Annotated in this window: 58 protein-coding genes (1 of these 58 cut by a window edge); 33 read left to right on the top strand and 25 right to left on the bottom strand. The window is 69.2% G+C overall.

Annotated features, from left to right (window positions below):
* Positions 1-2058, top strand: partial view of an MMPL family transporter gene (locus ACWEQQ_RS34030; protein WP_452351095.1) — the 3' portion only. It extends 1227 nt beyond the left edge of the window; 2058 of the gene's 3285 nt are visible here — the last part of the coding sequence; the start codon falls outside the window, past its left edge; the stop codon is at positions 2056-2058.
* Between the two features lie 202 nt (positions 2059-2260).
* On the opposite strand, the gene ACWEQQ_RS34025 is transcribed toward ACWEQQ_RS34030, so the two are convergent.
* From ACWEQQ_RS34025 to ACWEQQ_RS34005, 5 genes are all read right to left on the bottom strand, one after another.
* Entirely contained in the window at positions 2261-3076 is an 816-nt protein-coding gene (locus tag ACWEQQ_RS34025) for an alpha/beta fold hydrolase (protein ID WP_452351094.1), read from the bottom strand.
* Positions 3077-3150: 74 nt separating this feature from the next.
* Positions 3151-3792, bottom strand: a complete 642-nt coding sequence (locus tag ACWEQQ_RS34020; RefSeq protein WP_452341076.1) for a DUF1707 SHOCT-like domain-containing protein — start codon at positions 3790-3792, stop codon at positions 3151-3153.
* 108 nt (positions 3793-3900) lie between these two features.
* Positions 3901-4563, bottom strand: a complete 663-nt coding sequence (locus ACWEQQ_RS34015) for a response regulator (protein ID WP_452351093.1) — start codon at positions 4561-4563, stop codon at positions 3901-3903.
* Positions 4564-4599: 36 nt separating this feature from the next.
* Positions 4600-5784 (bottom strand): MacS family sensor histidine kinase, encoded by a 1185-nt coding sequence (gene macS / locus ACWEQQ_RS34010; protein WP_452351092.1) that lies wholly within the window; start codon positions 5782-5784, stop codon positions 4600-4602.
* Positions 5785-5786: 2 nt separating this feature from the next.
* Positions 5787-6983, bottom strand: a complete 1197-nt coding sequence (locus tag ACWEQQ_RS34005) for an AI-2E family transporter (RefSeq protein ID WP_452341075.1) — start codon at positions 6981-6983, stop codon at positions 5787-5789.
* A gap of 352 nt (positions 6984-7335) precedes the next feature.
* Here ACWEQQ_RS34005 and ACWEQQ_RS34000 point away from each other — a divergent pair, with 352 nt between their 5' ends.
* The 3 genes from ACWEQQ_RS34000 (at position 7336) to ACWEQQ_RS33990 (ending at position 10465) form a co-directional block, all read left to right on the top strand.
* On the top strand, positions 7336-8853 hold the full coding sequence (locus ACWEQQ_RS34000) for an adenylate/guanylate cyclase domain-containing protein (protein ID WP_452351127.1): 1518 nt from the start codon (positions 7336-7338) through the stop codon (positions 8851-8853).
* Positions 8854-8857: 4 nt separating this feature from the next.
* Positions 8858-10003: a lysylphosphatidylglycerol synthase transmembrane domain-containing protein gene (locus ACWEQQ_RS33995; protein ID WP_452351091.1), complete on the top strand. Its 1146-nt coding sequence runs from the start codon at positions 8858-8860 to the stop codon at positions 10001-10003.
* Positions 10004-10081: 78 nt separating this feature from the next.
* The gene (locus tag ACWEQQ_RS33990; protein ID WP_452341043.1) at positions 10082-10465 is read left to right on the top strand and encodes a DUF3054 domain-containing protein; all 384 of its coding nucleotides are present in this window, start codon (positions 10082-10084) and stop codon (positions 10463-10465) included.
* Positions 10466-10487: 22 nt separating this feature from the next.
* Here the strand turns inward: ACWEQQ_RS33990 and ACWEQQ_RS33985 are convergent, their stop codons facing one another.
* Positions 10488-12041 (bottom strand): NTF2-like N-terminal transpeptidase domain-containing protein, encoded by a 1554-nt coding sequence (locus ACWEQQ_RS33985; protein WP_452351090.1) that lies wholly within the window; start codon positions 12039-12041, stop codon positions 10488-10490.
* 461 nt (positions 12042-12502) lie between these two features.
* Here ACWEQQ_RS33985 and ACWEQQ_RS33980 point away from each other — a divergent pair, with 461 nt between their 5' ends.
* From ACWEQQ_RS33980 to ACWEQQ_RS33960, 5 genes are all read left to right on the top strand, one after another.
* Entirely contained in the window at positions 12503-13108 is a 606-nt protein-coding gene (locus ACWEQQ_RS33980; protein ID WP_452351089.1) for a hypothetical protein, read from the top strand.
* 12 nt (positions 13109-13120) lie between these two features.
* The gene (gene aroQ, locus ACWEQQ_RS33975; protein ID WP_452351088.1) at positions 13121-13573 is read left to right on the top strand and encodes a type II 3-dehydroquinate dehydratase; all 453 of its coding nucleotides are present in this window, start codon (positions 13121-13123) and stop codon (positions 13571-13573) included.
* Between the two features lie 239 nt (positions 13574-13812).
* Positions 13813-14739: an ABC transporter ATP-binding protein gene (locus ACWEQQ_RS33970; protein WP_452351087.1), complete on the top strand. Its 927-nt coding sequence runs from the start codon at positions 13813-13815 to the stop codon at positions 14737-14739.
* Positions 14736-15587, top strand: coding sequence for an ABC transporter permease (locus tag ACWEQQ_RS33965; protein WP_379384229.1), 852 nt, complete (start codon positions 14736-14738; stop codon positions 15585-15587). The genes ACWEQQ_RS33970 and ACWEQQ_RS33965 overlap by 4 nt, the downstream gene beginning before the upstream one ends.
* The gene (locus ACWEQQ_RS33960; RefSeq protein WP_452351086.1) at positions 15577-15816 is read left to right on the top strand and encodes a helix-turn-helix transcriptional regulator; all 240 of its coding nucleotides are present in this window, start codon (positions 15577-15579) and stop codon (positions 15814-15816) included. The genes ACWEQQ_RS33965 and ACWEQQ_RS33960 overlap by 11 nt, the downstream gene beginning before the upstream one ends.
* Before the next feature lie 12 nt (positions 15817-15828).
* On the opposite strand, the gene ACWEQQ_RS33955 is transcribed toward ACWEQQ_RS33960, so the two are convergent.
* Complete coding sequence (locus tag ACWEQQ_RS33955; RefSeq protein WP_452351085.1) at positions 15829-16710, bottom strand: NAD(P)-dependent oxidoreductase; 882 nt, start codon at positions 16708-16710, stop codon at positions 15829-15831.
* 138 nt (positions 16711-16848) lie between these two features.
* Between ACWEQQ_RS33955 and ACWEQQ_RS33950 the strand changes: the two genes are divergently transcribed.
* Positions 16849-17205 (top strand): winged helix-turn-helix transcriptional regulator, encoded by a 357-nt coding sequence (locus ACWEQQ_RS33950; RefSeq protein ID WP_354841155.1) that lies wholly within the window; start codon positions 16849-16851, stop codon positions 17203-17205.
* Here ACWEQQ_RS33950 and ACWEQQ_RS33945 read toward each other — a convergent pair.
* Positions 17202-18317 carry a glycerate kinase gene (locus ACWEQQ_RS33945; RefSeq protein WP_452351084.1) on the bottom strand — a complete coding sequence of 372 codons (1116 nt, stop codon included), beginning with the start codon at positions 18315-18317 and terminating at the stop codon, positions 17202-17204. The two genes, ACWEQQ_RS33950 and ACWEQQ_RS33945, sit on opposite strands and share 4 nt — an antisense overlap.
* Before the next feature lie 99 nt (positions 18318-18416).
* On the opposite strand from ACWEQQ_RS33945, the gene ACWEQQ_RS33940 reads away from it, so the two are divergent.
* The gene (locus ACWEQQ_RS33940) at positions 18417-18740 is read left to right on the top strand and encodes a GNAT family N-acetyltransferase (RefSeq protein ID WP_364609512.1); all 324 of its coding nucleotides are present in this window, start codon (positions 18417-18419) and stop codon (positions 18738-18740) included.
* 85 nt (positions 18741-18825) lie between these two features.
* Here the strand turns inward: ACWEQQ_RS33940 and ACWEQQ_RS33935 are convergent, their stop codons facing one another.
* Positions 18826-19587, bottom strand: coding sequence for a lysophospholipid acyltransferase family protein (locus tag ACWEQQ_RS33935; protein ID WP_354841147.1), 762 nt, complete (start codon positions 19585-19587; stop codon positions 18826-18828).
* 124 nt (positions 19588-19711) lie between these two features.
* Here ACWEQQ_RS33935 and ACWEQQ_RS33930 point away from each other — a divergent pair, with 124 nt between their 5' ends.
* From ACWEQQ_RS33930 to ACWEQQ_RS33920, 3 genes are read left to right on the top strand one after another with little or no spacing between them, the layout of a single operon-like run.
* A complete protein-coding gene (locus tag ACWEQQ_RS33930; RefSeq protein WP_354841144.1) occupies positions 19712-20326 on the top strand; it encodes a YqgE/AlgH family protein in 615 nt (204 codons plus the stop codon).
* Positions 20327-20368: 42 nt separating this feature from the next.
* Positions 20369-20875, top strand: coding sequence for a sigma-70 family RNA polymerase sigma factor (locus ACWEQQ_RS33925; RefSeq protein ID WP_354841142.1), 507 nt, complete (start codon positions 20369-20371; stop codon positions 20873-20875).
* Positions 20872-21588, top strand: coding sequence for an anti-sigma factor family protein (locus tag ACWEQQ_RS33920; protein WP_452341035.1), 717 nt, complete (start codon positions 20872-20874; stop codon positions 21586-21588). The genes ACWEQQ_RS33925 and ACWEQQ_RS33920 overlap by 4 nt, the downstream gene beginning before the upstream one ends.
* A gap of 70 nt (positions 21589-21658) precedes the next feature.
* Here ACWEQQ_RS33920 and ACWEQQ_RS33915 read toward each other — a convergent pair whose 3' ends face one another.
* From ACWEQQ_RS33915 to ACWEQQ_RS33905, 3 genes are all read right to left on the bottom strand, one after another.
* Positions 21659-22429, bottom strand: coding sequence for an ABC transporter permease (locus ACWEQQ_RS33915; protein WP_379384244.1), 771 nt, complete (start codon positions 22427-22429; stop codon positions 21659-21661).
* Positions 22426-23385 (bottom strand): ATP-binding cassette domain-containing protein, encoded by a 960-nt coding sequence (locus ACWEQQ_RS33910; RefSeq protein ID WP_452351083.1) that lies wholly within the window; start codon positions 23383-23385, stop codon positions 22426-22428. Before ACWEQQ_RS33910 ends, ACWEQQ_RS33915 begins: the two co-directional genes overlap by 4 nt.
* A 119-nt stretch (positions 23386-23504) precedes the next feature.
* Positions 23505-24008, bottom strand: coding sequence for an EXLDI protein (locus tag ACWEQQ_RS33905; protein WP_452341033.1), 504 nt, complete (start codon positions 24006-24008; stop codon positions 23505-23507).
* 138 nt (positions 24009-24146) lie between these two features.
* On the opposite strand from ACWEQQ_RS33905, the gene ACWEQQ_RS33900 reads away from it, so the two are divergent.
* Genes ACWEQQ_RS33900 through ACWEQQ_RS33885 form a run of 4 tightly spaced genes read left to right on the top strand, consistent with a single transcriptional unit; the run spans position 24147 to position 28781 of the window.
* A complete protein-coding gene (locus ACWEQQ_RS33900; protein ID WP_452351082.1) occupies positions 24147-25850 on the top strand; it encodes a thiamine pyrophosphate-binding protein in 1704 nt (567 codons plus the stop codon).
* A gap of 3 nt (positions 25851-25853) precedes the next feature.
* Positions 25854-26531 (top strand): SRPBCC family protein, encoded by a 678-nt coding sequence (locus tag ACWEQQ_RS33895; RefSeq protein ID WP_354841125.1) that lies wholly within the window; start codon positions 25854-25856, stop codon positions 26529-26531.
* Between the two features lie 10 nt (positions 26532-26541).
* A complete protein-coding gene (locus ACWEQQ_RS33890) occupies positions 26542-27585 on the top strand; it encodes a 3-oxoacyl-ACP synthase III family protein (RefSeq protein WP_452351081.1) in 1044 nt (347 codons plus the stop codon).
* Positions 27582-28781, top strand: coding sequence for an aminotransferase class I/II-fold pyridoxal phosphate-dependent enzyme (locus ACWEQQ_RS33885; protein WP_452351080.1), 1200 nt, complete (start codon positions 27582-27584; stop codon positions 28779-28781). The genes ACWEQQ_RS33890 and ACWEQQ_RS33885 overlap by 4 nt, the downstream gene beginning before the upstream one ends.
* Here ACWEQQ_RS33885 and ACWEQQ_RS33880 read toward each other — a convergent pair.
* A complete protein-coding gene (locus tag ACWEQQ_RS33880) occupies positions 28735-29703 on the bottom strand; it encodes a bile acid:sodium symporter family protein (protein WP_452351079.1) in 969 nt (322 codons plus the stop codon). The two genes, ACWEQQ_RS33885 and ACWEQQ_RS33880, sit on opposite strands and share 47 nt — an antisense overlap.
* A 104-nt stretch (positions 29704-29807) precedes the next feature.
* On the opposite strand from ACWEQQ_RS33880, the gene ACWEQQ_RS33875 reads away from it, so the two are divergent.
* Genes ACWEQQ_RS33875 through ACWEQQ_RS33855 form a run of 5 tightly spaced genes read left to right on the top strand, consistent with a single transcriptional unit; the run spans position 29808 to position 32901 of the window.
* Positions 29808-30773 (top strand): TIGR04222 domain-containing membrane protein, encoded by a 966-nt coding sequence (locus tag ACWEQQ_RS33875; protein ID WP_452351078.1) that lies wholly within the window; start codon positions 29808-29810, stop codon positions 30771-30773.
* The gene (locus tag ACWEQQ_RS33870) at positions 30770-31678 is read left to right on the top strand and encodes a DUF692 domain-containing protein (RefSeq protein ID WP_452351077.1); all 909 of its coding nucleotides are present in this window, start codon (positions 30770-30772) and stop codon (positions 31676-31678) included. Before ACWEQQ_RS33875 ends, ACWEQQ_RS33870 begins: the two co-directional genes overlap by 4 nt.
* Positions 31675-32025, top strand: coding sequence for a hypothetical protein (locus tag ACWEQQ_RS33865; protein ID WP_452351076.1), 351 nt, complete (start codon positions 31675-31677; stop codon positions 32023-32025). Before ACWEQQ_RS33870 ends, ACWEQQ_RS33865 begins: the two co-directional genes overlap by 4 nt.
* A 7-nt stretch (positions 32026-32032) precedes the next feature.
* Positions 32033-32455: a hypothetical protein gene (locus ACWEQQ_RS33860; protein WP_452351075.1), complete on the top strand. Its 423-nt coding sequence runs from the start codon at positions 32033-32035 to the stop codon at positions 32453-32455.
* A gap of 14 nt (positions 32456-32469) precedes the next feature.
* Positions 32470-32901: a GNAT family N-acetyltransferase gene (locus tag ACWEQQ_RS33855; RefSeq protein ID WP_452351074.1), complete on the top strand. Its 432-nt coding sequence runs from the start codon at positions 32470-32472 to the stop codon at positions 32899-32901.
* A gap of 3 nt (positions 32902-32904) precedes the next feature.
* Here the strand turns inward: ACWEQQ_RS33855 and ACWEQQ_RS33850 are convergent, their stop codons facing one another.
* Positions 32905-33309 (bottom strand): SdpI family protein, encoded by a 405-nt coding sequence (locus tag ACWEQQ_RS33850; RefSeq protein WP_452351073.1) that lies wholly within the window; start codon positions 33307-33309, stop codon positions 32905-32907.
* A 265-nt stretch (positions 33310-33574) separates the two neighbouring features.
* Here ACWEQQ_RS33850 and leuS point away from each other — a divergent pair, with 265 nt between their 5' ends.
* Positions 33575-36448, top strand: coding sequence for a leucine--tRNA ligase (gene leuS, locus ACWEQQ_RS33845; protein ID WP_452351126.1), 2874 nt, complete (start codon positions 33575-33577; stop codon positions 36446-36448).
* Positions 36449-36510: 62 nt separating this feature from the next.
* Here the strand turns inward: leuS and ACWEQQ_RS33840 are convergent, their stop codons facing one another.
* The 3 genes from ACWEQQ_RS33840 to ACWEQQ_RS33830 form a co-directional block, all read right to left on the bottom strand.
* Positions 36511-37305, bottom strand: coding sequence for a polysaccharide deacetylase family protein (locus tag ACWEQQ_RS33840; RefSeq protein WP_452341022.1), 795 nt, complete (start codon positions 37303-37305; stop codon positions 36511-36513).
* Between the two features lie 57 nt (positions 37306-37362).
* The gene (locus ACWEQQ_RS33835; protein ID WP_452351072.1) at positions 37363-38166 is read right to left on the bottom strand and encodes a polysaccharide deacetylase family protein; all 804 of its coding nucleotides are present in this window, start codon (positions 38164-38166) and stop codon (positions 37363-37365) included.
* Positions 38167-38305: 139 nt separating this feature from the next.
* A complete protein-coding gene (locus tag ACWEQQ_RS33830; protein ID WP_452351071.1) occupies positions 38306-39010 on the bottom strand; it encodes an SDR family oxidoreductase in 705 nt (234 codons plus the stop codon).
* Between the two features lie 154 nt (positions 39011-39164).
* On the opposite strand from ACWEQQ_RS33830, the gene ggh reads away from it, so the two are divergent.
* Together ggh and ACWEQQ_RS33820 are read left to right on the top strand one after the other, a co-directional pair.
* Positions 39165-40505 carry a glucosylglycerate hydrolase gene (gene ggh / locus ACWEQQ_RS33825; RefSeq protein ID WP_452341019.1) on the top strand — a complete coding sequence of 447 codons (1341 nt, stop codon included), beginning with the start codon at positions 39165-39167 and terminating at the stop codon, positions 40503-40505.
* A 130-nt stretch (positions 40506-40635) separates the two neighbouring features.
* The gene (locus tag ACWEQQ_RS33820; RefSeq protein WP_452341018.1) at positions 40636-41310 is read left to right on the top strand and encodes a glycoside hydrolase family 25 protein; all 675 of its coding nucleotides are present in this window, start codon (positions 40636-40638) and stop codon (positions 41308-41310) included.
* 41 nt (positions 41311-41351) lie between these two features.
* Here ACWEQQ_RS33820 and ACWEQQ_RS33815 read toward each other — a convergent pair whose 3' ends face one another.
* The 3 genes from ACWEQQ_RS33815 to ACWEQQ_RS33805 all read right to left on the bottom strand — a co-directional run bounded on the left by ACWEQQ_RS33815 (position 41352) and on the right by ACWEQQ_RS33805 (position 44758).
* Positions 41352-42077 (bottom strand): amino acid ABC transporter ATP-binding protein, encoded by a 726-nt coding sequence (locus tag ACWEQQ_RS33815; protein WP_379402948.1) that lies wholly within the window; start codon positions 42075-42077, stop codon positions 41352-41354.
* Entirely contained in the window at positions 42074-43897 is a 1824-nt protein-coding gene (locus ACWEQQ_RS33810; protein ID WP_452351070.1) for an ABC transporter substrate-binding protein/permease, read from the bottom strand. The genes ACWEQQ_RS33815 and ACWEQQ_RS33810 overlap by 4 nt, the downstream gene beginning before the upstream one ends.
* Positions 43898-43981: 84 nt before the next feature.
* A complete protein-coding gene (locus tag ACWEQQ_RS33805) occupies positions 43982-44758 on the bottom strand; it encodes an LLM class F420-dependent oxidoreductase (RefSeq protein WP_354841073.1) in 777 nt (258 codons plus the stop codon).
* 118 nt (positions 44759-44876) lie between these two features.
* Here ACWEQQ_RS33805 and ACWEQQ_RS33800 point away from each other — a divergent pair, with 118 nt between their 5' ends.
* Positions 44877-45947 (top strand): ABC transporter ATP-binding protein, encoded by a 1071-nt coding sequence (locus ACWEQQ_RS33800; protein WP_452341015.1) that lies wholly within the window; start codon positions 44877-44879, stop codon positions 45945-45947.
* Between the two features lie 70 nt (positions 45948-46017).
* Here the strand turns inward: ACWEQQ_RS33800 and ACWEQQ_RS33795 are convergent, their stop codons facing one another.
* On the bottom strand, positions 46018-46530 hold the full coding sequence (locus ACWEQQ_RS33795; RefSeq protein ID WP_452351069.1) for a winged helix-turn-helix transcriptional regulator: 513 nt from the start codon (positions 46528-46530) through the stop codon (positions 46018-46020).
* Between the two features lie 123 nt (positions 46531-46653).
* On the opposite strand from ACWEQQ_RS33795, the gene ACWEQQ_RS33790 reads away from it, so the two are divergent.
* Positions 46654-47823 carry a thiolase family protein gene (locus ACWEQQ_RS33790; RefSeq protein WP_452351068.1) on the top strand — a complete coding sequence of 390 codons (1170 nt, stop codon included), beginning with the start codon at positions 46654-46656 and terminating at the stop codon, positions 47821-47823.
* A gap of 16 nt (positions 47824-47839) precedes the next feature.
* On the opposite strand, the gene ACWEQQ_RS33785 is transcribed toward ACWEQQ_RS33790, so the two are convergent.
* Entirely contained in the window at positions 47840-48175 is a 336-nt protein-coding gene (locus tag ACWEQQ_RS33785; protein WP_452351067.1) for a hypothetical protein, read from the bottom strand.
* Positions 48176-48214: 39 nt separating this feature from the next.
* On the bottom strand, positions 48215-48724 hold the full coding sequence (locus tag ACWEQQ_RS33780) for a hypothetical protein (protein WP_452351066.1): 510 nt from the start codon (positions 48722-48724) through the stop codon (positions 48215-48217).
* A 717-nt stretch (positions 48725-49441) separates the two neighbouring features.
* On the opposite strand from ACWEQQ_RS33780, the gene ACWEQQ_RS33775 reads away from it, so the two are divergent.
* Positions 49442-50425, top strand: a complete 984-nt coding sequence (locus ACWEQQ_RS33775; protein WP_452351065.1) for an o-succinylbenzoate synthase — start codon at positions 49442-49444, stop codon at positions 50423-50425.
* Here the strand turns inward: ACWEQQ_RS33775 and ACWEQQ_RS33770 are convergent, their stop codons facing one another.
* Together ACWEQQ_RS33770 and ACWEQQ_RS33765 are read right to left on the bottom strand one after the other, a co-directional pair.
* Positions 50426-50938, bottom strand: coding sequence for a TIGR04338 family metallohydrolase (locus ACWEQQ_RS33770; RefSeq protein WP_452341010.1), 513 nt, complete (start codon positions 50936-50938; stop codon positions 50426-50428). It abuts the gene before it with no gap.
* An 11-nt stretch (positions 50939-50949) separates the two neighbouring features.
* Positions 50950-51789, bottom strand: a complete 840-nt coding sequence (locus ACWEQQ_RS33765; protein WP_452351064.1) for a DUF2786 domain-containing protein — start codon at positions 51787-51789, stop codon at positions 50950-50952.
* Positions 51790-52008: 219 nt separating this feature from the next.
* On the opposite strand from ACWEQQ_RS33765, the gene ACWEQQ_RS33760 reads away from it, so the two are divergent.
* The 4 genes from ACWEQQ_RS33760 to ACWEQQ_RS33745 all read left to right on the top strand — a co-directional run.
* Complete coding sequence (locus ACWEQQ_RS33760) at positions 52009-53313, top strand: ABC transporter substrate-binding protein (protein WP_452341008.1); 1305 nt, start codon at positions 52009-52011, stop codon at positions 53311-53313.
* A 124-nt stretch (positions 53314-53437) separates the two neighbouring features.
* On the top strand, positions 53438-54412 hold the full coding sequence (locus ACWEQQ_RS33755) for a carbohydrate ABC transporter permease (RefSeq protein ID WP_452341007.1): 975 nt from the start codon (positions 53438-53440) through the stop codon (positions 54410-54412).
* A complete protein-coding gene (locus tag ACWEQQ_RS33750; RefSeq protein ID WP_452341006.1) occupies positions 54412-55311 on the top strand; it encodes a carbohydrate ABC transporter permease in 900 nt (299 codons plus the stop codon). Before ACWEQQ_RS33755 ends, ACWEQQ_RS33750 begins: the two co-directional genes overlap by 1 nt.
* Before the next feature lie 60 nt (positions 55312-55371).
* Positions 55372-55608: hypothetical protein (locus ACWEQQ_RS33745; protein WP_452351063.1), on the top strand; the 237-nt coding region annotated here is incomplete at its 3' end.

Here is a 55608-nt window from a genome sequence, read left to right as displayed (position 1 = left end):
AATCCGACCCGCCTGGCGCAGCAGCACTTCGACGAGACCTTCCCGCTGCGCAAGGCCGACCCGGTCCAGCTGGTCATCCTCACCGATAACCCGAAGGACATCGGCACCATCCTCAACGAGGCCAACCAGGCCCGCGGACTGCAGCCCAAGACCACGTTCTCGCTCCCGCAGACGCCGCCCAACGGCTCCAATGTGTGGACGACCTCGCGGCCGCTCGAAAAGGGCAGCGACATCACCGAGACCATCGACGACCTGCGGGCGATCGACGTCCCGGACGGCGCCGAGGTGATGGTCAGCGGAACCCCGGTGATGATGCAGGACAGCATCGATCAGCTGGTCGATCGCATGCCGCTGATGATCGCGCTGGTGGTGCTGGTGACCACCATCCTGATGTTCCTCACCTTCGGCTCGCTGGTGCTGCCCATCAAGGCCGCGCTCATGAGCGCGCTCGGCCTGGGTTCCACGCTCGGCATCCTGACCTGGATCTTCATCGACGGCCACGGCGCGGGCCTGCTGAACTTCACCCCGCAGCCGATCATGTCGCCGGTGCTGGTGCTGATCATCTCCGTGGTCTACGGCCTATCCATCGATTACGAGGTGTTCCTGCTCTCCCGCATGGTCGAGTCCCGGACCCAGGGGGCGAGCACCACGGAGGCGGTGCGCGCGGGCACCGCGCAGACCGGCCGCATCATCACCGCCGCCGCGCTCATCCTGCTGGTGGTCACCGGCGCGTTCGCGTTCTCCGACCTGGTGATGATGCAGTACATCGCCTACGGCATGGTGTCAGCGCTGTTCATCGACGCGACCGTGCTGCGCATGCTGCTGGTGCCGGCCACCATGAAACTGCTCGGCGACGACTGCTGGTGGGCGCCCAAGTGGATGAAGAAGATCCAGCAGAAGATCGGCCTGGGCGAGCCCATCCTCGACGATGAGCGGCCCGGCGGCGGCGAGGTGGTCGACCTGGTGAAGACCACCCCGATCACCGACCCGGTCACCATGCAGATCCCGATCCTGTCCGACGGCACCGCCGCCCCGGCGCGGTCGCGCAAGCCGCGCCCGGCCCGCACCGTCGATGTGGACAGCGAGGCCCCGACCCAGCGCATCGACAAGGTCGAGCGGGCCCAGCCCGTCCAGCCCGCCGAGCCCGTCCAGCCCGCGGAGCCCGCCCAGCGCACCGAGTCCCCGCAGCCCCCCGAGCCCGCGCGGCCCGCCGACAGCTCCGCGGCTGCCCCGGAGACCAAGCGCGCGCCCGGATTCCCGTCCGCCGCCATGCGTCCCGGCCACGGGGTCACCCCGTCGACGACCCCGGCCCCGGCCTTCGCCAAGCCTGTCGGCATCGGTGAACCCGGCCCCGCGTCGCCCACGCCGGTCAGTGAAATCGGCACCGCCGCACCGGCGGAGGTCACCCCGCCGCTCGCCCCGCGGCGCGTCAGCGCGGCCGCAGAGGACGCGCCGACCACCGATCTCGGTTCCGGCCGCACCGGTCTGGGCGCCAACCCCACCGGTCCGGGAGCGGCGCGCGGCCCGATGGCCCCGCACCCCATCGGCGACTTCGCCTCTCCCGCACGGGGATCCGCGAATGCCGGTAGCGGGCTGCCGCAGCGGACGCCCGAGGCCGTGGCCCCGCCGGTCGCCCCCGTGAACCCGATGCCGTCGATCTCGCAGCCGGGAGCGGCTGCCGCGCCCGCGGATTCGCAGCCGCCCGCACCGGTGGTCGGTTCGGAGCGGGTGCTGCCGCCGCCGACGCCGAAGATCCCGCCGCATCCGGCGACCCGAGCGCAGCTGTACCAGCCGCACCCGCCGGAGCCGGAGCAGAGCGAGCCCACCGAACAGCTCGCGGAAACCGCTGCCGAGGAACAGCATCCGACGCACCACGCCGCCCAGGATGCGCCGCAGGACGGCCCCGGCCGCAGCAGCATCGAGCAGTGGATGTCGGATCTGCGCTCCTCACGGCGTCGCCCGCCCGCCGAGAATCCGGACGAGGACGCCAAGCATCGGGGCGGCGACGGACGCACGGTGAGCGTCAACGAACTGCTCCGCCGCCAGAACCACGACTGATACCCGGACATCAGGAAGGCCCGGCCGAATCCTCGGCCGGGCCTTCCTTTTTCAGCGGCCACGCGAGACGAGCGCCAGAGTCCATGTCGGCGAAGGCCGGCGAAAGCACCGGGTGAAATCGCAGCTGGGGTATGGGGGGATCGCGACACCCGGGCGGCGGGCGATTGCTCCCCGATTCGGCGGTGGAGACCCGCCGAGCCGGTCAGGCGGGGTGGGCGGGCGTCGCGGCGCGGGCGATGGTGGCGCGGATCTCGGCTGTGATCAGATCCGGGGCCTCGAGCATGGGGACGTGGCCGAGATCGGGCAGGGCGCGCACATCGATGATCCGGGTGGGGGTAAGCGGGGCGTAGACGTGGGGCGGCAGCACGCGGTCGCGGTCGGGCAGCAGGATGCTGGTGGGTACGTCCAGTTCGCCCAGCCGGGTGAAACCCGTTGGGAGATCCGGATCTTCGGCCAGGTCATCGACGATGGCGCATTCGGTGATGGCCGCGGTCATCGCCTTGGCCAGCGGATTCGGCACCAGGGCGGGACGATCGGCGAGCAGCGGGAGCAGCAGGCTGCGCAGCAGCGAGGGCATGCTCGGCCGGCGGTCGGGCCCCAGGCCGATGAGCGGGCCGAAGGCCCGGAACTTGCGCAGCAGCGAATCGGCGGCGGCGGGCGTGCGCCACAGGCCCGCGGGGGCGATGGCGGTGCAGGATCGGGCGCGGCCGCGGGCGGCGAGTTCCAGCGCGATCCAGCCACCCAGCGAATTGCCCGCGATATGCGCGGTGTCCCAACCGGATTCGTCGAGCAGGCGCTCACAGTGGTCGGCCAGGGCGGCCACGGTGGCCGGCCGGGCGGCCTCGGGTCCGCCCCAGTGGCCGGGGAGGGTGGGGGCGAGCACGGTGTGGCCGGTGGCCAGCTCGTCGAGCACCGCGCCCCAGGACTGCCAGGTGAGCAGGACACCGTGCAGCAGGAGCAGCGGCTCGCCGCCGCCGGATCGATGCACTGCCTCCGGAATCGCGACACCTTCCACCATGTGCGTGACCCTACCGCCCGGATCCGCCCGCCGCCGCGCTCGATTCCGCGGCACTGCGGCCTCGGGCCCGGCGGTCACGCACCGTTGAGGAATCGCTTCCAGTTGGTGCCGAACGGGTGCTTGGCGGTGACCGAGCTGAACCGCAGCGTGCCGTGCACGACCAGGTGCAGCGGCCCGATGGGCGGGCCGGTGCGCACCTTGGTGTTGGCGCTGGAGCCGATCAGGTCGATGGCATTGAGGTCCACGGTGGCCTCGGCCGGCACGATCAGTTCGATCGAACTGCAGGTGTCGTTCACGTGGATCTCCACCACCTGGGTGGACATGACGGCCTGGGTGAAGTCCAGGCGCACGCTGCCCAGCATGCTGTTGATCGCCAGCGCCGGCGGCACGTGCCAGGCGCCCTTGCGCTCCACGCCCGACAGCCGCGCGCGAATCACATTGGAGGGCACGGCCGGTGGCATCCGGTGCGCGGTCGCGTACCGGGGCGGCGGCTGCACGAAATGCTGCCCGGCGGGGGCGGGCTGCCCGACCAGCCGGACGCCCGGCAGATCGATCAGCACCGCATTGAGTTCGCCGCGGGTCTTGGCCGCGAGCGCGGTGTCCATGCGCTCGGTGAATTCCCCCAGCGACAGCATGCCCAGCCCGACCGCACGCTGCAGCAGCCGGCCGACATGTTCGCGTTCGACATCGGATACTCGCAGATCCCGGTCGCCGATCACGGCGTTGCCGGTCACGATCGCGGAAACCGCTTCAGGACCTCCCATGCTTCGAGGCTAGCCAGCACGGGGCCGCCACCGCATCAGGGCAATCCCTGAACCGTCCCCCTACTCGAGGCCCTGCTCGATGGCGTAGCGGGTCAGCTCGACGCGATTGCCGAGCTGCAGTTTGCGCAGCGTGGACTGCACGTGGTTCTCCACGGTGCGGTGACTGAGCCCGAGCCGGGTGGCGATCTGCCTGGCGGACAAGCCCTTCGCCACCATGCGCAGCACCTCGGTCTCGCGATCGGTGAGAGCGGGGCGGTGCGGTTCGTCACGTTCGGCGGGGGTGCCGGCGATCCGGCGGAACTCGCCCAGCACGAGACCGGCCAGGCCCGGGGTGAAGACGGCCTGTCCCGCCGCGGTGGCGCGGACGGCGTCCAGCAGTTCGGTGGCCGAGGCGCTCTTGACCAGGTAGCCGGTGGCGCCGGCCTTGATGGCGTCGAGCACGTCGTCGCGTTCGGCGGAGGCCGACAGCACCAGCACCCGGGTGTGCGGGGAGACCCGCAGCACCTCGGCGGTGGCGTCGGCGCCGTTGCCGTCGGGGAGCTGCATGTCCATGAGCACGACCGCCGGTTGCACGGCGCTCGCGCGGGCCCCGGCGGCGCGCACGCCGTCGGCGGTGGCGACCACGTCGAATCCGGCCTCGGCCAGATCGCGGGCGACCCCGTCCCGCCAGATCGGGTGGTCGTCCACCACCATCACCGTGATTCCGGCATCCGATTCGGTCATGTCCGCCTCCGATCTCATTGTGGCCGTTCGAGACTCTCAGCGTCGCGGTTCCAGGGGCACGCGGAACTCCCATTCCGCGCCCTCACTGTCGGCGGGCGCCGCCTCGCACAGCAGCTGCGCGGTGCCGCCGAGGGCCGCGATGCGCCCGACGATGGACCGCGAAACACCCATGCGCCCTTGCCCTTCGGCCTCGGCGAGCCGGCCGGGCGGAATGCCGGGGCCGTCGTCGCGCACGCTCACGATGAGCTCGTCGCCGGTATCCTCCAGCAGCACATACGCTTTCGCGCCCGGACCGGCGTGCTGGACCACATTGGCGAGGGCGGCCGCCACGGCGGCGGCGACCTCGCGCGCCGCCCAGTGGCCCAGCGGCACCGGATGACCGGGGGTGGAGACGAACACGGACGGGGTGGCCTGTGCGGTGAGCAGCGGCCGCAGATCGTCCTCCGCGCCCTCGGCGTCGGTGCGATCGCCCTGTTCGGAGATGAGCACCCGCAGCGCCACCTCCTGCTCGCCCGCGCGCTGCGCCAGTTCGGCTGTCGGGCCGCCGATTTCATTGCCGCGGCGCTTGATGTAGCTGAGTACCTGCAGGACTCCGTCGTGCACCTCGCGGGCCAGGCGTTCGCGTTCCTGGGCGGCGGCGGTGAGCCGGACGGCGCGCTGCAGCTGCGCGTGCGCGCGGCGGGCGGTATCGGAGGCCAGGCCCAGCGCGAGGCCCACCGAGATCAGGACGGGCAGCGTCGCATCGCGCCACACGTCGAAGTCCCATTGCGCACGTGCGGTGATGACGGCGGCGGAGATGAGCAGACCCGAGCAGATGCCGCCGAACGGTCCCCACAGAATCGCCGCGGAGACAACGGCATTGGCGGCCCAGAGCGTGGTGGGCAGGGTCTGATGGTGGTGATACCAGTCGTAGGGCGCGACCAGACGGGTCGCGAAGATCAGGGCGATGACCACGAGATGGTCGCCGACCACCACGGCCGTGCGCACCCGCGGCTCGTGCCGGATCCGCCACTGCGACAACAGCACCGCCGAGATACCCGACCACACCGCCATCACGGCGATCAGCGCCCAGCTCAACCGCTGATTGCTGTAGTACGACACCGAGGCGATCTGCTGACCCACCGCGTACAGCAGGGTGACCAGCCGGAACGCCTGCACCGCCCGCCACAGCGGCGCGGTGGCCGCCCAGGCGGGATCGGGCTCCGCCTGCCCCCGGGTCACCGTCAGTCCCCGGCGTCCCCGCTGCCACCCGCGGGCTTCGGGGGCGTCTCGTGGTCGTCCTCGGCCACGGGTACCGGCACCTTGTAGCGGTCCGGGTCGGGAGTATCGGGTTCGGCGCTGAACATGGGTTTGCTCGGATCGCCGGTGTGCAGCTCCTGGTAGAGCTCGTCGGGCGAGTCGGCCAGCAGCGAGCGCAGGGCGGTATTGAGCACCGCCACGAACGGCACCGCGAGCAGACCGCCCGCGAGACCCGCCAGCACCACGCCCGCCGCGATGGCGAGCACCACGGCCAGCGGATGGATACGGACCGCGCGGCCCATCAGCAGCGGTTGCAGCACATGGCCTTCCAGCTGCATGACCGCCACCGTGATGCCCAGCACGATGAGCGCGGTGACGAGGCCCTTGGTCATGAGTGCGATGAAGACCGCCACCGAACCGGCGATGAACGAACCCACGATCGGGATGAACGCGCCGATGAAGACCAGCGAGGCCAGCGGAAGCGCCAGCGGCACATTGAGAATGGCCAGGCCCGCGCCGATACCGATGGCGTCCACCGCCGCCACCATGACGGTGGCCCGCACGAAGCCGGTCAGGGTGCCGAAGCCCAGCCGCCCGGCCTGACGCACCTTCGCCCGGTGCCGGGTCGGGACGATCCGGGTCACGAACTCCCAGATCTGGTCGCCGCCGTAGAGGAAGAAGATGAGGATGAACAGGGTCAGGAACGTGCCGGTGAAGAATTCACCGATGACCGTGGCGGTGGTGAGGGCCCCGCTGGTCAGCGCGTCCTTGTTCGACTCGACGGTTTTGACGATGGTGTCGCCCGCATTGCGGATCTGGTCGTTGCTCAGGTGCAGCGGACCGTTGATCAGCCAGTCCTGCACCTGGTGCACGGAGGTCTTGAACTCGTCCGTCAGCTGCGGCACACCCGAGACGAACTGCTCGACGACGAAGGTCATGATTCCGGCGAGCAGACCGAGCGCCCCGACCAGCGCCACGAACACCCCGATCGCCCGCGGCACCCCGAACCGCTGCATCCAATTGACCAGCGGCGCCATCAGGGCCGCGCCCAGCAGTGCGATGGAAATCGGAATGGTGACCGTCGAGAGCCGCCGCGCCAGATAGGCCACCGCGAGCACCGCCGCGAAGATGATCAGCAACCGCCAGCACCACTCGGCGGTCTGCCGCACGATGGGGTGCACCGCCGCCGCGTCGTGCCGGCGCACCCCGCCGGACTCGCTCGATCTGCCGGACCCTGCCTGCACCTCGCTCACCTCAGCGAGCCTACTGGTTCGTGTCCGCATTACGGCGGCGGCAAAACCAGCGTGGGCAAGAGCCCCGGCCGACATGACGGTCTTTCATTCGATCGGTAACGTGACGCCTGATCTCGTTGCGCCAGGGGTAACTCGTCGGGTTACCGCCGAAGTTGGTTCGGCTCCCAACCGCCGGCACGCGTCCCCATCGGTCAACGGCTCTCAGCCGTGCGCTGAAGATTCGGGGAGGCGGGGTAGCTTGGTGATCGTGTCAGCGCCCCTCGAAGCGGTCAAACAGACCATGCATACCCGCTGGCCGCTGTACTTGGCTTCGATGCTGGCGGCCAACGCCTTCGGCGCTGTCCTGGTGTGGGCCTTCATCCAGTACGGGCTGCCGGTTCCGGAGGGCGGGACCAGCGCGACCCGGCAGACCGGGCTGCTGATCCCGGGCCTGGTCTTCGTGATCGGCGGGCTCCTGAGCGTGACCGCGTCGGCGCTCATGCTGCGGCCGGTCATGCGGTGGCAGATGCGCGGCGGGCCGCCGTCGCGGCAGGAGCAGATGGCGGCGCTGCACGCCCCGCTGCGGCAGGCCATCGTGCATCTGGTGCTGTGGCTGGTCGGCGGTGGCGTGCTGGCCTCGGTCATCATCGTGCGGACCCCCGAGCTGGCCGCGGCGGTGATCGTGACCGAATGTATGGCCGCCACCATCGTTTTCGGCTTCACCTACATGCTGGGCGAGCGGATCCTGCGGCCGGTCGCGGCCGAGGCGCTGACCACGGGGGCCTTCGACCACACCCTGACCGCGGGCGTCGGCACCCGGATGGCCATGACCTGGGGGATGGGCACCTTCGCGCCGACGATTGCCATCGTGCTGCTCTGCGTCACCCAGATTTCTTCTCGCGTCCAGTTTTCCGCGCAGTCGCTGGCCGTCTCGATTCTGCTGTTGTGCGGTGTGGTGATCATGCAGGCGCTGGCACTTTCCATGCTCACCGGCTCTTCCATTTCCGATCCGATTCGCCAGCTCAGCCAGGCCATCGACCGCGTGCAGGAGGGTGCGCGGGATGTGCAGGTGGAAGTTTTCGACGGTTCGGAAATCGGGCTGCTGCAGGTTGGCTTCAACCGAATGATGGGTGAGGCCGCCAAACGCCGGGAACTGCAGGAATTGTTCGGTCAGCATGTCGGTGAGGACGTGGCGCGCCGGGCGCTCGAGTACGGCACCGAACTCGGTGGTGAAACCCGATTCGTGGCGGTGTTGTTCGTGGATATGGTCGGTTCGACCGCGACCGCCGCGGAACGCCCGCCGACCGAAGTGGTCAGTCTGCTCAACGAGTTCTTCCGCGTGGTGGTGGATGTCATCGACCGCAACCACGGGCTCATCAACAAATTCATGGGCGATGCCGCGCTGGCCATCTTCGGCGCCCCGCTGGACCGCCCCGACGCACCGACCGCGGCCCTCGCCGCGGCCCGTGAGCTGCGCGAAGCCCTGCGCGAGGTGGCCGGGCTGGATATCGGAATCGGCGTCTCCGCGGGGCTGGCGGTGGCCGGGAATATCGGTGGCGCAAACCGTTTCGAATACACCGTGATCGGTGATCCGGTGAACGAGGCGTCGCGCCTGACCGAACTCGCCAAGGACCGCCCGGAACGCGTCCTGACCTCGTCGAGCGCACTGTTTTTCGCCGATGAGAACGAGCAGCGGCATTGGCAGACCGGCGAAGAGGTGCAACTGCGCGGGCGCCGCCGGAAAACCCGGCTGGCCTGGCCGCGGGAAAGCACCGACCCGGCTGCTGCAGACGAGGCGGCGGCGAGTTCGTTAGGCTGACGGCGTGACGGCCCATGGTGAGCTGGCCGGCGATCCTGCGCCGCCCGCGGATGACTCGCACCGTGGCAGGTTCTGGTGGGCCAAATGGGTTCTCGGCGCCGCGCTGGCGGCGTTGCTGATTTCCGAAGGCATATATCTATATCCGCGCCTGCACGAATCCTGGAAGAACCTCACCGAAATCCACTGGGGATGGGTCGCCGCCTGCATCGTCATGGCGGCGTTTTCCATGAGTGGCTTCGGCCGCATCCAGAAACAGCTGCTGCACGCCGGTGGCGTCGAGGTGAGCCAGCGGAAATCGGTATCGGTGGTGTACGGCTCCACCGGCATGTCGCTGACGCTGCCCGCGGGCCAGGTGTTCTCGGCGGCCTTCACCTACCGGCAGACCCGGCGCTGGGGCGCCAGCCCGATCGTGGCGTCCTGGCAGCTGGTGATGTCGGGCGTGATCGCGGCGGCCGGGCTGACGCTGCTCGGCCTGTTCGGCGCGGTGCTGTCCGGGGACCGGGTCGGCCCCGGCAAGGTGATCCTGACGCTGGGCACCGTCGCCCTGCTGATCTGGACCTTCAACTACGTCTCCCGCCACCCCGGCGGGGTGCAGGCGCTGGCGCAGCGAATCCTGCACCTGGTCAATCGGATTCGGCGCAAGCCCGCCGACTCCGGCATGGAGAAGGTGGCCGAGATCCTGACCCAGCTGGAGTCGGTGGATCTGGGCAAACGGGATGGCGCGTGGGTGGTGGTCTGGGCGCTCGTGCACCGGTTCGCCGATGTGGCCTGCCTGGGTTTCGCCTGCTACGCGGTGGGCGCGGATCCGCACTGGGCCGGGCTCATGCTGGCCTTCGCGGCCGGAAAGGCCGTGGGCACCATCCCTTTGGCGCCGGGCGGCATCGTCTATGTGGACGCCACCCTCATCTACTCGCTGACCGCGGCGGCCGGGCTGCCGGCCGCGCAGGCCGTGGCGGCGGCGTTCCTCTACCGGCTGATCAGCTTCATCCTGGTGGCGATCGTCGGCTGGATCGTCTTCCTCTTCCTGTACCGCAAGCCGCAGGCCGACGACGCCGAGCTCGAGAAGGAATTCGAGGAGCGCGGCAATTCGCTGGTCACCGACCGGCGCCGGCCCAATCCGCCGGCCGATCCGGACGCGGCGTCGGCCTGACCGACCCCTCGGGCGTGACCGGCCAGAGTGGAGTGTCCCTGCACAGGCGCTCCCGGGACGCCCGATACCCTGTGGCGCGTGAAGAAACTCGTGCCCCTCGTCGTCGATGTCGCCCTCGTGGTCGTGTTCTGCGCGATCGGGCGGCGCAGTCACGACGAGGCGATCGGCGCGGGTCTGCTGCGCACCGTCTGGCCGTTCGGCACGGGGTTGCTGCTGGGCTGGGCGATCGCGCTGGCGGTGGCGGCGGGCCGGGAAGGGGCGAGCGCGGTACGGCAGTTCGACGGCCGCGCGGTGTGGCCGACCGGCGTGATCGTGTGGCTGAGCACCCTGGTCGGCGGCATGCTGCTACGTGCCGTGTCCGGTCAGGGCCTCGCCGTCAGCTTCTTCCTGGTGGCCGCGACCTTCCTGGCCCTGTTCCTGATCGGCTGGCGCGCCGCCGTGCAGGTGCTGCGCTCCCGTTGACGTCGCGGGTACCGCGCTCTCGCTAGTCGGGCGAGGCCAGCGACTGCAGCAGGCGCGCCGCCACCCGCGCGGTGAGATCCCCGCTGTCCGGATCGTCGATGTGGATGGCGAAGGCCAGGTCTCCCATGGTGGCGATGAGCCAGGCGTTGTTGCCGGTGGTAGCCCCGTAGGCCTGCACATCGCGATACCTGTTGAGGCTGGCCATCTCCGGTGCGCCGACTCCGTCGTGCAGCATGCCGCGCAGCCGGTCGGTGGCTTCGCCGGGCAGTGCGGCCAGGTCGGCCTCGGTGGTGGCGGGCTGGCCGATGGTGATCATCGGCTTGGGCACCTGGCCCTTGGCGATGGCGGCCGCCGCGATGGCCATGCCCCACGGGCTGGCCAGCAGCGAGTCGGCGGCATTGCCGCGGCCCACGTTCTCGGCGGCGTTCTTGCCGGTGGGCAGCCGGCCGGTGGTCTCGTCGAGGCCGGGCACCTTGAAGTCGATGCCGATGCCGAGCAGGCTGGCCGCGTCCGCCGCGTCGCCGACCGAGACATCCTGCGGCGCTTTGTGTTTGGTCACCGCGGCGACGTTCTTGAACAGCTCGATCATGCCACCGACCGGGTACTGCCCGGTGAAGGCGATATTGCCGTGCTCGCTGGCCTGACTGTTCTGCGCCACCGCGACCAGGGCCCCACTGGAGGGCTGGATGGCCACGATGGAGGTGGGCGAGCCGGTGCTCACCGCGGCGTCCTCGGCGGCACGCTGCAGGCGCTGGTCCATGGTCGCCGGAATGTCGGGTCCGGGCGGGCCCTGCTCGCCGGCGAGCTGGGTGACGAAACTGCCGTCGGGCTCGAACAATTGCACGCCCCAGCCGGAGTGCGCGTCGCGATCGTCCTGCCACACCTTGGTGAGCGCGTCGAGCATGGGCGACCAGACCCGGCGGTCCGCGGAGATGAGCTTGGGCTGCTTCAGCAGCACCACGCCCGGGATCGGGGCCATGCGCGGCTCGAGGATGGCGAAGTCGCCGTCGCGCAGATTGACCGCGACGAAGGGTTTGCCCTGGGAGGCCGCGAGCTGCTGCATCAACGACGGTCCGTCGATGAGCGGCGCGACCGGGGCGATGGCGGCGGCCAGCGCGTTGGTGGAGGCGACCGGGTCGGTGATCTTGGCCGGGTCCAGCTGGACCACATTGATGGTCTGCTCGGTCATGAGCGGCTGGCCGACGATGTCGTTCACCCGCGGTGAGGGAGTGGCGAAGGTGCGCACCAGCTTGGCGCTGCGCTTGGCGTCCAGCTGCGGCATGACCATGGCCGGATCCCACGAGATACGCCAGCCCACACTGAGTTTGCGCACGGTGCCCTGCAGGTCGTATTTCCAGTCCCGCTTGTCGCCGAAGTTCCAGGCGCCGGTCATGGAGAAGAGGCCGGTCGTACCGTTCAGTCCGGTGAACTGGGTTACGTGGTAGTCGGGCTTGCCCGGGTCGAGTCCCTCGAAGACTTGCTTCAGCGTTGCCGAAGCACCCGCCGGGTAGGAGGTCAGCCGCGACGCCCCGTCATAGTCCTTCTTGTCGATCAGCGTGGTGAACTGTTCGACCACCGCCTCCGCACCCGTCGACCGCTCCCGAAAACCACATGACCCCATCGCGATCGCAACGGCTGCCACACCCGCGAGTGCGATTGCACCCCGTACCCGGAAGCGGCGGGATCCCCACACATCCATATCGCCCACTCTTCACTCTGGCCACATCAGCAACAGGTCCACGGTACCGCGCGGTGAACGCCCGCGGCTTCACCATCCCACCAGGCGCACTTGCATCGAGCACCACCATAGTGCCGAAATCGGTCAGCAGTGACCACTTACATGATCACTGGTCGGTTACATCCCCTGGCGTATTCGAGACTCGGCAGACCGTTCGGTTCTTACTGGTGACAGCGTTGCGGGCCGGCCTCGGCGATGCCGCCGAAGATCGTTCTCCCAGAGCAGAACCCACACCCGCTGAAACGACGTAACGTTGTAATCAGCATTACAACTCCCTGCAGTAAGTGAGTGTGACCAACATGAGACACGGACATCGTGGACACGTTTTCGGGCGCACCGGCGGCTGGCAGCAGGCCGACCTTCCGGACGCCTCGGACGCTCCCGCCTGGTTCGCTGGAAGATTGCCAGCCGACTGGTTCACCGGTCCAGCAACCCTCGAAGTCGATCGCGACGAAATCGTCGTCCTCGGCGAACTCCCCCTCCCCCCAGCCGAACCCGCCCCGGGCGACGACGCTCCCGCCGAGGACGCGGCACCGGCCGCCGTCCCGCAGGCCACCCGCGAGGGCATCATCGCCCGCTTCCGGGAGACCACCCGCCCCGCCCGCATGCAGATCGCCCAGGAGGCCCAGGCCCGCTACGGCCGCAATGTCGCCTGGGGCGTGCTGGTGGACGGCGAGCGAATCATGTTCACCCACCTGGCCGTTCCGGTCATGACCCGGTTGCGCCAGCCCGAGCGCAAGGTGCTCGACACCCTCGTCGACGCCGGCGTGGCCCGCTCCCGCTCCGACGCGCTGGCCTGGACGGTCAAGCTGGCCGGCAAGCACGCCGAGGAGTGGCTCGCGGAATTGCGCACGGCCATGCGCAAAGTCGACGACCTGCGCACGGAGGGACCGAGCGGCCTCTAATACAGTGGGCGCATGGCTGCTTCCGGTCCGATCCTGGTGCTCAACGGCCCGAACCTGAACATGCTCGGCACCCGCCAGCCCGAGGTGTACGGGGCCGACACCCTCGACGACGTGGTCGAGCTGTGCCGCAAGACCGCGGCGCGGTTCGACCGGGAGATCGTGGCGTTCCAGTCCAATCACGAAGGCGCGCTGATCGACCGGATCCACGCCGCGCGCGGGGTGGAGGCGGGCATCGTCATCAATCCGGGCGGGTTCACCCACACCTCGGTGGCGCTGCGCGACGCGCTGATGATTCCGGAGGTGCCGATCGTGGAGGTGCACATCAGCAACGTGCATGCCCGCGAGGAGTTCCGGCATCACTCCTACGTCTCCCCCGTCGCCACCGCGGTGATCGCGGGGATGGGCATCCAGGGTTATGCCGCGGCGATCGAATTCTTGATCCGCCGCTTCCCCGCCTCCCCGTAACTTCAGCGCACGGCCGAGAGCCGTTCACCGTTGGGCACGCGTGCCGCGGCTGGGAGCCGAACCGAGTCTGGACGTACCCGGCGAGTTACCCGCATCTCACGAAATCAATTGTCGCGTCGCGAAAGAGGGCCCGGCTCGCTGCGAGCCGGGCCCTTCTTCGTGCACGATAAATAGCTTGTCCCCTGCAAAATGTAGTAGATATGCTACATCTGATCCGGCTTCTACTACGGAGGGGTGACATGTCGGTCGGTGAGGGCGTCGTACTCGACGTCGAGAACCTGCGGATGCGCTACGGCACCCGCGATGTCCTGCAGGACGTCAGCTTCCAAGCGCACCGCGGCGAGGTGCTGACCTTGCTCGGCCCGAACGGTGCGGGCAAGACCACCACCATCGAGATCCTGGAGGGCTTCCGCATGCGGTCGGCGGGCCGGGTCGAGGTGCTCGGCGCGGACCCGGCGCACGGCGACGAGGCCTGGCGGGCCCGGCTGGGCGTGGTACTGCAGTCTTGGCGCGATCACGGCAAGTGGCGGGTGCGGGAGCTGCTGGACTACCTGGGCATGTACTACGCGCCCTACGCCACGGCCGACATCCAACGGCCTTGGAACACAGACGAACTCATCGCCGCGGTGGGCCTCATCGAGCACGCGGACGCCAAGGTGATGACCCTCTCCGGCGGCCAGCGCCGCCGCCTGGACGTGGCCATCGGCATTGTCGGCCGGCCGGAACTGCTGTTCCTGGACGAGCCGACCGCGGGTTTCGATCCGCAGGCCCGCCGCGAATTCCACGACCTGGTGCACCGGCTGGCCGACGACGACCACACCACCATCCTGCTCACCACCCACGACCTGGACGAGGCGGAGAAGCTGGCCGACCGCATCCTCATCCTGGCCGGCGGGCGCATCATCGCCGACGGGTCGGCCGATCAGCTCTCGCGGCGCATCGCCGGTGAGGCCGAGGTGAAATGGACCCGGGACGGGCAGCGCTTCGTGCACACCACCACCGAGTCCACCAAGTTCGTCTACGAGCTGTTCCAGCAGTTCGGCGAGTCGGTCGAGGAGCTGGAGGTGCGGCGCGCCTCGCTCGAGGACACCTACATGACCCTGGTGCAGCGCTTCGAATCCGGTCAGGGCGACACCGAACTGCGGAGCCTGGAGGAGGTCCGATGAATCCGACGACCGTCGCGGTGCGGGCCGGTTTCCGGCGCGGCCGCATCGAGCTGATCCAGACCCTCACCAATGGGATGGACATCTTCTCGCAGTTCTTCTGGCCCGTGGCCACCATGATCGCGGTGTTCTTCATGCGCCACGGCGACTTCCAGGGCAGCGGCGTCGGCCTGGGCGCGCTGGCGCTGCCCAGCGTGCTCGGCATGCTGGTGGCGTTCACCGGCATGTTCGGCGTGGCCCAGGGCCTGGCCATGGATCGCGAGGACGGAACCCTGCTGCGCGCCAAGGCGACCCCCAACGGCATGCTGGGCTACCTGATCGGCAAGATCGTCGCGGTCTCCGGCGTCACCGTGGTCCAGGTGGCGCTGATCCTCGGGTTCGGGCTGCTCACCATCGGCGGGGTGAGCCTGGACAGCGTGGGCGCCTGGGCCACGCTGATCGGCATTCTGGTGCTCGGCCTGCTGGCCTGTCTGCCGCTGGGCGCGATCGTGGGCTCGGCGTTCGACAGCCCGCGCAGCATCGGCTTCATCTCGTTCCCCATCATGGGTCTGGTGGCGATCTCCGGAATCTTCTATCCCCTCACCGGCCTGCCGGGCTGGCTGCAGGCCATTGCCCAGGCGTTCCCCATCTACTGGATGGGCCTGGGCATGCGTTCGGCCATGCTGCCCGACGGCGCGGCCATGGTGGAGCTGACTCACTCGTGGCGGCACCCGGAAACCGTGGCGGTGCTGGGCGCCTGGGCGGTGGCGGGCATCCTGATCGCGCCGATCGTGTTGCGCCGCATGGCCCGTCGCGAATCCGGGGCCGCGGTGGCGGCCCGGCGCGAGAGGGCCATGGCGCGTGCCTACTAGCGAGGTCATCTACAACCGGATCGCGATGCTGCGCGCCGAGCGCGGCATCTCGCGCCGGCAGCTGGCCGAGGCGCTCGGCGTGCACTACCAGACCGTCGGCTATCTGGAACGCGGCGAATACAGCCCGAGCCTGCATCTGGCGCTGCGGCTCGCGCAGTACTTCGAGGTGCCGGTGGAGATCATCTTCTCCACCGCGCCCTTCCCTCGCATCGGCTCCGAGACCGCCTGATTCCCGTGCGGCTCAGGCGTTCTCGGAAACCGCGCCCATGAGTTCGAAGGTCGACACCGCCCGCCCCGCCGCCGCGCTGGCGGCGACGGCCCGGCGCCAGAACGCCTGGGCCGTGTGCGAGAGGGTGGCGTCGACGCCGACCTCCGCACTGGCGTCGATGATGTGCTGCGCGCCCGCGTCCATCATGCGCAGCCCGGCCACGTCGGCCCAGCCGCCGTTCTGGTTCTCCACCGAGAACTGCTCCATGAAGTACGGGAAGGCGGCGTTGGAGCGCACCGCGAACGGCACGAACTGCGCGATGTCGTGGCCGGAGCGCGCGATCATGGCCGTGGCCTGGTCGAAGGCCAGCAGCCAGGGATGGAAGATGGTGAGCAGGCCCTGGTAGAAGACCTGCGCCAGACCGTCATCCGGGCCCAGGTACTCCTGCGGGCCCAGCGGGCGCAGCAGTTCGGCGTGCGCGTCGAAGACCGCACGCGGACCGCTGTAGAAGATGTAGGACGCCGGGTGTTCGATATTGTCGCCCGCCGACATCACGCCGCCGGAAAGGAATTCGGCGCCGCGCTGCCGCAGCCACGCCGCACCCCGGCGGGCCTGCTCGGGCGAATCCGAGGAGAGATTGGCGATCACCTTGCCGCGCAGGTGATCCGCGGCCGGACCCAGCACGTCGTACATGGCGGAGTAATGGGTGAGGCTGAGCACGGCGACCGCATTGGCATCGAGCGCCTCGGCGACCGTGGCCGCCCGCCGGGCCCCGAGCTCGACCATGGCGTCGGCCTTCTCCGGACTGCGGTTCCAGACCGTGACCTCGACTCCGGCCTGCAAGAACGCTGCGACCATGGCCCGCCCCATCGGGCCCAGACCGATGACGGTGACCGATCGACGCAGATCAGACATGATGTATCCCCTTCGATTTCGGCTGTTCGGAATTGGCGCGCCGGAATCGATGGTGGCCGGGATCGGTAGCCTCGGGAAGACCGCACCTGTGCGTGGGGTTGCTTACCCCGAGGTTCGAAATCTGGTCAGGAGGGCGCGATGAGTACCGGCGGTGACGCGGATCACGAGGTGTGCGGCATGTCCGTGGCCATCGAGGCGGTCGGCGGCAAATGGAAGATGCACCTGATGTGGGTGCTGGCCGAGGGGCCGCAGCGGTTCGGGCAGATCCGGCGGCTGCTGACCGGTGTCAGCGAGAAGGTGCTCGCGGAGAACCTGCGGCAGCTGGAGGCCAGCGGCATCGTGCACCGCGAGATCTACCCGGAAGTGCCACCGCGCGTGGAGTATTCGCTCACCGAGCTGGGCTGGGAACTCAGCGCGGCGCTGCGGCCGCTGGAGGAGTGGGGCGACCGCAATCGGAACCGGATTCCCGGCCGCGCGCTCACCCCGGCCGGCTAGGACTCCGCGATCCGCTCCCCGATCCGCTCCAGCAGGGCGGCGGCGTTCGCCATGCTGCGGGCCGGATCGGGCTCCAGCTCGGACAATGCGTAGGCGGTGGCGAATCCGGCCTCCCGCACCTGCTCCGCGCTGAGCAGCACCCGGCCCGCCACCGCGACCACCGGGACGCCCGCCGCCAGCGCCGCGCGACAGACCCCGATCGGCGCCTTGCCGGACAGGCTCTGGGTGTCCAGCGAGCCCTCCCCGGTGACGACCAGATCCGCGTCCGCCAGCCGGGCCCGGAAATCGATCAGGTCGAGAACGAGCTCGATGCCCGAGCGCATGTGCGCGCCCAGCGCCGCCAGCGCCCCGAAACCGGCGCCGCCCGCCGCGCCCGCACCCGGTTTGTCGGCCCATTCCGGGCCCAGCACGGCGGCCCAATTCTTCAGTGCCGCTTCGAGAGTGGCGACCTGCGCGGGATCCGCGCCCTTCTGCGGCGCGTAGATCGCGGCCGCGCCGTCCGCGCCGAGCAGCGGATTGTCCACATCGCTGGCCAGCGTCACCGTCGCATCGGCCAGCCCGGGGTGCAGATCGTCGCGATCCACCCGCACCGCGCGCGCGAGTGCCGCTCCGCCGCAGGGCAATTCGTTCCCGTCGGCGTCGAGGATGCGCAGTCCGAGCGCCTGCAGCAGGCCCGCCCCGCCGTCGGTCGAGGCGCTCCCGCCCAGCCCGAGCACGATGTCGCGCGCTCCCCGATCGAGCGCATCCCCGATCACATCGCCTACCCCGTAGGTGCTGGCGTGCAGCGGATCGGGCTGTCCGCCAGGGAGTTTCGCGAGGCCGCTGACCGCGGCCAGCTCCACCACGGCCACCCGCCCGCGGACCGCGTACGAGGTGGTCACCGGCGCGAGCGTCGGCCCGTAACTCTCGACCTCCACCCGTTCCCAGCCCGCCGCCACGAAGGCGTCGACCGTCCCGTCCCCGCCGTCGGCGACGGGTGTCCGGCGCACCGCGGCGCCGGGGGCGGCGCGGGTGATCCCCACGGCCAGCGCGTCCGTCACCTGGGTGGCGCTCAGGGAGCCCTTGAACTTGTCCGGGGCCAGCAGCACCCGGCGCGGGGGTGGGTTAGTCATCCCTACATTTTGATCTCCGATGTGGGAAGCGACACGCCGGACGCCACCGTTCGGCCAAAGGGAACAAACAGCCGTCACGGGACAACTAACGTCGCACCCATGTCGAGTGAGTCGGTCGAGGTCCGCAAGAACGCCACACTGGATCGGTTCGAGTTGTACGTCGACGGATACCTCGCCGGGGTCGCGGCCTATCAGGACACCGCCAACGAGCGGGCATTCGTGCACACCGAGGTCTACCCGCAGTTCGAGGGCCTGGGGTACGGGCGCAAGATCGTGCAGGGCGCGCTGGACCAGACCCGCGACGACGGGTTCGGGATCCTGCCGCTGTGCCCGATGGTGCACCACTTCGTCGAATCCCGGCCCGAGTACCTGGCTTTGGTGCCGCAGTGGTCGCGGGAAAGGCTCGGCCTGCCCCAGCAGTGACCTCCGGTCGGTACTCCTCGACGGCACCGCCGGTCAGTACTCCTCGGCCGCGCCGCCCGTCGGCACTCCTCGACGGCACCGCCGGTCAGTATGCCTTGACCGCACCGTCCAGCGCGTTCTGCAGTTCTTCGCGCACCACCCGCGTGATCTCGGCGGGTTTGGTGGGCAGCTCCGCCACCGGCATGCCGAAATAGAAGCTGGCCGAGCGGGCCTCCTCCTTGGTGGGTTCCACCCTGGGATCCAGCCGCGGGCCGTAACTCAGACCCAGGCTCACCAGCACCGGTTCCGCCCCGAGTTTCCTGGCCCGGAAGGCGATGTGCCCGATGCCGGTGCCGACCGTCTGCACCTGGGTGGGGTCCACGTCGTTGCAGGTGCCCTCCGGGAACACCGCCACCCCGTCACCGCGCGCCATGCGCTCGGCGCAGATGTCGATCATGCGCTGCCCGGCCGCGTTCACCGCGCGCAGGCCGTGGTCCTTGCCCCGGAAGACCGGGATGCCGCCCATCATGTCGATGCGCTCGCGCAGCTTGGTCTCGGTGAACAGCTCGTCCTTGGCCAGCACCCGGGTGTGCCCGATGACCGGCCGCAGCGCGCTGCGCCAGGCCGCGGCGGCGACGGTGTACGGATCCAGCTGGGAGAGGTGGTTCACCGCGATGAGCAGCGGTCGCCGCTGGGAGATGAACTCCCGCAGCCGGTCCCGCGCCCCGGCCGCGTAGGTCACCCGGGGGTGATAGCGACGACCCAGTAGCCAGTAGGCCGCCCGCGCCTTCAGCAGGTTCTGCTGGTGGTCACGATAGAAGTCGTAGACCGCGTCGCTGTTCTCGAGGACGACTTCGGGGCGTTCCATAGCGCCCACCCTAGCTACGAACCGCAAGGTATGCCGGACACGTTTTCGCGGCTCACAGCGGCACAAATGAGTAAGCGGCAAATTATGCAAGGCAATTGGTCTGTCTCAGTGCGATGATGGCTGAGTGGCACGCGCAGAGGAACACGGTGACCGTTCTCGACGCGAATTCCGGCATGAGGACCAGGTGGTTCGACCAGGGACCCTGCTGGTGTCCGCGACCGATCTGACCGAGCCGTCGTTCCGGCGGTCGGTGGTCTACATCCTCGAACACAATGACGGCGGCACCTGGGGCGTGGTCCTCAACAAGCCCAGTGACACCGCCCTGCACGACGTGCTCCCCAACTGGTCGGAGCTGGCCGCCGGCCCGCGTGCGCTCTACATCGGGGGCCCGGTGAAACGCGATGCGGCGCTGTGCCTGGCCACCATCAAGGTGGGGGCGTCCATCGCCGGGCTGTCCGGCGTGCGCCGGGTGGACGGCCGGGTGGCCCTGGTGGACCTGGATTCCGATCCGGACCGCATCGAGGGTCTGGTGGAGGGCATCCGGGTCTTCGCGGGCTACGCCGGCTGGACCTTCGGGCAGCTGGAAGGCGAACTGGATCGCGGCGACTGGATCGTCCTGTCCGCCCTGCCCTCCGACCCGCTGGCGGGCCGCGTCGACCTCTGGGCCCACGTCCTGCGCCGCCAGCCGCTGCCGCTGTCCCTGCTGGCCACTCATCCCATCGAGCTCGAACGCAACTGAACCGCCCGGACATCTGTGTCGTGATCGATGCGGAGGTGAGCGATGCCGGAGGACCAGGCGGCCCTGCTCCGCGCGCTGTACGACGAGCACGCGGCAGCGCTGTGGCGGTACACCTACGGGTTGGTCGGGGATCCGGGCCGGGCCGAGGACATCGTGCAGGAGACCCTGCTGCGCGCTTGGCAGCGGCCCAATGTGCTGGACCAGTCCACCAGTTCGGCGCGGGCCTGGCTGTTCACGGTCGCCCGTAATCTGGCCGTGGACGAGCATCGCAGCGCGCGCAGCCGGCGCGAATTCCGCACCGATCACCCGCCGGAGGTACCCGAACCAGACAAAACGGATCGGGCGCTGGACGGGTGGCTGGTGGCGGATGCGCTGGCGCGACTGAGCATCGATCACCGTGACGTAATCGTCCGTGCCTACTACCGGGGCCTGTCCACGCATCAGATCGCGGAGGAACTGGAGATCCCGGAGGGCACGGTCAAGTCCCGGATGCACTACGGCATGCGGGCATTGCGATTGGTGTTGCAGGAAATGGGGGTGACGAGATGACCGAGGGCCATGAACTGTGCAATGGCTACACCACCTGGGACGGCGCATATGTGCTCGGCGCTCTCGCCCGGGACGACCGCCGCGAGTACGAGGAGCATCTGACCGGATGCGAGTCCTGCCGCGCGGCCGTGTCGAAACTGGCCGGTCTACCCGGCCTGCTGGCCATGGTGGATGCCGAGACCGCGTTGTCGATTGCGGCGCAGGACGATCCGCCCTCCACCGTGCCGCCGCCGCCCGAGCGGTTGCTGCCGGCCCTGGCGGCGCGGACCGCCAAACGGCGGCGCCGGGGGCGATGGGAAGCGATCGCCGCAGCAGTGGCGGCGGCGGCCGCCGCGGTGACCATCGCGATTCCGGTGACCGCCACCGTGGCCCACCACGAGGGCCCGTCCTTCGTGCAGCAGGTGGTGGCGCAGGGTCCGCTGAAGCCGCAGACCGATACCCCGATCCTGGCCACCTTCAAGGTGATGTCGATCAACGGCCAGACCCGGGTGGACATGTGGTGCCAGTACCCGCCCTCGGACGAGGAGTACGTGTGGACGCTGTCGCTGTGGGTGACCCGCAACGACGGCGTGCAGTCCAAGCTCGCCGAGTGGACGGTCAAGCCGGGTCAGACGCTGACTCCGGACGGCACCACCTCGGTGTCGCCGGAACAGTTGAAGACGGTCGAGATTCGCAACGGATCCGGGAAAATCCTGCTGGCAGCGGGTATCTGACCACGCGCGAACGGCGCGCCCCGCGTGGGAGCGCGCCGTCCGGCGCCTGACTACCCGACCGGCACCGTGACTACCGGGTCTTGCGCCGGAAGGTCGTGGTGGACCAGAAGTATCCGAACACGCCGATCACCACGCACCAGCCGATGGCCAGGATGCCGTTGTGCCCGATCGGCCCGCCCATCAGCAGCCCGCGCAGGGTCTCGGTGATCGGGGTGAAGGGCTGATACTCGGCGAACTGCTTCACACCGGCCGGCATGGTGTCGGTCGGCACCAGGCCGCTGCCCAGGAAGGGCAGGAACAGAATCGGCATGGGCATATTGGACGCGCTCTCCGGGGTCTGGGCGATCAGGCCGAAGCCGACGCCGAGCCAGTTCAGCGCGAAGACGGTCAGGCCGATGAGTCCGAGGGCCGCCAGCCATTCCACCACGCCGGCGTGCGGCCGGAAGCCGATGGCCACGGCCATCAGCGTCATGGCGACGACGCCCAGCATGCCCTGGATCAGGGTGCCGACCACCTGCCCGGTGAGCACCGAGGCGTGCGAGAAGTGCATGGTGCGAAAGCGATTGATGATGCCCTTGGTCATATCGGTGGCCATGCCGACCGCGACGCCCGCGACCATGTACGCCGGGATGATGAGCATCATGCCGGGCGTCAGGTAGTCGATGTACCGGCCGCCGGTGGCCGATTTCAGCGCACCCCCGAACACGTAGTTGAACAACAGCAGCAGGAACACCGGCATGATGATCAGGGAGAAGGTCATGCCCGGATACCGCTTGGCGTGCACCAGGTTCCGGCGCAGCATGGTCTTCGAATCGGCGAACGACGTGGTCAGCGTGGTCATTTGGAGGTCTCCTTCTCGGGAGCGTGGCCGCCGGTGAGGGCCAGGAAGACGTCGTCGAGGTCGGGGGTGTGCACGGACAGGCCCGCGGGTTCCACCCGGGCGGCGTCGAGGCGGTCGATCACCTCGCGGACCGAGCGCACCGCGCCGTCGCTCGGAATGGCCAGCGTGAGGTCACCGTTGACCTGCGCGGCAGCACCGAAAAGCCGTGCGGCGGATTCGAATTCGGCGCGCTCGCCGAAGTCCAGGCGGATGTAGCCGCCCGGCACCATGCGCTTGAGCTGATCGGCGGTGCCCTGGGCGACCAGTTGCCCCTGGTGCAGCACGGCGATGCGGTCGGCCAGCTGGTCGGCCTCTTCCAGGTACTGGGTGGTGAGGAAGATGGTGACGCCCCGCGCGGTGAGGTCGCGGATGATGTCCCACATGCCGCGGCGGCTGCGCGGATCCAGGCCCACGGTGGGCTCGTCGAGGAAGATGATGCGCGGATCGCCGACCAGGGTCATGGCCAGGTCCAGGCGGCGGGTCATGCCGCCGGAGTAGCTCGAGGCGATCTTGTCGGCGGCCTCCTCCAGATCGAAGGTGGCCAGCAGTTCCGCTGCCAGCCTGCGGCTTTCGGTGCGCGGCAGGTGGTGCAGGTCGCCCATGAGAATGAGGTTCTCGCGGCCGGTGAGCAGTTCGTCCACGGCCGAGAACTGGCCGGTGACCCCGATGATCGAGCGCACGCCGTCGGGCTGGGTGGCGGGATCGAAACCGCCGACGCTGATCTCGCCGCCATCGGCGCGTTTCAGGGTGGACAGGATCTCGACCGTGGTGGTCTTGCCCGCGCCATTGGGGCCGAGCAGCGAGAAGACGCTGCCCTCCGGGACGGTGAAGTCGATGCGGTCGAGCACGATGTGCTCACCGAAGGATTTGCAGAGGCCGGTGACCGTGATGGCTGCCGGTGCAGGGTCGTTGTACATGTCTCCCCTCTCATCAATAGATAGGCATGAATGCATACGTCATCCAGGCCGTGACCGCCGAGGCTTGCGATCAAAGTTTCTTCGGGTCAGTTATTCAGTTGTGCTACAGGGTTTTTCGATCAGATATCGAGGTCCTCGACCTGCGAGTGCTCGGTGGCGTCCACGACGCGGGCGTAGAGGCGATCGGGAATCTTGCCCTCCAGGTCCTGGATGGTGTCGTAGACCTCGAGGGCGAAATCGCCCCAATCCTGTTCGCCCAGACCGAGGAAGCGACGCCACTGGCGCCAATTGGTGTCGGTCGGAAACTCCGACCAGTTGGAGAAGTGGCTGTGCACCGCATACGCGCCTTTGCGGGTGCGGTACACCCGGATGTCCTCGATGCGCTCGTTGGCCATCTGGTGCCAGTGGGTGAGCAGGGTGCCGGAGAACCGGACCTGCCGGGTGCCGTCCTTGCCCACCTTCAGGACCACCTCGTCGTAGCCCTGTTGCCGGCCCTCCTCGAGCTCGATGAAGCGCCGCAGTGCCGTCACGATCGCGCCCGACAGATTGCCCCCCACCAGCTCCTGCGCGCGCTGAAACAGCTTCAGGTCATCATCGGATACGTAAATCGTCTTGTTCGGCATGCACCAACTATACGTAGACGTATACATACACGGCAAGACCTGTGGCGAAACGCGGTGATTGAACCGCTGAAGACTCGCATCCGTATCCCGGTTGAAGGCACTCGGGCACCGGTGGCTGCCACCGGAAAGGACGCGCCCATGCGTAGCGGCACACGGGTCGCTGACCAGCTGGTCAGGGCGGTATCGGCGCTGGGCGTACGGCACCTGTTCGGCGTCGACGGAGCAAATATCGAAGACCTCTACGACGCGGCTTTCGACCATCGGGATCTGATCACCGCCGTGGTGGCCAAGCACGAGTTCGGCGCGGCCACCATGGCCGACGGGTATGCGCGTTCGACCTCCGGCCTCGGTGTCGTGTGCGCGACCTCCGGCGGCGGCGCCGTGAACCTCGTCGCCGGGCTGGCCGAATCGTTCGCCTCCCGGGTGCCGGTGCTGGCGCTGATCGGGCAGCCCCCGACCGTCCTGGAGGGCAAGGGCGCCTTCCAGGACACGAGCGGGCAGGCCGGCGCCTTCGACGCGGTCGCGCTCTACACGCCGATCTCGCACTACTGTGCCCGTGTCGAGGCCCCCGCCGACCTGCCCGCTCACCTCGCCCGCGCGGTCTCCGCCGCCCGCCGGGGCGGGCCCGCGGTGCTGTTGCTGCCCAAGGACATTCAGCAGGCCGACCTGGTCGCCCCGAATTTCGTGCCGCCCGCGCGACCCTACCGCCGCGACATCGAGAACCTGTGGCGGGTGCTGCACACCGTGCGCGGCGCCCGGGCGGTCGGCAAGATCGTGATCATCGCCGGGGACCAGGTGGCCCGCGACGACGCCCGCGACGAGCTGGCCGCCTTCGCCGCCGCCGTGGACGCCGCCGTCGGGGTCGCACCCGACGCCAAGGACGTCTACCACCACGCGGACCCCGGCTGCTGCGGCGTCGCGGGCAGCATGGGCAACCCCGAACTGCTCGACGCCCTGCGCGGCGCGGAGCTGTGCCTGCTGATCGGGACCCGCATGCCGGTCACCGCCCGGGCCGGGATGGAGGACGCGCTCGCGGCGGTGCCGCTGGCCAGCATCGGCGCGCTGCCGCCGTTCCTGCCCGCCGGGCACGCACACAGCAACGACCTGGCCGAGACCCTCGCCGAGCTGATCGGCGAATTGGATTCCGGCGACGGCGAAACCGGGGCGCGGATCATCCCGCTGCGCCCGCACCCGTCCGGCGAGCCCACCCTGACCCCGCTGCCCGTACCACCCTCCGACGGTCCCGGGCTGCGCTATCGCGAGGTGGTGGACACCATCAACGACGCGCTGCCCGCGGGTTCGGACGTCTTCGCCGACGCCGGCAATACCGGTGCGGCCGTGGTGCACCACCTGCGGCTGCCGCGGCACGGGCGCTTCACGGTGGCGCTCGGCATGGGCGGCATGGGCTATGCCTTCGGGGCCGGGATCGGCTCGGCCTTCGCCCGGCGCCGCCACCCGGCCGGCGGGCAGCGGCGCACCTACGTCATCGCGGGCGACGGAGCATTCTTCATGCACGGCATGGAGATTCACACCGCGGTCGAACACCGGCTGCCGATCACCTTCATCGTCCTCAACAACAACGCGCACGCCATGTGCGTCACGCGCGAGCAGCTGTACTACGGGGATCGCTACAGCTTCAACAGGTTTCGTCCCGCGTATCCGGGCGCGGGGATGGCCGCCATGTTCCCGGATCTGTGCACCCACGCACCGGAGAACCGGGCCGAGCTCGCCGCGGCACTGCGGCACTGCGCCGACCGCCCGGGACCGTCGTTCGTCGCGATCGACTGCGATCCCGACGAGATCCCGCCGTTCACACCGTTCCTGACGCCACCCAGGAGGTAACCCGTGACCACCAGCGCCCTGCCCGCCCTCAGTGACATTCCGGAAGCCGTCCTGCCCGGCCTGCTGCGCATCGAGAATTCCGATCGCGAGGCCACCACCCCGATCATCCTGGACATGCTGCGATCGGTGTATCCGCACGACCAGATCTTCGGCGACTTCTGCCCGGTCCAGGGGTTCATCGCGGCCCCGCCACGGGAGCTGTACGAGTACCTCGCCGACACCCGGTGCCTGGAGGAATGGACCTACAGCCTGCGCGGATTCACCGAGACCGAGGAGCCCGGGCTGTGGGTGTCGCACGATCGGCTGGGTGACAGCACCAAGATCTACACCCGCACCGTCGCCAATCCCGACGCCATGACGGTGGACTACCACTGCGCCTGGGACCAGAGCGACCACCTGTGGATGGTCTACCTGATGCGGGTGGTCGACGCCCAGGTGGTGTTCGACAAGCCCGGTTCGGTGGTGCTGTGGACGAACTGCCACCACCCGTTCTATGACAGGAACCCCTACCAGGACACCGCGCCGGACAAGCGCAAGGTGTGGGTGGGCGACTTCTGGGAGATGTTCTCCGCCGGGCACCAATTGGAGCTCGACAACCTCAGGGCCATCGCGGAATACCGCGCCTCGCACGGGCTGCCCATCAAGCCCGACTGGATGCTGAATCCCTCGGAAGAGAAGTGAGCTGAACGCCATGGACTTCACCGACCCCGCCCTCCGGATGGCGCCGCCTGTCAGTCTGGTCGATGTCGCCGGTTACCTGCCCGGTGACCCGGTCGGCACCGAGTACTTCACCCAGTTCTCCCGCTCGGACCGGATGGCCAAGAACGTGATGTTCCGGGCCCCCAGGGGCCGCCATCACATCGGCCGCGACGAGACCGCCGTGGACATGGTGGAGCGAGCCGTCGCACCCCTGATCGAACGCCATGGGGCACTGGAGATCTCGAATGTCGACATCCTTCTCACCCACACCCAGCTCCCCGACAATCCGGTGCTGGGCGCCGGGCCGGAGGTGGCACGCCGGCTGAATATGAAGCCGCGCTGGGTGTTCGACATGCACAACGGCGGCTGCGCGGCCTTCGTCCACATGATGTGGATGGCCCGCATGATCCTGCAGACGACCGACGCGCGCACCGCGCTCATCGCCTGCACCCAGAACTGCGCGGGCCCGGTGTTCACCCAGCCCGATATCCGCGGGCTCGCGCAGGCCCCCGTCCCAGGCGACGGCTGCGGGGTCGGGCTGCTCGTGAAGAACAACTCCGCGCCGATCCTCGATATCGAGTGCCGCACCTATCCGGAGTTCGCGGGCGACATGGAGTTCAGCACCAACGGCGAACGCAAGTACTGGGAGCCGGGCGAGGGCCAGGGCTGCGTCACCTTCACCGAATCCAAGGTGGCCAAGGTGATGACGCGCGGCAACCGGCTGGTGCCCGAGGTGGCGCACGCGGTGTGCCGGCGCATCGGGGTGAAGTCCCGCGATATCGACACCTTCGTCACCAACCAGCCCAACCGGCTGTTCCTGCGCAACTGGAACGAGGCGATGGAACTGCCGCCCGAACGGCACCCGGACACCTTCGACAGCTGCGGAAACCTGTTCGCCGCAGGCATTCCCGTGACCCTGGACGCCGAGAACCGGGCCGGGCGGCTGCGCAACGGCTCGGTGGTGCTGATGGCGGCGTTCGCGCACGCCGGGGACTTCGCGGGGGCGGCGGCCGTCCGCTGGGGCGCGGCCCGATGACCCGCCCCGGTGCGGGCGAGCACAGGCGGCCCGCGGCGCGGATCGGGGCGCCGGTGTCCTGGCCGACGGGATTGCGCGGTTCCGAGGTGGCGGGCTACCCCGCCACCGTCGACCCGCACGGCGCGGACACCATCCGCTACGACCTGAGCCTGAGCGAAAACCCCTTTCCGCCACTGCCTTCGGTGGTCGCCGCGCTCGACGACTGCCTCGGCAAGGCGAACCGGTATCCGGAATTCCTGCCCCGGCGGCTGCCGCGGCTGATCGCCGACCACCTCGGCGTCGCGGCCGACCAGGTGGTGGTCGGTTCCGGCGCGACCGGGGTGGCCATGCAGATCATGCAGACCCTCCCCCGCGCCGGAACCGAATTCGTCTACGCCACACCGACCTTCGACGGCTACCCGATCATGGCGACCATGACCGGGCTGCGACCGGTGGCGGTGCCGCTGGACGGCCACGGCCGCCAGGACCTGTGGGCCATGGCCCGCGCGGTGAACGAGCGCACCGGGATGATCGCGGTGTGCCGTCCGCACAATCCGACCGGAACCGTGCTCCCGGCCAGCGAAGTGAAGGCGTTCCTGTGCTCGATCCCGTCCCGGGTGCCGGTGATACTGGACGAGGCCTACGTCGAATTCCTCGGCGCGAGCGACTCTCTCGACGCCGTCGAGCTGGTCGACCGGCACCCCAATGTGCTGGTGCTGCGCACCTTCTCCAAGGCCTACGGACTGGCCGGGCTGCGCATCGGCTACGCGTTCGGTGCGGCGGAACTGGTGCACCGGGTGCATCGGCTGCAACTCCCGTTCGGGGTGCCCGCCCTCGCGGTCGCCGCGGTGCGCGCCTCCTATGCCGCGGAAGCCGAACTGGGCGAACGGATTCTGCGCATCACCACCGAGCGCGAACTACTGCGCACCGAACTGCGGCGCGGCGGCATCCGGGTGCCGCGCAGCAGCGCCAACTTCCTGTACCTGCCCGGCCGCGATATCGCGCCCGCGCTGGCGCGCGCCGGGATCGTGGCCAAGCGCTACCCGGACGGCAGCGCCCGCATCGCGGTGGGCGATCCGGGTTCGGACCGGGCCGTGCTGCACGCGCTGGCCGCCCGGCCCTCGGCGGGCACCCGTTCGCTGCGGCGCGACGACAGCCGGCTGCTCTCGCTCACGGCGCGCTACGAGCCCACCGCTGCGCGAGGGCGGCACACGTGATCAGCTGAATCTGGTGGAACATCATGAGCGGCAACACGACCAGGCCCACCGAATGCCCCGCGAACAGCACCGTCGCCATGGGCAGCCCGGTGGCCAGGCTCTTCTTGGATCCGCAGAACACCACCACGATCCGGTCGGCGCGATCGAATCGCACCGCCTCGCCCAGGAATCCGGTCGCCACCAGCACGATGGCCAGAATCGCGCAACACACCACGGCCAGCAGCAGAATCCGCCACGGCGACATGGCATGCCAGATGCCCTCGACCATGCCCGCGCTGAAGGCGCTGTAGACCACCAGCAGGATGGACCCGCGATCCACCAGCTTGGTGGGCTCGGCGTAGCGGGCCAGGAAACCCGCGACCTTCGGCCGGATCAGCTGGCCCAGGAAGAACGGCACCAGTAGCTGCAGCACGATGTCCACCACCGCGGACGGGTCCACGCTCGCCTGCCCGGTGGTGTTCATGAACAGGATCACGAGTGCGGGAGTCAGGAAGACGCCCAGCAGGTTCGACACCGTGGCGCTCACGATCGCGCCCGCCACATTGCCTTTGGCGATGGAGGTGAAGGCGATCGAGGACTGCACCGTCGACGGCACCAGGCACAGGAACAGCACACCGGTGTAGAGATCGCTGGTCAGCACGTGCGGCACCAGCACCCGGGCGGCGAGACCGATCACGGGGAAGAGCACGAAGGTGCAGACCAGGACGGTCAGGTGCAGCCGCCAGTGCTTGAGGCCCGCGATCGCCTCCTGCGGCGCCAGGCGCGCGCCGTAGAGCAGGAACAGAAATCCGATGGCGATCTTCGTCAGCCAGCTCACGACCTCGGCCGCCTCGCCCCGAGCCGGGAAGATACTGGCGAGGACGACCATCGCAAGGATCGACAGGATGAACCCGTCTATGTAGAACTTGCTGAGAAATCGCACCGAAACAGGCTAAACACCATGCTTCTTTGGGATAACACAGCACCCGCGCTACCGCGATACTGGTGGTGATCGACAGTCACGACGACTCCCGAGGTGGAATCGCCATGGTCCTTCGGACCGACGCGGCCGCGGCCGCAACCGATACGTGGGGGATATCCGGCCCGGCCTTCCTCCTGTTCTATGTCCTCGCCGGCCTGTCGGCCATCGCGTTCGGCTACGCACGGCGCGCGGCGGTCATGCGCGCGATCGACCCGGCCTGGCCACCGGGCGAACCGCTGCGCCCCAGCGAAACCGCCATGCTGGTCGACGACCGGCGTCCGGTGCTGGCCGGGCTGGCGCAATTGCGCGGCCACCAGATCATCGACTCCACCGGCGCGCCGGTCCGGCCGCTGACCGCCGCCGAGGAACAGCAGCTGGATCCGATCTCCCGCGCGCTGCATGCGCACCTGCACAGATCCGGGCAGGCACGCATGCCCGGCATGCTCGTGGGAACCGCCGGGGTGTCGATGACGATGCGCGGCGACCTCACCGAGCGCGGCTATCTGTTCGGCGAGAAGCAGCGAAAAGCCCTGCGGACAGCGCGGTTTCCGCTGTTCGTATTGCTCGTGCTCGGACTGGTCCGGCTGATCGCGGGCGCGGCCACCCATCATGCGGTCAGTTTCCTGGTGCTCGCCATGATCGTGCTGGCGGTCCTCACCGTCATGGTGGGCCGGCCGCCCCGCCTGACACAGCGCGGGCGTGACGCCCTCGCCGCCGCCCAGGCCGGCAACCGGCACCTGCGGCCCGCCAACTCGCCCGCCTATTCCGCCTACGGACCCGACAGTGCCGCACTGGCCGTCGCGCTCTACGGCGGGCTGGTGCTGTGGACCCTCGACCCGGCGCTCGCGGGGGCAGCCAGCGTGGTCGCCGGAGGTGGCGGTAGTGACGGCAGCTCCTGCGGCAGCGACAGCGGAAGCACCTGCAGCAGTGGCAGTAGCAGTTGCAGCAGCGGCAGTAGCTGCGGCAGCAGTAGCAGTTGCGGCAGCAGTAGCAGTTGCGGCAGCAGCTGCGGAGGAGGCTGCGGCGGATGACCGGTTCACCGCTTCCCGAGGGGTCGCTGGGCATCGGCTGGCGGCGCGAGATCTGCGGTCTGGTGGCGGCGCTGGAGGGCATCGGATTCTGCGAGGTCATCGCGGAAACGCTGGCGCCCAGGGATTCCGGCGGCCGGGCCGGCGTATTCCTCCGGCGCGGTCGCGGTGCCCGGCCCGGCGTCGACGTGCCCGAGGAGCTGGCCGCGCTGGTGGCCCGGGGCATTCCCGCGGTGCCGCACGGTATTTCGCTGTCGCTGGGCGGTGCGGAGGCGGTGGACGACCGGCGGGTCGCCCATCTCGCCGACTGCGCACGGGCCCTGGGTTCGCCGCTGGTGAGCGAGCATATCGCCTTCGTGCGCGCAGGCGGCCTGGAAGCCGGGCACCTGCTGCCGGTGCCGCGCACCCGCGAGGCGCTGGACGCCCTGGAGCGCAATATCTTTCGTGCGAGTCGGCAGTTGGATGTGCCGCTGGCGGTGGAGAACATCGCGGCGCTGTTCGAATGGCCGCACGCCGAGTACACCGAGGCGGAATTCCTGCAGGAGCTCGTCGAGCGCACGGGCGTCCATCTCCTGCTCGATATCGCGAATGTCTATGCCAATGCCCGCAATACGTCACGTGATCCGCTCACGGAGCTGTCGCGCCTGCCCGCCGAGCGGGTGGCCTACTGCCATATCGCGGGCGGCCACGAGTCCGGCGGCCGCTATATCGACACCCATGTCCATCCCGTCCCCGCCGAGGTGCTGGCCCTGGTCGCCGAGTTCACGGTCGGCCGCGCCGTCCCCCTCATGCTGGAACGCGACGGAAACTACCCGCCCGCAGCCGAACTCACCGCCGAACTGAACGCCATCGCCACCGCCTCCGGCCGCCCGCCCATCACCCTGCGCCCGGAGGCGATCCCGGCATGACCATCGAATCGGCCCGGACGGCAGGGACACTCGCCGAGCAGCAGGCGGCCGTGGTGCGCGCGCTGGTCGCCGGCGCGCTGCCGCCGCCCGGTTTCGACCCGGACGATCTCGCCGCCACCGCGCACGGCCTGCTGCACAAGCGGGCCGAGGAGGTGGCGCGGCGGTTCCCGCGCCTGGCGCAGGCCGCCGGGCCCGATTTCCGGGCCCGCTACCTGGACTGGGCGCGCACCCGGCCGAAGACCACCACCACCGAGGATGCCGCCGCCTTCGCCCGCGACCTCGGACTACCCGATCCGCGGCCGCGACCCGGCAGGCGGCCACGGTGGCCCGGCCACCGCGGACGATGATGTGTGGGTGGCCTTCCTCACGCGCGATCCACACCACGGCTACCGGCCGAATCCGGCCCCGGCGACCCGGACGGCCAGCCGGATCCTGCTTCGATTCGGGCTGGCGCGCTGGGATTTCGTGCTGCGCCAGACGGTCCTCGCGCCCAGCGGGCAGTCCGGGTGGCACTACCACGACGGGACCCTTTTCGTGCTGGTCACCGGCGGTGCGCTCGATCATCCGAAGGCCGATTGCACCCCGGTCACCATCCGGCCGTGGCAGGTCTTCCGGGAGCCGAGCGGTCCCGGGCACGCACACCTGGCCCGCAACAGCGGCCCGCGACCGGTGAAACTGACCGTTTTGTACGTGAATCCGAAAGGGATCCCGCTCGCGCGCAGCATCCCGCCGCCCGCGTGCGCGGGCGATCCCTCGGCAAGTGATCCGGGTCATTGAGGCAAGCTGGGCCCATGATCGAAGTCGTCACCGTCAGCACCGAGCAGGAACTAGCCGACGCCTACGCGGTGCGCATGAAGGTCTTCGTGGACGAGCAGGGCGTGCCCGCGGACATCGAGATCGACGAACTCGACGAGACGGCCGATCATTTCCTGGCCCGGCTGGACGGCAGGCCGGCCGGGGCCGGGCGGTTGATCGTGCGGGGCGGTGTCGGGGTGCTCGGGCGGCTGGCGGTGCTGGCGGACACGCGCGGCACCGGACTCGGCGTGGCGCTGGTGCGGGCCATCGAGGAGCGGGTGCGCGAACGCGGTCTGGCCGCGGTCGAACTGCATTCGCAGACCCACGCGCAGGGCTTCTACGAGAAGCTCGGGTACGAGGCGTACGGCGAGATCGGCATGGACGCGGGCATCCCGCACATCTGGATGCGCAGGTCGCTGGCGAACTGAGGCCTAGGCGGGCTCGCAGGCGTCCCGCAGCGAGCAGGCGCCGCAGGCGCTGCCACAGCCGCCGACCTTCTCCTCCGGGAACGCGGTGGCGAGCGCCTTCTCGGCGGCGGCCGCACCGGCGCCGAGGGTGAACACCGCGATGACCACGGCCACCACGGCCACGACCAGGGCCGCGATGCCGCCGGCGACCAGCGCGACCGCACCGGCGGCCGCGAGCAGCAGCCCTGCCACCACGGAGGTCGGCGCGGCCACCCGGTTGGCCAGCTTGAAGGATTCCTCGGTCTTCACCGCGGCCTCGGAGTGCACCCCGAAATACCGGTTGCCCGGCAGCGTCCCGGTGAATCCGAGCACGCCCGTGACCACGGCCACAACCGCGAGGACAAAGAGGATCAGCGCCACGACCAACACCCGGCTCACGGTACACGGCGACAAATTCTCTGCGGCCCAGCGTCTCGGGCCCCACTACGCAGCTTCGCGGCGCGTCTCGTTCTGGACTGCGCTCCGCCTCCCCGCGCTTGGAGCGGGGGAGCGAAGCGGAGGAGGGAAGAACGAGACTTTCAGCGCCGCGAAGCCGCCCGGAGCGAAGCGGAGGGCAGATTGGGTACAGCGACGGCGACGTTTTACCCTGGTGAGCGACCTTATCGGGGATTGGCTGGACAAAGAAGGCAGGACCGTGCAGGACACCCGTGCATCCGAAACACCCACCGCGACCGCGGGTGGGGGCGGCGACGTTCCCGCACACCGCTACAACGCCGACCTCGCCGGCCGCATCGAACAGAAGTGGCAGGGCAACTGGCAGCAGCGCGGTACCTTCTACGCGCCCAACCCGGTCGGCCCGCTGCAGGGCGAGACCCCGGCCGACAAGCTGTTCATCCAGGACATGTTCCCGTACCCGTCGGGTGCGGGCCTGCACGTCGGTCACCCGCTGGGCTACATCGCCACCGACGTCTTCGCCCGCTACCACCGCATGCACGGCCGGAATGTGCTGCACGCCCTGGGTTATGACGCCTTCGGCCTGCCCGCCGAGCAGTACGCGGTGCAGACCGGCGCGCACCCGCGCGACACCACCATGGCGAATATCGCCACCATGCAGCGGCAGCTGGACCGCCTGGGCCTGGGCCACGACCGCCGCCGCACCTTCGCCACCACCGATCCCGAGTACTACCGGTGGACGCAGTGGATCTTCCTGCGCATCTACAACGCCTGGTACGACACGGGCCTGGGCAAGGCCCGGCCGATCGCCGATCTGATCGCCGAATTCGAGGCGGGCAAGCGGGAAGCCGTCGCGGGCCGCGCCTGGAACGAGCTGTCCCCGTCCGAGCGCAATGCCGCCATCGACTCCCATCGCCTGGTCTACCAGACGGATTCGATGGTCAACTGGTGCCCGGGCCTGGGCACCGTGCTGTCCAACGAGGAGGTCACCGCGGACGGCCGCTCCGAGCGCGGCAACTTCCCGGTGTTCCGTAAGCGCCTGTGGCAGTGGATGATGCGCATCACCGCCTACTCCGATCGCCTGGTCGACGACCTGGACGAGCTGGACTGGCCGGAGAACGTGAAGGCCATGCAGCGCAACTGGATCGGCCGCTCGCGGGGCGCGCAGGTCAAGTTCGAGGCCGGCGCGGATCTGATCGAGGTCTTCACCACCCGCCCCGACACCCTGTTCGGCGCGACCTACGTGGTGCTGGCCCCCGAGCACGAGCTGGTCGACAAGCTGACCGCCGCCACCTGGCCGTCCGGCACCGATGCGCGCTGGACCCTCGGCAACGCCGAGACCCCCGTGGAAGCCGTTGCGGCCTACCGGAAGTCGATCGCGGCCAAGTCGGATCTGGAGCGGCAGGAGAACAAGGAGAAGACCGGCGTCTTCCTGGGCACCTACGCCACCAACCCGGTCAACGGCGCGCGCGTGCCGATCTTCATCGCCGACTATGTGCTGAGCGGCTACGGCACCGGCGCGATCATGGCCGTCCCCGGCCACGACCCGCGCGACTGGGACTTCGCCACCACGTTCGGCCTGCCCATCATCGAGGTCGTCGCGGGCGGCGATGTCACGGCGGGGGCCCACGCCGGTGACGGCGTCATGGTGAACTCCGGCTACATCGACGGCATGGACATCGAGTCCGCCAAGGCCAAGGTGATCGCCGAACTGGAGGCCAACGGCCACGGCCGGGGCACCGTCCAGTACAAGCTGCGCGACTGGCTGTTCGCGCGGCAGCGCTACTGGGGCGAGCCGTTCCCCATCGTCTACGACGAGGACGGCGCGCCGCACGCGCTGCCGGAATCCATACTGCCGGTGCGTCTTCCGGAGATGGACGACTTCGCGCCGGTCACCTTCGACGCGGACGACGCCGACTCCGAGCCGTCCCCGCCGCTGGCCAAGGCCACCGACTGGGTGCACGTCGAACTGGACCTGGGCGACGGCGTCAAGAAGTACCGCCGCGACACCAATGTCATGCCCAACTGGGCGGGCAGCTCCTGGTACCAGCTGCGCTACGCCGACCCGACCAATACCGAAACCTTCTGCGCCCCCGAGAACGAGCAGTACTGGCTGGGCCCGCGCACGGCCGAGCACGGCCCGAAGGATCCGGGCGGCGTGGACCTGTACGTCGGCGGCGTGGAGCACGCGGTGCTGCACCTGCTGTACGCGCGCTTCTGGCAGAAGGTGCTCTTCGACCTGGGTGACGTGTCCGGCTCCGAGCCGTACCGCCGCCTGTTCAACCAGGGCTACATCCAGGACTACGCCTACAAAGACGCGCGCGGCGCCTACGTGCCGGCCGCGGAGATCGTGGCGCGGGACGGAAAGTTCTTCTGGACCAATGCCTCCGGCGTTGAGGAGGAGGTCTTCCAGGAGTACGGCAAGATCGGCAAGTCGCTGAAGAACGCCATCTCCCCCGACGAGATGTGCGATCTGTACGGCGCCGACACCTTCCGCTTCTACGAGATGTCGATGGGCCCGCTGGACACCTCGCGGCCCTGGGCCACCAAGGATGTCGTGGGCGCGCACCGCTTCCTGCAGCGGGTGTGGCGACTGGTGGTGGACGAGGAGACCGGCGCGGTGAAGGTCACCGACGGCGAGCCGTCGGCCGAGGCCCTGCGCCTGCTGCACAAGACCATTGCCGGGGTCGACGACGACTACGCCAACCTGCGCGACAACACCGCGGGCGCCAAGCTCATCGAGCTGACCAACTTCCTGACCAAGAACTACGGCGACGGCGCGCCCCGCACGCTGGTGGAACCCCTGGTCCTGATGCTGGCCCCGATGTCCCCGCACGTGGCCGAGGAACTGTGGGAACGCCTGGGCCACACCACGGCCCTGGCCCACGGCCCCTTCCCGGTCGCGGATCCCGCACTGCTGGTGGCGGATTCGGTCGAGTACCCGATCCAGGTCAACGGCAAGGTCCGCAGCCGCGTCAGCGTCGCCGCCGACGCCGACCAGGCCGCGGTCCAAGCCGCCGCGCTGGCGGACGAGAAGATCGCGGAACTGCTGGGCGGCAAGGCGCCGCGCAAGATCATCGTGGTGCCGGGCCGCCTGGTGAACATCGTCGCCTGAGGTGACCGGCGTTCGGCCCGGTGCGCACCGCGCACCGGGCCGAAAGCATGTGCGGCGCCGTCCTACCGGGGCGGGATCAGGACGTCGTTGAGGGTCACCAGCTGCAGGCTGCGTTCCCGGATGATGTCGGTGAGCTGGTCGTAGAGGTGGGTGACCGTCGGCCGGTTGGCGTGACCGATGACGATGGACTGGGCCCGGAACCACTGGCGCGCGGCATCGAGGAGCATGCCGTCGTTGATCACCGGATTGGTGTCGTTCAGGGTGCCGTACCACATGGTCGGGACGGTGTAGCCGCAGTCGGCGGCGACGGCGTCGACGCTGCCGTTGTGGTGGCCGTAGGGCGGGCGGTAGTAGGGCGTGCCGTCGGTGCCGTACTGGTTCCAGAGGAAGTCCTTGCACCGCTCGAGCTGGTCTGCGATGGCGCCGCCGGACAGCTTGGTCAGGTCCGGGTGGTCCCAGGTGTGGTTGCCGAGCTGGACCTGACCCGAGTCGACCAGGGGGCGCAGCACATCCCGGTGGTCGAGCCAGCCGGGATAGTAGGCGGTCACGAAGAAGGTCAGCCGAGCCCCGGTGTCCCGGGCGAAATCGATGAAGCCGCGAATGGTTTCGGAACTGGCGCCGTCATCGATGGTGAGCGCCATATGGTTTCCGGCGCCCGGCAACGCGGTGATGGTGCCCGGCCCGATCGGCGTCCTGGGTCCGAAATCCGGTGTCACCTGCGGTATCCCGGGCAGCTGGGGAATGATTCCGCTGCCGGATCCGGTGTCGAAGGGGAAGTCGGCGCGCGATTCGCCCGTGCCCAGCAGGGTGGCGGCCGTACCCGCCGCCAGCATCGTCAGCAGCCGTCGTCTGTCCATTGCGACCCTCATTCAATTCACTACGGTTGAAACTTCCGCTCCCCCAGCGAAAACCGGCTACGTCGGTGAGACCAGCACATCGTTGAGCGTCACCATGGACAGGTTGCGCTCCCGGATGATCTCGGCCAGACGGTCGTAGCAGTGCGTCACGGCGGGATGATTGGCATGTCCGATGACAATGGCCTGCGCGTTGAAATACTTTCGCGCACACTCGATCAGATAGTCCTCGGTAATGACACCGGAGTCGGACAGCGAGCCGTACCACATGGTGGGGACGGTGTATCCGAGATCCGCTGCCACCTTGTCGACCGTAGCATTGTGGCGGCCGTAGGGAGGACGGAAATACGGCGTCCCGTCCACGCCGAAGGTGTTGCGCAGGAATGTCTTTGCCTGGGTGAGCTGCGTGGCCACCTCGGTGGCGGACAGTTTGGTGAGATCCGGGTGGTCCCAGGTGTGATTGCCCAGCTGGATCTGCCCGGCGTCCACCAGCGGCCGCAGCTCGGCCCGGTGCGTGGTCCAGGAGTCGTAATTCGCGGTCACGAAGAAGGTGAACCGCGCCCCGGTGTCCTTGGCGAATTTGATATACGCGCCGACCACGGCCGGATCGGCGCCGTCGTCGACGGTGAGTGCCAAATCATTGCCGGTGCCGGGCAATCCGGTAATCGTCCCGGCGGGAATGCGGGATTTCTGCGCGGCCGGCGGCGCGGCGAGCGCCTTCGGAGTCGGTGCCGCCGACGGCGTTCCGGCGGGTCCGCTGATGCGGGGCGTCACCTTGCGGGAGGGGCCGGACTCCGCGGAGCAGCCGGTCAGCGCCGCCGCAGTGCCCGCCGCGAGCATCACGAGCAGCTGTCGTCTATCCATCTCTGTCGTTCACTCCGAAGATATATATTTCTCGGCCTCGCCTCCCTCGCAGGGCCTACCCGTTATATCTACGCGCCGTGAACTGAGCACCAATTCTGTGCGAAATGATTGAAATTCAGGACGGAATTTAAGGCTGCTCTCAGTGTGGGATGGGGCGGAGCACGATTTCGGTGGGATGCGCGTCACGCGGGGTGTCGACGGCCTGCCGCACGGCGCGGGCAACCGTTTCGGCCCTGAGGAATTCGCCCGGCCGGTACTCGCGGCCCTCCCCCGCGATGATCTCGCGCTGCATGTCGGTGTCGATGCGTCCGGGATGTACCGAGGTCACCCGCAGCGCGGGCTCCTCCAGGCGCAGTGCGTCGCCGAAGGCGCGCAGCCCGAACTTGCTGGCCGCGTACACGCCCCAGCCCGGATTGGCCCGCAGACCGGCTCCCGAATTGATCAGCACCACATGGCCGTTGGCGGCGCGCAGCGCTGGCAGCAACACCCTGGTCAACTCCGCGACCGCGATCAGGTTGGCTTCCAACGTATTCCGCCACTGCGCCACCGAGGAATCGGCTATCGTTCCGAGGTCGGCGATTCCGGCATTGTGCACCAGTACATCCAGCCGTTCGATGCCCGCCACCGCGCGCGCCACCGCGGCGTAGTCGGTGAGATCCACCGGCCATCCGGCGCTGCCGGGCAGTTCACGCAGTATCGGTTCCAGGGCCCGGGGCGTGCGCGCGCCCAGCAGCAGCCGATGCGTGGGCGCCAGTTCGCGGGCAATTGCCGCGCCGAGCCCCCGGCTGGCTCCGGTGATCAGCGCGGTCGGCTGGTCGGTGCTGGACTTCGCGGAATTCGCCATGTGATGACCGTAACCGCGTTACCTCGGCCTGCGATGCTCCGGTCGGGCACACCACCGCTAGCTGATCCACGAGAAGGCGAACGAAGTGCAATCTGGCGATCAGGACCCACCCGTCCATCGCGCATACCTGCGGGTGGGGGCGCAGAATAGGGCGATGACGCACCCGGGATTCACGCCCACCCAGCTCGCGGCCCGCGCCGCCTACCTGCTGCGCGGCAATGACCTGGGCACCATGACCAGCGCCGCGCCCAAGCTGTATCCGCATATGTGGAGCTGGGACGCGGCCTTCGTGGCGGTCGGCCTGGCCCCGCTCAGCGTGGAGCGCGCCGCGCTCGAACTCGACACCCTGCTCTCGGCGCAGTGGCGCAACGGGATGATTCCGCACATCGTCTTCGCCAATGGCGTGGACGGCTACTTCCCCGGACCCGCGCGCTGGGAGTGCCGCCGCCTGGCCGCCGACGCCCCCGACGGCCCGGACACCTCGGGCATCACCCAGCCGCCCGTGCATGCCATTGCGGTGCAACGGATTCTGGATCACTCGCGCCGGCACGGCCGCAGTACCCGCGCGGTCGCCGAGGACTTCCTGAACCGGCGCTGGCCCGATCTCATGCGCTGGCACCGCTGGCTGGCCTACGCCCGTGACCCCAAGCAGCACGGCCGGATCACGCTGTACCACGGCTGGGAATCCGGCATGGACAATTCGCCGCGCTGGGATCGTGCCTACGAGAACGTGATTCCCGGTCCGGACCTGCCGCCCTACGAGCGCGCCGACACCCAGGTGGTGGGCGATCCGACGCAGCGGCCCTCGGACCGCGAGTACGACCGCTACCTGTGGCTGGTCGAGCAGATGCGCCGGGCCGGCTACGACGACTACCAGCTGGCCTCGACCATGAGCTTCGCGGTCGAGGACGTGTTCGTGACCGCCATCTTCGCGCTGGCCTGCGATGTGCTGGCCAATATCGGCGAGGACTACAAGCAGCCGCACGCGGATGTGCGCGAACTCTACGAGTGGGCCGACTACTTCCGGGCGGGCGTGGTCGCCACCACCGACGCCCGCACCGGCGCGGCGCGCGACTTCGATGTGCGCGCGGACCAGTGGATCGACACCGAGACCCTGGCCGTCTTCGCGCCGCTGCTCAGCGGCGGGCTGCCGCGCGATGCCGAACGGCGGCTGCTGCGCCTGTTCGAGGGCCCGCGCTGGTGCGGGCATCCGGATCTGCGCTACGCGCTGCCGCCCTCGACCTCCCCGGTGTCCAGGGACTTTCGCCCACGCGAGTACTGGCGCGGGCCGGTGTGGCCGGTGATCAGCTGGCTGTTCTCCTGGGTCTTCGCCCGCCGCGGCTGGGCGGAACGCTCGTTCATGCTGCGCGCCGAGGGGTTGCGGCAGGCCAGCGACGGCAGTTTCGCGGAGTACTACGAGCCCTTCACCGGCGAGCCGCTGGGCAGCATGCAGCAGTCCTGGACCGCCGCGTCGGTGCTGGACTGGCTGGGCTGATTCGAGTTAACAATTGGCAAACATCACCGCCCTGCCTTCCCGGCCATAGCGGGCGATCGGCCTAGTCTTTCGGGGCATGACCGGACGCAGGCTGATGAAAGCGCTCACAGTCGCAGCTACAAGCATCCTCATGGCAACCCCGGTGGGGGTGGCCGCCGCCGATATCGACGGCCCGGATGTGGCCTCCTGGCAACACCCGGGAGGCGGGGGCATCAACTGGTTCGCGGTGCGCGGAGCCGGATACGAGTTCTCCATGCTCAAGGCCACCGAGGGCCTCAGCTACGTGAACCCGTTCTTCGTGCAGGACAGCCTGGCCATGCGGGTGGCCGGAGTCGCGCGGGGCACTTACCATTTCGCGCGCCCGAACCTGCCGCCGGAACCCCAGGCCGCCTTCTACTCGACCATGGTGCTCGGCCAGAACGGGATGCTCGACCTACCGCCGGTGCTGGACCTCGAGGACTCCGGCGGGCTGCCGCCCGCCGCGCTCATCGACTGGACCCACCGCTATCTCAACACAGTCCGGGCCCTGACCGGCCGCATGCCGATCATCTACACCTATCCCCGCTTCTGGCAGACGGCCATGGCCGATACCAATCAGTTCACCAACTACCCGCTGTGGATCGCCGACTACCGGGGCAATGACAAGCCCGAGGTGCCGGGCGGCTGGCCGACGTGGACGTTCTGGCAGACCACCAGCTCGGGCAATATCCCCGGCATCGGCGGAGCCGTGGACCTCAATGTCTACAGCGGCGCCCAGGGTGATTTCGCCCGCTTCGCGAACATGCCCTTCAGCGGCAGCAGCTAGCCGCGCCCGCAGGCGTGGTGATCCCTGCCCCGGGCGGTTGTTCACAGCACCTGCGACAGGAACTGGCGCAGCCGCGGGGTTTCGGCGTTCTCGAAAAGCGCCTCGGGCTTGCCGGTTTCGACCACCTGGCCGTGATCCATGAACACCACCTGGTCGGAAACCGAACGGGCGAAGCTCATCTCGTGGGTCACCACGATCATGGACATCCCGCCCCCGGCGAGCTCGGACATGAGCGCGAGCACGCCCTTGACCAGTTCGGGATCCAGGGCCGAGGTGGCCTCGTCGAAGAACATGATGTCCGGCTTCATGGCCAGCGCCCGCGCGATGGCCACCCGCTGCTGCTGACCGCCGGACAGGTTGGCCGGGCGCACATCCGCCTTGCCGGCCAGGCCGACCGCCTCCAGCTGCTGGACCGCCAGCGTGCGCGCCTGCTCCTTGGACAGGCCGTGCAGTTTGCGCGGGCCGAGCGCGATATTGTCCGCGACCGTCATGTGCGGGAACAGATTGAAGTGCTGGAACACCATGCCGATCCGCTGCCGCAGCCGGTCCGGGTTCTCGCCCAGCACCGACTTCCCGCCGAGCAGGATGTCGCCGGAATCGGGTTCGTGCAGACGGTTGAGCACCCGCAGCAGCGTGGACTTTCCGGAGCCGGACGGCCCGATCACCGTGGTGGTCTTGCCGGCATCCACGTGCACGTCCACGCCGCGCAGAATCTCGTTGCGGCCCAGCGTCAATCGCAGGCCGGTGCCGGTGAGGGAGGCACTCATGCTCCACGCCCTTCCGTGATGACGGCCTGTTCGACCGGGTCCGCGGGATCGTGCCCGCCCTGGGGACGGCCCTCGCGCATGCGCTTGTCGATGTAGTTGACCAGGTGGGTGAGCGGCACCGTCAGCAGCAGGTACATCAGGCCCGCCGCCACCAGCGGCGACAGATTCCCGGTCTGCGCGTTGAGATCCCGGCCCACCGCGAACAGTTCGCGCTGGGTGGCCAGCAGGCCCAGGAAGTAGATGAGCGAGGAATCCTTGATCAGGGCGATGAACTGGTTCATCAGCGCGGGCAGCACCCGGCGCACGCCCTGCGGGATCACCACCAGCGTCATGGCCTGCCGGTAGCCGAAACCGATGGCGCGAGCGGCCTCCAGCTGCCCGGCTTCCACCGACTGGATGCCGGAGCGGAAGATCTCACCGATGTAGGCGGCGGCCAGCAGCGCCAGCGCGATCGCGCCCAGCCAGTAGGGATTGTTGCCGGTGATGTTCTTGACCACCGGTCCGACGCCCAGGCCGATGATCAGGATGATCACCACGGCGGGCAGGCCGCGGAAGATGTCGGTGTAAACCCGTGCGGGCCAGCGCAACCAGCGGGTGCGGGAGATGCCCGCCACCGCGAGCAGCATGCCGAGCACGGAACCCAGCAGGCCCGAGACCAGCGCCAGGATCAAGGTATTGGGCAGACCGGTCTTGATCAGGTCCGGGAAGGCCTTGCGGTACAGCGACCAGTCGAAGAAGGTGTCCTTCAGCTGCTGCACCGTGGATTTCGGTTGCACCGCGCTGTTGTCGGGCCGGTTGCCCGCGTTCTCGGCCGCGATCTTGGCGAAGTCCGGCAGCTGCGGCGCCGCAACGGCTTTGGAGCCCGGCTTCCAGCCCGGCGGCAGCTCCCGCGGCACCCAGTCGTCGTACAGCTCGGCGTAGGTGCCGTCGGCGATCACCGCGTCCAGCCCGGCATTGAGCGCGTCGGTGAGCGGCTGATTCCCCTTCCGCACCGCCCAGGCGGTGAAGTTGTTGACGCTGAAGGTGTTCTGCACGATCGAGGTCGGGTCACCCGGCTTGATGGCGCCGATGGCCTGCTGCGACGGCGCGACCCAGGCGTCGATCTGGCCGGTCTTCAGATTCGCGTAGGCGGTGTTGTAGTCGGGGAACTTCACCGGGTCCAGGTGCAGTTCGTTGACGACGTACTCGTCCTGCACGGTGCCCTGCACGACGCCGACCCGATTGCCGCGGTGCAGATCCGCGAAACCCTTGATGGCACTGCCGTTCGGCACCACCAGCGAGAAGTAGCCGAAGTCGTAGCCATTGGTGAAGTCGACCAGCTGCCGCCGCGCGTCGGTGGTGGTGATGCTGGACGAGCCGATGTCGAAGCGGCCGTTGGCGACCTGGGCCAGCAGGCCGGCGAACTCGGTGCCGGTGAACTCCACCTGCAGGCCGAGCTTCGCGCCGATGGCCTTCAGCAGCTCGTTGTCGAAGCCGGTGAACACGCCCTTGGAGTTGACGCAGATGCTCGGCGGCGCGTCGGAGAGGGTGCCGACACTGAGCTTGCCGGGCGTCAGCAGACCGAGATTGCCGATATCGATCTTGGCCAGCGGCTCGGTGGTGGCGGTGGTGAACCGGTCCGCGCCCGCGTTCTGCTGTCCGGAGGCCAGATTGGTCGGTGCGGCGCTGGCCGCGGCCTGGCCGGGCGGCGAACACAGATCACGATCATCGGCACCGGCACTGCCCGCGAGCGTCACGATGCCGAGCAGACCGACCAGCACAACTCCCGCCAATGCCAGCAGGCGCGGGGGACGACCTGAGCGCTGCCGCAAGGAAACCATGGCAGACCACCCTAGTGGGGGTGGTCTGCCAGGCCAGAGTTAGCCTCGGCCCGATTCGGCGGAAATCACAGTTCAGGCGCGTCCCTACCGCTGATTGAAGCCGTCCCGCCAGGCCACGGCCTCCTGGATCCGGCTCATGTCGTAGTCCGGCCCGCCCGAGCTCACGGTGAACAGTGTCACGCCCGCGTCCGCGTAGCCCTCCACCTGATCCAGGCCCGGCCAGGCCACGGACTTCTCGATGGCGGTGGGGTCGGTGCCGACCTCGGCGCAGTGCTCGCCCAGGATGCCGATCTTGCGCTGCAGCACGTCGATGTCGGAGAAGCTGTGCCAGATATCGCCGTACTGGGCGACCAGCCGCAGCGTCTTCTTCTCGCCGCCGCCACCGATCAGGATGGGGATGTCGCGCACCGGCTGCGGGTTCAGCTTGGCCAGCCGGTCGGTGAGGCGGGCCATGGAATCCTTCAGCAGCGCCAGCCGGCTTCCGGCCGTGCCGAATTCGTAGCCGTACTGGTCGTAGTCCTTCTGGAACCAGCCCGCGCCGATACCGAGAATGAGGCGGCCGTTGCTGATGTGGTCCACGGTGCGGGCCATATCGGCCAGCAGATCCGGATTCCGGTAACCGCCGCCGGTGACCAGCGCGCCGAGCTCCACCCGCTCGGTCTGCTCGGCGATGGCGCCCAGCATGGTCCAGCACTCGAAGTGCGCGCCCTCCGGGTCCCCGTACAGCGGATAGAAGTGGTCCCAGTTGAAGACGATGTCGACGCCGATGTCCTCACACCGCCGCACCGCGTCCCGGATCAATCCGTAGGTGGGCGCGTGCTGCGGCTGCAACTGAACTCCGATACGAATCGGTCGGCTCATGGGGTGCTCCTCCGTCGGTGATCACTGCGCCCCATTCTGCCCCTCCGCTACGCTCTGGGCCGACCCTCTACTACGGATCGTCCGGCACGTTCCTGCCGGTGAAGGGAAGTGTGAAACCGTGGCAACGGTGACTTTCGACCAGGCCACCCGGCTCTACCCGGGCGCGGCCAACCCCGCCGTCGACGCCCTGAACCTGGAGATCGCCGACGGCGAATTCCTGGTTCTCGTCGGCCCTTCCGGCTGCGGCAAATCCACCTCGCTGCGCATGCTCGCGGGGCTCGAGGAGGTGAGCGACGGCCGAATCCTGATCGGGGACAAGGACGTCACGCACGCCGAGCCCAAGGAACGCGATATCGCCATGGTGTTCCAGAACTACGCGCTCTACCCGCACATGAGCGTCGCGGAGAACATGGGCTTCGCGCTGAAGATGGCCAAGGTCGCCAAGGATGAGCGGCAGCAGCGCGTGCTCGAGGCCGCCAAGCTGCTCGACCTGGAGCCCTACCTGGACCGCAAGCCCAAGGCCCTGTCCGGCGGTCAGCGCCAGCGCGTGGCCATGGGCCGCGCCATCGTGCGCCAGCCGCAGGTCTTCCTCATGGACGAGCCGCTGTCCAACCTGGACGCCAAACTGCGCGTGCAGACCCGCACCCAGATCGCCCAGCTGCAGCGCCGGCTCGGCACCACCACCGTCTACGTCACCCACGACCAGGTCGAGGCCATGACCATGGGCGACCGGGTCGCGGTGCTCAAGGACGGGCTGCTGCAGCAGTGCGCCTCCCCGCGCGACCTGTATCGCGACCCGGCCAACCTGTTCGTCGCGGGCTTCATGGGCTCGCCCGCCATGAACCTGTTCACGCTGCCGGTCGGCAATGGCTCGGTCACGCTGGGCGGCTGCCCGTTGCCGCTGCCGCGTTCGGTGGCGGCGGCCACCGGCGAGCGGGTGGTGGTCGGCATCCGGCCCGAGCATCTCGACTCGGTCGGCGACGGGGCCGGGATCGCCATGGAGGTGGACGTGGTCGAGGAGCTGGGCTCCGACGCCTACATCTACGGCCGCACCCTCGGTGACGGGGAAACCATTGTGGCGCGCGCGGATTGGCGCAACCCGCCCGCGAAGGGCACCAAGCTCGCGCTGGTCGCGGACTCGGACCACACGTACTTCTTCCACCCCGAGGACGGACGCCGCCTGAACTGACCTTCGGTCAGCTCCAAGGGGTTCCGGGGGCCGAGCCCCCGGGCCCCCTTGTCGACCGGCGCGGGGGCCCTTATCTACGGGCGCGGGAGCTCCGCGCCTGCTTCCGCCGCCATTCGTCGTTCACCCGGATGCGCAGATTCTCCAGGGGGACTTCGTTTCCCGACGCGCTGCGCAGTTCCGCACGCACGGGTTCGCCCGTGGCATCCTCGAGCCGCTCCAGTGGCGCGGTGCCGTCCTGCAGGTACTTGTCACCCCACTGCCACAGCGCCACGACCGCGGGCAGCAGGTCCAGACCCATCGGGGTGAGCACGTATTCGTTGCGGGTGCGCTTGCCCTCTTCCTGGTAGGGCCGCTTCTCTAGCAGTCCCGCATCGACCAGTTTGCGCAGCGCGCTGGAAGCCGCCGCGTCGGTGATGCCGATCCGCGCCGCGAAGCCGTCGAACCGCGTCGTGCCGTAGTACGACTCGCGCAGGATGAGGATCGCCGAGCGTGTCCCGACGATGTCCATCGCCTTCGCGATCGAACAGGCCTCGGGCTTCCACGAGCCCAGATCGCTGAGTTTTCCCTCCAGTACTGCCGACATGACACACATCATACAACGCTGACTTGCCTTCACTATGGTCAGCTCCTACTCTGACTTTAGAGCGATCAAGTCAGACGCCGTTGTCGGACTCGAATCCGGGGCGGCGCGCCTGGAAGGAACGTCATGAGAGACGCAGTCATCGTCGAAGCGGTCCGCACCCCCATCGGCAAGGGCAAGGCCACCGGCGCCCTGCACGGTGTGCACCCCGCCGATCTGCTCGCCCACAGCCTGCGGGAGGTGGTGCGGCGCACCGAGATCGATCCGGCCCTGATCGACGATGTGATCGGCGGCGTGGTCACCCAGGTCGGCGAGCAGGGCTCCAACCTCACCCGCCGCGCGGCCCTGGCCGCCGGCTATCCCGAATCGGTCCCGGCCACCACCGTGGACCGGCAGTGCGGCAGCAGCCAGCAGGCCATCCACTTCGCCGCCCAGGGCGTCATCGCGGGGGCCTACGACATCGTGGTCGCCGCGGGCGTGGAGTCCATGAGCCGGGTTCCCATGGGCGCCAACCTGATCGGGGCCGAGGACATCGCGGGTGCCGGCTTCGCCGAACGCTACCCGGAGGGCCTGGTACCGCAGGGCATCAGCGCCGAACTCATCGCCGCCAAGTGGGGCCTGAGCCGCACCCAGCTCGACGAGTTCGCCCTCGCCAGCCACGAGAAGGCCGCCGCCGCAACCAAGAACGGCTCGTTCGAGGCACAGCTCGCCCCCTACGCCGGGCTCTCGCACGACGAGGGCATCCGCGTCGGCAGCACGCTGGAGGCGCTGGCGGGGCTGCGACCCGCCTTCTACAGCGAGGAGATGGCGGCCCGCTTCCCGCAGATCGGCTGGAACATCACCGCCGCCAACGCCAGCCAGATCAACGACGGCAGCGCCGCCACCCTCATCATGACCAGTGAGCGCGCCGCCCAGCTCGGCCTGCGCCCGCTGGCCCGGCTGCACAGCTTCTCCGTCTCCGGCGACGACCCGCTGCTCATGCTCACCGCGGTCATCCCCGCGACCCGGAAGGTCCTGCAGCGCTCCGGACTCGAACTCTCCGACATCGACCTGTTCGAGGTGAACGAGGCCTTCTCCTCGGTGGTCCTGGCCTGGGCGCAGGAGACCGGGGCCGACCTGTCGAAGGTCAATGTGAACGGCGGCGCCATCGCCCTGGGCCACCCCCTGGGCGCCTCCGGCGCACGGCTGGCCACCACCCTCGTGCACGCCATGCACGAGCGCGGCGCCCGCTACGGCCTGCAAACCATGTGTGAGGCAGGCGGTCTCGCCAACGCCACCATCTACGAGCGCCTCTGACCCGGTCCGGGCGGCCCTAGTAGGAGACCGCCACGACCGCCGCCAGCAGGCCGAGCACCCACGACTCGGCCAGCAGCGGAAAGGCCACCAGGGCCGTGGACCAGGCGCGCTGCCGCAGCCGGACGGCGCGCAGGGTCCACAGCGGCACCAGCAGCAGGGTCAGGCCGATGCCCAGCCAGGCCACGGCGAAAGCCAAGGGGAGAAAACGGGTGTCATCGCCCGGGCCCGCGAGCGCGCGGTACTCGGGCACCAAACCCGCCAGCACCCAGGCCGAACCACACGCTGCGATGTAGATCAGCAGGGTGACAATGCAATCCGCGGCCGTGATCGGCGGCCGCCGCCACCCGGCCACCCTTCCAGGATGCCGGGTGCTCCGCGGCAGCGGTGGAGATCAGTTGACGGCGGTGGCCACCAGGATGTGCCCCGCACCGCCCGCGACCAGAATCACGGGCAGCGCGACCGCGGTCCAGATCCAGCCCCGGCGGCCCGTCATGGCCGCCACCGAGGCCAGCACCAGCGCGCCGACCAGTGCCAGGAACATGCCGCCACCACCGATCAGCAGGCCCCACAGCGCCGATGCGGGCGGACGGATCACCACGCACTGCACCGAGAAGTCCTTCTTCGCGGTGCAGCGATTGTGGATCAGGTCGAAGAGCTTCGCGAACAGGTCGTAGGCCCAGCCGAAGGCCATGGCGACCCCCGTCAGATACAGCACCGCCGAGATGAGAATGTCCTTGCGGCGCAGCGGCTTACGCTCCGGCACCGCCGTATCGGCAGCTTCCGCCGGGGGCAGTGTGGCGGGCATGGTCCGATCAGCCTCGCCGGGCTCCTGCCCGGAACCGCCGCCCACCACGTACTGCGGCCCCGAAGCCCACGGCTCCGGCCGCATCTCGGTAGCCATGGGCGGCGGGACCACTCCCCCCGGCGGCGAGTAGTTCCCGCCCGGCGGGCGAGCGGAATGCTGCTGCGGCCCAGGGGAGCTCACGGGCGCCTGGCCCGGATAGCCGGGACCGGCGGGCGATCGTGGTGCGCCGCCCGGCACCGAGTGCGGGCGCGGATCCGGCGGCGAACCGACCGGTCCGCCCGGCCGTGGCGGGGCACCGGCATTCCCGGGAGCCTGGGGCGGCACCGGTGGTGGCGGGCTCTGCCGCCCGCCCTTGGGCACGGTAGGTCCGGCCGGGTCCATCGCGCCGGGCCGGGGCGCACCAGCGGGCGGCTGCGGTGGCGCGGGCGGTGGCGGCGGACCCTGGCGGCTCCCGCCGGGCAGGGTCGGTCCCGCCGCATCGATCGGCTCCCCGGACCGCGAGTCCGGCGCGGGTGGCTGCGGACGTCCGGGTCGCTGCGGCGATCCGGGGCCCGTCGGATTCCGTGGTCCCCCGGGCGGGGCGGGCGCGTGCGGTTGGCCCGGCGCACGCGGCGGCGCCGGGGAGAAGCCGGGATCGGACGGGAGATGATCGTCGCGGCCCGGACGGCGGGGCTCGTTGGGCGGGTTCATGTTTGCGGTCTCCCCCAAGGCGCAGGTCTATGGAGCCGGGATCGGCTTCATTCGGCATTGTCGCCGGGCGGGGGCCGCGCCGCCACCTCTTACCGGACCGCGGTGGTGAGTAGGGTGCGGTGGATGAGCGACAGCGGCGATGCGGTGGATTTCGAGTCGGCGGTGGTCTACGCGATTCCCATGCGAACCCGGTTCCGCGGGATCACCGTTCGCGAGGGCATGCTGATTCCCGGTCCCGCCGGCTGGGGTGAGTTCTGCGCCTTCCCCGAGTACGACGACCGCGAGGCGGCGGCCTGGCTGGCCACCGCGGTCGAGCAGGCCGCGGCCGGATGGCCGGAACCGGTCCGGGATCGGATTCCGGTGAACTGCATCGTGCCCGCGGTCGGCCCGGAACGGGCGCGCGAGATCGTGACCGGATCGGGCTGCCGCACCGCCAAAGTGAAGGTCGCCGACCATCCGGATTCCCTGGCCGAGGATCTGGCGCGGGTGGCGGCGGTCCGCGAGGCACTCGGTCCGGACGGCGCGGTGCGCGTCGACGCCAATGCGGTCTGGGATGTGGACACCGCGGTCGACCGGATCCGGCTGATCGAGCGCGCCGCAGGCGGTTTGGAGTATGTCGAGCAGCCCTGCCGAACCGTCGAGGAGCTGGCGGCCGTCCGCAAACGGGTGGACGTGCGCATCGCCGCCGACGAATCCATCCGCCGCGCCGAGGACCCGCTGCGGGTGGCGGTGGCGGGTGCGGCCGACGTCGCGGTGCTGAAATGCACTCCGCTGGGCGGGGTCCGGCGCGCGCTGGAGGTCGCCGCGGCCGCCGGACTCCCCTGCCTGGTGTCCTCCGCCCTGGAAACCAGTGTGGGCCTGGCCGCCCAGATCGCCCTCGCCGGCGCCCTCCCCCACCTCGACTTCGCCTGCGGCCTCGACACCCTGTCACTGCTCACCGGCGATGTGGTGACCGAGCCGCTGCGCCCGGTGGACGGCTACCTGTCCGTCCCGCGCACCGCGCCGGCACCCGATCCGGACCTGCTCGAGCGCTACCGGCACCCCGACCCGGAACGGACCGACTGGTGGCGGCAGCGCCTGGCCCGGGTCCGGAAACTCCTGCCCTGATCAGGCAATTCGCACGCCGCACGAATACATGGTGGTGCGCAGCAGCAGCGCGGCCTCCGGCCCGATGACGCCGTCCGTCAGCTCGAGGTAGCGACCGCAGAATTCGGGCCCGTGCGGCGCGACGCCGGTGCGCTCCGGCTCGAGGTGGTGGGCGAGTTCGTGCAGGATCACCAATTCGCGCAGGGCCCAGGCGGTTCCATGGGCGTGCAGCGGCACCGCGAGCACCGATCCAGCAGTCTCGTAGTGCGCCGCCTGCGCCCCGGCGCGCGCTCGCACCGTGACCGGCCGCGCCGCCCCGTCCCACCGGGCGCGCACCCAGTTCAGCGCGAGTACCCGATCCACGTACGCCTGTACCGATTCCACCGACGCGAACCGCCGCTCGATCGGCAGCGTGAGATGGGACCCGTGCACTTCGACGGTCCGTGCGCCGAATTCGTCGGCGCGATCGAACATTCCGCGCACCAGCCCCTCGGCGTCGTACACCCGGGACCGCTGCGCATCGCGGACGGCCATGCGCGCGTTCGCTATTCGCCCGCGCTGCGGGGCAGCTGTCCCCGCACGCCGCCCAGCTCCGGCGAATCACCCAGCCGCGCGGCCTTACCCGCCCGGTCACCGGCCCGCCGCGCTGCCGCCGAGTACCCGGCCGAGGCCTGCGGGCCCCGCCAGGTACCGCGCGCCTCGGAGGTCCGGGTGTAGAAGTCGGTGAGCGCGAGCTCCTTGTCGCGCAGGGCGAGCGCCGTTCCGGTGGGCACGGATTCGGCGGCGTCGGCCCGCACCGCCTCGGTCTCCACATCCGCCTTGACCTCGGCCAGGCGGCGGCCGATGCGGGCCGCGAAGGCCATCTGGAAGTTCAGGCGCGCGGTCACCGCGGCCACCGGCACCTCCACCGGCCGGTGGAAGGTGCGGCCGTAGCGGCGCTCGATCACGACCTTCTCGGTGGTGGCCGAACGGTAGGCGCCCGACTTGATGTACTGGTCGGAGGCACGCACCATCTGGATCAGCAGGCTGGTGTAGAGCGCCTCGCAGGTGTCGATATCGGTGTCGAATCCGTAGGCGTACACCGTCGTCGACGATCGGGCCACATCGCAGCGCACGTCATTGGCCGCGGCGATGGCCACGAACAACTGCACATAGGTTCGCAGCCCGCGCTTTCCGGCCTCGCCGATCGGAATCACCCGCTGCGCCGGGGTGGGCCGCCGCTCCCGATTCGCGATATGTGCCCGCGCCACCGCCAGATCCACCGACGAGCTGGTCGCGAGCCGCTGCGCGGCGGCCAGGAAGGCCTCGGCCTCGTGCTCGTTGTCGGTCGATTCGGCCTGCCGCAGCAGTCCCCCGATCCTGGTGAGCATCTTGTCTGTATCCAATTGCCCTCCGCTTCGCTCCGGGCGGGTTCGCGGCCCCGAGGTCTCGATTCTTCCCTCCGCTTGCTCCCCCGCTCCGTCGGTCCAGAATCGAGACGGCCGCGAACCACTGGGATGATCAACAAGGTAGCTCCGGCGGACGATAGCGTCACCATGTATCTTGCCTTGTGCACCCCCGGCTGAGTGTGCCACTGGTCACTCATCAACCCTGGAGTATCCGCGATGGCTTTGAAGAAGGTGTCGTCCCTACGATCGACGCTGGTTCCGCGTGCCGTGCTGGCCGTGACCTCGGCGGCATTGCTGACGGCGACATTCGCCAGCGGCTGCTCCAGCAGCACCAGCGGCAGCAACTCCACCGCCGAAAACCTCACCGGCCGTGGGCCGATCACCTATGTCGAGGGCAAGGACACCACCGAGACCGGCGCCGTCAAGCAGCTCATCGAGCGCTGGAACGCCGCGCACCCGGACGAGAAGGTGACCTTCAAGGAGCAGTCCAACGACGCCTCCCAGCAGTACGACGACCTGGTGCAGCACCTGCGCGCCAAGGAATCCGACTACGACGTGGTGGCACTCGACGTGCCGTGGACCGCGGAGTTCGCCGCCAAGGGCTGGATCCAGCCACTGAAGGACTCCTTCGCCATCGACACCTCCACGCTGCTGTCGCCGCCGGTCGCGTCGGCCACCTATAACGGCACCCTGTACGCGGCCCCGCGCAACACCAACGGCGGCCTGCTGTTCTACCGCAAGGACCTGGTGCCCGAGGCGCCCAAGACCTGGACCGAGCTGCTGGCCGACTGCCCGAAGGCCAAGGACGCCGGAATCGGCTGCTACGCAGGACAGTTCGCGCAGTACGAGGGTCTGACCGTGAACACCGCCGAGGTCATCAACGCCTTCGGCGGCAGCTTCGTCGGCTCCGACGGCAAGACCCCGACCGTGAACAGCCCGCAGGCCAAGCAGGGCCTGCAGACCCTGGTCGACGCCTACAAGAACGGCGACATGCCGAAGGAAGTCATCACCTTCAAGGAGCCGGAGTCGCAGAACGCCTTCGTCACCGGCAAGGTCATGTTCATGCGCGGCTGGCCGTCCTCCTTCGGCGAGGCGGGCTCCGACGCCTCCGCGGTCAAGGACAAGTTCGCGGTCGCCCCGCTGCCCGGCAAGGACGGCATCGGCGCGTCCACCCTCGGTGGCTACAACGCCGCCATCAGCGCCTTCTCCAAGAACAAGGCCACCGCGCTGGACTTCCTGCGCTTCCTGATCAGCGAGGACGCCCAGCACATCGTGGCCGCCGGCGCGCTGCCGCCGGTGCGGGCCTCCGTGTACGACGATCCGGCCCTGATCGCCAAGATGCCGTACCTGTCCGCGCTGAAGGACTCCATCGCCTCCGCGGTACCGCGGCCGGTGACCCCCTTCTACCCGGCGGTGTCGAAGGCCATCCAGGACAACGCCTATGCTGCGATCACCGGAACGGAATCTGTCGACGCCGCAATCGATGCCATGCAGAAGGGCATCGAAACCGCCGGATCCTGAGCCGCGCTCACACCCGATGCGCGCACCACGATCCATCGCGTAGCCCCGTAGGAGAGAAGAAAAGGTGTCACGTCCTTCGGGAGCGACCGATGTCGCGCCGCCACCCGACCTGACGGAAAAAGCAATGCGCAACGACCAGCCACGACCGAAACGCCGCGAAGCCGCCCTCGGGGTTTCGGCTCGGGCGTGGCTGTTCGTCACGCCGGTGCTGCTCGCACTGACGGTGGTCATCGGGTATCCGGTGGGCCGGGCGGTGTGGATGTCCTTCCAGAAGGACGCGGGCCTGGACAAGTCCACCGGCATGTTCGTCGAAGGCGGCAGCGCCGGATTCGGCAACTACAGCCACTGGCTGCTGCAGCAGTGCACCAACTCGCTCGGCGAGACCGTGTCCTGCCCGCCCGGCAACACCGGCTCCCAGTTCTGGGCCGCCGTCGGGGTCACGCTGCTGTTCACCGTGGTCACGGTGGCGCTCGAAACCACCATCGGCCTGGGCATGGCGGTCATCATGGGCAAGACCTTCAAGGGCCGCGCGCTGCTGCGCGCCGCCGTGCTGATCCCCTGGGCCATCCCGACCGCGGTCACAGCGCGGTTGTGGGAGTTCATGTTCCAGTACAACGGCGTGGTGAACCGGGTGCTCGGCACCCATATCCTCTGGACCGCCGACGCCTGGCCCGCCCGCTTCGCGGTCATCATCGCCGACGTGTGGAAGACCACCCCGTTCATGGCGCTGCTGATTCTGGCCGGCCTGCAGGTGATCCCGGAGGACGTCTACGAGGCCGCCCGGGTCGACGGCGCGTCCGCCTGGCAGCGCTTCGTCAACATCACGCTGCCGCTGCTGAAACCCGCTCTGCTGGTGGCGATCCTGTTCCGCACCATGGACGCGCTGCGCCTGTACGACCTGCCCGCCATCATGACGCGGAACCTGGCCGCCACCCGCACCGTCTCGATGCTGGTGACGGAATCGAAATCGCTGCCCAACAGCGCCTCCGCGCTGTCGGTCATCACCTTCCTGCTCATCTTCACCGTCGCGTTCTTCCTGGTGAAGGTGCTGGGGGCGAACGCCGTTCGCACCCAGGAAGAGCAGCGGGAGGCGCACTGATGAGCATCGAACTCACGAAGGATGTCGTGGCCGAGCCGAAAAAGCCTATCCGGCAGTCGGTTTCGTGGACCAAACGCCTGTCCTCCGGGCGCGTGTACCTGGGCGCGCTGATCGTGCTGGTGTGGGGGCTCGGCCCCTTCTACTGGATGGTCGTCACCGCCCTGCGCGATCCGGCCTACACCTTCGACAACACCCCGTGGCCCACCCACGTCACGCTCGAGAACTTCCGCAACGCCTTCGACACCAGCCGCGGCAACAACTTCGGCCGGGCCCTGGTCAACAGTGTGATCATCGGCAGCGCCACCACGGCGGCCGCGCTGATCCTCGGCGTGATGGCGGCCTACGCGCTGGCGCGGCTGACCTTCAAGGGCAAGTACCTGGTGTCCGGGCTGGTCCTCTCGGCCTCCATGTTCCCGGCCGTCGTGCTGGTGACGCCGCTGTTCCAGCTGTTCACCAATATCGGCTGGATCGGCCAGTACCAGGCCATGATCATCCCGAACATCTCGTTCGTGCTGCCCATGACGGTGTACATCCTGGCCTCGTTCTTCGCCGAACTGCCATGGGAATTGGAGGAGGCCGCCCGCATCGACGGCGCGTCCCGCTTCCAGGCGTTCCGGCTGATCATGCTGCCGCTGGCCGCGCCGGCGGTGTTCACCACCGCGATCCTGGCGTTCATCGCCGCGGTCAACGAGTACCTGCTGGCCTCCCTGCTCTCCAGCGACAAGACCGAGCCCGTGACCAAGGCGATCGCCCGCTTCTCCGGCAACGATCCGCTGGTGCCGCCGTACACCGCGATCATGGCCGCGGGCACCATCGTCACCATCCCGCTGGTCATCATGGTGCTGCTGTTCCAGCGCCGCATCATCTCCGGACTCACCGCCGGCGGCGTCAAGAGCTGAGTGTCCGGGTAGGTGGTTCGGGGCCGTTGTCCCCGAATCACTTACCCGCTCCGTCCGGGCGTGTCGATTAGCATTGGTCCCGCCGCGCGGGGTGGTCGCGGCCGTCTCGAAAGCTTTGTCGACGCTCCGGAAGGAGATGCTCGTGAGCTCGTCCCGCAGCAGGCGGCGTGGCAGATCCGCGTCATCGACCGGCACCGCCGGGGCGTCATCGACCGGCACCGCCGGGGCGTCATCGACCGGCACCGCCGGGGCGTCATCGACCGGCACCGCCGGGGCGTCATCGACCGGCACCGCCGG

It is taken from the genome of Nocardia sp. NPDC004123, assembly GCF_053603795.1.
The sequence above is the reverse complement of the archived record's forward strand: the minus strand, read 5'-3'. Positions and strand labels throughout refer to the sequence as shown.

Coding starts and splice junctions, on each gene's coding strand:
- ACWEQQ_RS34025 (WP_452351094.1), bottom strand. CDS start 3,076: ATGGTGGAAGGTGTCGCGATTCCGGAGGCAGTGCATCGATCCGGCGGC.
- ACWEQQ_RS34015 (WP_452351093.1), bottom strand. CDS start 4,563: ATGACCGAATCGGATGCCGGAATCACGGTGATGGTGGTGGACGACCAC.
- ACWEQQ_RS34000 (WP_452351127.1), top strand. CDS start 7,336: ATGCATACCCGCTGGCCGCTGTACTTGGCTTCGATGCTGGCGGCCAAC.
- ACWEQQ_RS33980 (WP_452351089.1), top strand. CDS start 12,503: ATGAGACACGGACATCGTGGACACGTTTTCGGGCGCACCGGCGGCTGG.
- aroQ (WP_452351088.1), top strand. CDS start 13,121: ATGGCTGCTTCCGGTCCGATCCTGGTGCTCAACGGCCCGAACCTGAAC.
- ACWEQQ_RS33970 (WP_452351087.1), top strand. CDS start 13,813: ATGTCGGTCGGTGAGGGCGTCGTACTCGACGTCGAGAACCTGCGGATG.
- ACWEQQ_RS33965 (WP_379384229.1), top strand. CDS start 14,736: ATGAATCCGACGACCGTCGCGGTGCGGGCCGGTTTCCGGCGCGGCCGC.
- ACWEQQ_RS33955 (WP_452351085.1), bottom strand. CDS start 16,710: ATGTCTGATCTGCGTCGATCGGTCACCGTCATCGGTCTGGGCCCGATG.
- ACWEQQ_RS33950 (WP_354841155.1), top strand. CDS start 16,849: ATGAGTACCGGCGGTGACGCGGATCACGAGGTGTGCGGCATGTCCGTG.
- ACWEQQ_RS33945 (WP_452351084.1), bottom strand. CDS start 18,317: ATGACTAACCCACCCCCGCGCCGGGTGCTGCTGGCCCCGGACAAGTTC.
- ACWEQQ_RS33940 (WP_364609512.1), top strand. CDS start 18,417: ATGTCGAGTGAGTCGGTCGAGGTCCGCAAGAACGCCACACTGGATCGG.
- ACWEQQ_RS33935 (WP_354841147.1), bottom strand. CDS start 19,587: ATGGAACGCCCCGAAGTCGTCCTCGAGAACAGCGACGCGGTCTACGAC.
- ACWEQQ_RS33925 (WP_354841142.1), top strand. CDS start 20,369: ATGCCGGAGGACCAGGCGGCCCTGCTCCGCGCGCTGTACGACGAGCAC.
- ACWEQQ_RS33920 (WP_452341035.1), top strand. CDS start 20,872: ATGACCGAGGGCCATGAACTGTGCAATGGCTACACCACCTGGGACGGC.
- ACWEQQ_RS33915 (WP_379384244.1), bottom strand. CDS start 22,429: ATGACCACGCTGACCACGTCGTTCGCCGATTCGAAGACCATGCTGCGC.
- ACWEQQ_RS33910 (WP_452351083.1), bottom strand. CDS start 23,385: ATGTACAACGACCCTGCACCGGCAGCCATCACGGTCACCGGCCTCTGC.
- ACWEQQ_RS33905 (WP_452341033.1), bottom strand. CDS start 24,008: ATGCCGAACAAGACGATTTACGTATCCGATGATGACCTGAAGCTGTTT.
- ACWEQQ_RS33900 (WP_452351082.1), top strand. CDS start 24,147: ATGCGTAGCGGCACACGGGTCGCTGACCAGCTGGTCAGGGCGGTATCG.
- ACWEQQ_RS33890 (WP_452351081.1), top strand. CDS start 26,542: ATGGACTTCACCGACCCCGCCCTCCGGATGGCGCCGCCTGTCAGTCTG.
- ACWEQQ_RS33885 (WP_452351080.1), top strand. CDS start 27,582: ATGACCCGCCCCGGTGCGGGCGAGCACAGGCGGCCCGCGGCGCGGATC.
- ACWEQQ_RS33875 (WP_452351078.1), top strand. CDS start 29,808: ATGGTCCTTCGGACCGACGCGGCCGCGGCCGCAACCGATACGTGGGGG.
- ACWEQQ_RS33870 (WP_452351077.1), top strand. CDS start 30,770: ATGACCGGTTCACCGCTTCCCGAGGGGTCGCTGGGCATCGGCTGGCGG.
- ACWEQQ_RS33865 (WP_452351076.1), top strand. CDS start 31,675: ATGACCATCGAATCGGCCCGGACGGCAGGGACACTCGCCGAGCAGCAG.
- ACWEQQ_RS33855 (WP_452351074.1), top strand. CDS start 32,470: ATGATCGAAGTCGTCACCGTCAGCACCGAGCAGGAACTAGCCGACGCC.
- ACWEQQ_RS33840 (WP_452341022.1), bottom strand. CDS start 37,305: ATGGACAGACGACGGCTGCTGACGATGCTGGCGGCGGGTACGGCCGCC.
- ACWEQQ_RS33835 (WP_452351072.1), bottom strand. CDS start 38,166: ATGGATAGACGACAGCTGCTCGTGATGCTCGCGGCGGGCACTGCGGCG.
- ACWEQQ_RS33830 (WP_452351071.1), bottom strand. CDS start 39,010: ATGGCGAATTCCGCGAAGTCCAGCACCGACCAGCCGACCGCGCTGATC.
- ggh (WP_452341019.1), top strand. CDS start 39,165: ATGACGCACCCGGGATTCACGCCCACCCAGCTCGCGGCCCGCGCCGCC.
- ACWEQQ_RS33820 (WP_452341018.1), top strand. CDS start 40,636: ATGGCAACCCCGGTGGGGGTGGCCGCCGCCGATATCGACGGCCCGGAT.
- ACWEQQ_RS33815 (WP_379402948.1), bottom strand. CDS start 42,077: ATGAGTGCCTCCCTCACCGGCACCGGCCTGCGATTGACGCTGGGCCGC.
- ACWEQQ_RS33810 (WP_452351070.1), bottom strand. CDS start 43,897: ATGGTTTCCTTGCGGCAGCGCTCAGGTCGTCCCCCGCGCCTGCTGGCA.
- ACWEQQ_RS33805 (WP_354841073.1), bottom strand. CDS start 44,758: ATGAGCCGACCGATTCGTATCGGAGTTCAGTTGCAGCCGCAGCACGCG.
- ACWEQQ_RS33795 (WP_452351069.1), bottom strand. CDS start 46,530: ATGTCGGCAGTACTGGAGGGAAAACTCAGCGATCTGGGCTCGTGGAAG.
- ACWEQQ_RS33790 (WP_452351068.1), top strand. CDS start 46,654: ATGAGAGACGCAGTCATCGTCGAAGCGGTCCGCACCCCCATCGGCAAG.
- ACWEQQ_RS33780 (WP_452351066.1), bottom strand. CDS start 48,724: ATGGCTACCGAGATGCGGCCGGAGCCGTGGGCTTCGGGGCCGCAGTAC.
- ACWEQQ_RS33775 (WP_452351065.1), top strand. CDS start 49,442: ATGAGCGACAGCGGCGATGCGGTGGATTTCGAGTCGGCGGTGGTCTAC.
- ACWEQQ_RS33770 (WP_452341010.1), bottom strand. CDS start 50,938: ATGGCCGTCCGCGATGCGCAGCGGTCCCGGGTGTACGACGCCGAGGGG.
- ACWEQQ_RS33760 (WP_452341008.1), top strand. CDS start 52,009: ATGGCTTTGAAGAAGGTGTCGTCCCTACGATCGACGCTGGTTCCGCGT.
- ACWEQQ_RS33755 (WP_452341007.1), top strand. CDS start 53,438: ATGCGCAACGACCAGCCACGACCGAAACGCCGCGAAGCCGCCCTCGGG.
- ACWEQQ_RS33750 (WP_452341006.1), top strand. CDS start 54,412: ATGAGCATCGAACTCACGAAGGATGTCGTGGCCGAGCCGAAAAAGCCT.